46 protein-coding genes are annotated in these 52113 nt (G+C 65.1%); 19 read left to right on the top strand and 27 right to left on the bottom strand.

The genetic code is table 11. The features are described 5' to 3' along the window. Positions 1-37 precede the first annotated feature (37 nt). On the bottom strand, positions 38-1216 hold the full coding sequence (gene hmpA / locus ACODS9_RS22545; RefSeq protein ID WP_489094777.1) for an NO-inducible flavohemoprotein: 1179 nt from the start codon (positions 1214-1216) through the stop codon (positions 38-40). A 154-nt stretch (positions 1217-1370) separates the two neighbouring features. On the opposite strand from hmpA, the gene norR reads away from it, so the two are divergent. Further along, positions 1371-2921, top strand: coding sequence for a nitric oxide reductase transcriptional regulator NorR (gene norR / locus ACODS9_RS22540; protein ID WP_489094776.1), 1551 nt, complete (start codon positions 1371-1373; stop codon positions 2919-2921). Positions 2922-3031: 110 nt separating this feature from the next. Beyond that, positions 3032-3931 (top strand): chemotaxis protein, encoded by a 900-nt coding sequence (locus ACODS9_RS22535; RefSeq protein ID WP_489094775.1) that lies wholly within the window; start codon positions 3032-3034, stop codon positions 3929-3931. Between the two features lie 382 nt (positions 3932-4313). Here ACODS9_RS22535 and ACODS9_RS22530 read toward each other — a convergent pair whose 3' ends face one another. Then, positions 4314-6041, bottom strand: a complete 1728-nt coding sequence (locus ACODS9_RS22530; protein WP_489094774.1) for an anti-phage dCTP deaminase — start codon at positions 6039-6041, stop codon at positions 4314-4316. 186 nt (positions 6042-6227) lie between these two features. On the opposite strand from ACODS9_RS22530, the gene ACODS9_RS22525 reads away from it, so the two are divergent. After that, a complete protein-coding gene (locus ACODS9_RS22525; RefSeq protein ID WP_489094773.1) occupies positions 6228-6533 on the top strand; it encodes a hypothetical protein in 306 nt (101 codons plus the stop codon). Continuing rightward, entirely contained in the window at positions 6530-7264 is a 735-nt protein-coding gene (locus ACODS9_RS22520; protein ID WP_489094772.1) for a YkgJ family cysteine cluster protein, read from the top strand. The genes ACODS9_RS22525 and ACODS9_RS22520 overlap by 4 nt, the downstream gene beginning before the upstream one ends. Before the next feature lie 115 nt (positions 7265-7379). Here the strand turns inward: ACODS9_RS22520 and ACODS9_RS22515 are convergent, their stop codons facing one another. Further along, positions 7380-8963, bottom strand: coding sequence for a methyl-accepting chemotaxis protein (locus ACODS9_RS22515; RefSeq protein ID WP_489094771.1), 1584 nt, complete (start codon positions 8961-8963; stop codon positions 7380-7382). A gap of 222 nt (positions 8964-9185) precedes the next feature. Between ACODS9_RS22515 and ACODS9_RS22510 the strand changes: the two genes are divergently transcribed. The 6 genes from ACODS9_RS22510 to ACODS9_RS22485 all read left to right on the top strand — a co-directional run bounded on the left by ACODS9_RS22510 (position 9186) and on the right by ACODS9_RS22485 (position 17439). Then, a complete protein-coding gene (locus ACODS9_RS22510) occupies positions 9186-10349 on the top strand; it encodes an efflux RND transporter periplasmic adaptor subunit (protein ID WP_489094770.1) in 1164 nt (387 codons plus the stop codon). After that, a complete protein-coding gene (locus tag ACODS9_RS22505; RefSeq protein WP_046857062.1) occupies positions 10346-13438 on the top strand; it encodes a multidrug efflux RND transporter permease subunit in 3093 nt (1030 codons plus the stop codon). The genes ACODS9_RS22510 and ACODS9_RS22505 overlap by 4 nt, the downstream gene beginning before the upstream one ends. A 9-nt stretch (positions 13439-13447) precedes the next feature. Beyond that, a complete protein-coding gene (locus ACODS9_RS22500; RefSeq protein ID WP_046857063.1) occupies positions 13448-14119 on the top strand; it encodes a heavy metal response regulator transcription factor in 672 nt (223 codons plus the stop codon). 45 nt (positions 14120-14164) lie between these two features. Then, complete coding sequence (locus ACODS9_RS22495; RefSeq protein ID WP_489094769.1) at positions 14165-15568, top strand: heavy metal sensor histidine kinase; 1404 nt, start codon at positions 14165-14167, stop codon at positions 15566-15568. A 130-nt stretch (positions 15569-15698) separates the two neighbouring features. Further along, positions 15699-15923 carry a hypothetical protein gene (locus tag ACODS9_RS22490; protein WP_023631633.1) on the top strand — a complete coding sequence of 75 codons (225 nt, stop codon included), beginning with the start codon at positions 15699-15701 and terminating at the stop codon, positions 15921-15923. A 205-nt stretch (positions 15924-16128) separates the two neighbouring features. Next, positions 16129-17439, top strand: a complete 1311-nt coding sequence (locus tag ACODS9_RS22485; RefSeq protein ID WP_489094768.1) for an OprD family porin — start codon at positions 16129-16131, stop codon at positions 17437-17439. A gap of 105 nt (positions 17440-17544) precedes the next feature. Here the strand turns inward: ACODS9_RS22485 and ACODS9_RS22480 are convergent, their stop codons facing one another. Together ACODS9_RS22480 and ACODS9_RS22475 are read right to left on the bottom strand one after the other, a co-directional pair. Further along, the gene (locus tag ACODS9_RS22480) at positions 17545-17796 is read right to left on the bottom strand and encodes a DUF3077 domain-containing protein (RefSeq protein WP_489094767.1); all 252 of its coding nucleotides are present in this window, start codon (positions 17794-17796) and stop codon (positions 17545-17547) included. Further along, a complete protein-coding gene (locus tag ACODS9_RS22475; RefSeq protein WP_489094766.1) occupies positions 17793-18032 on the bottom strand; it encodes a hypothetical protein in 240 nt (79 codons plus the stop codon). Before ACODS9_RS22475 ends, ACODS9_RS22480 begins: the two co-directional genes overlap by 4 nt. Before the next feature lie 464 nt (positions 18033-18496). On the opposite strand from ACODS9_RS22475, the gene ACODS9_RS22470 reads away from it, so the two are divergent. Then, entirely contained in the window at positions 18497-19993 is a 1497-nt protein-coding gene (locus ACODS9_RS22470; protein ID WP_110700680.1) for a GGDEF domain-containing protein, read from the top strand. Between the two features lie 31 nt (positions 19994-20024). On the opposite strand, the gene ACODS9_RS22465 is transcribed toward ACODS9_RS22470, so the two are convergent. Continuing rightward, positions 20025-20501: a ferritin-like domain-containing protein gene (locus tag ACODS9_RS22465; RefSeq protein ID WP_046857067.1), complete on the bottom strand. Its 477-nt coding sequence runs from the start codon at positions 20499-20501 to the stop codon at positions 20025-20027. Between the two features lie 202 nt (positions 20502-20703). On the opposite strand from ACODS9_RS22465, the gene ACODS9_RS22460 reads away from it, so the two are divergent. Continuing rightward, positions 20704-20928 (top strand): DUF3820 family protein, encoded by a 225-nt coding sequence (locus tag ACODS9_RS22460; protein WP_102682503.1) that lies wholly within the window; start codon positions 20704-20706, stop codon positions 20926-20928. A 66-nt stretch (positions 20929-20994) separates the two neighbouring features. Beyond that, positions 20995-21771 (top strand): signal peptidase I, encoded by a 777-nt coding sequence (gene lepB, locus ACODS9_RS22455; protein WP_313651015.1) that lies wholly within the window; start codon positions 20995-20997, stop codon positions 21769-21771. A gap of 36 nt (positions 21772-21807) precedes the next feature. On the opposite strand, the gene ACODS9_RS22450 is transcribed toward lepB, so the two are convergent. Genes ACODS9_RS22450 through ptsP form a run of 3 tightly spaced genes read right to left on the bottom strand, consistent with a single transcriptional unit; the run spans position 21808 to position 27319 of the window. Next, a complete protein-coding gene (locus tag ACODS9_RS22450) occupies positions 21808-23523 on the bottom strand; it encodes a PTS fructose-like transporter subunit IIB (RefSeq protein ID WP_489094765.1) in 1716 nt (571 codons plus the stop codon). Next, positions 23523-24470, bottom strand: a complete 948-nt coding sequence (gene pfkB, locus ACODS9_RS22445) for a 1-phosphofructokinase (protein ID WP_401104952.1) — start codon at positions 24468-24470, stop codon at positions 23523-23525. Before pfkB ends, ACODS9_RS22450 begins: the two co-directional genes overlap by 1 nt. Beyond that, a complete protein-coding gene (gene ptsP, locus ACODS9_RS22440; protein ID WP_489094764.1) occupies positions 24470-27319 on the bottom strand; it encodes a phosphoenolpyruvate--protein phosphotransferase in 2850 nt (949 codons plus the stop codon). Before ptsP ends, pfkB begins: the two co-directional genes overlap by 1 nt. Before the next feature lie 296 nt (positions 27320-27615). On the opposite strand from ptsP, the gene cra reads away from it, so the two are divergent. Both cra and ACODS9_RS22430 read left to right on the top strand, forming a co-directional pair. Beyond that, positions 27616-28611: a catabolite repressor/activator gene (gene cra, locus ACODS9_RS22435; RefSeq protein ID WP_046857071.1), complete on the top strand. Its 996-nt coding sequence runs from the start codon at positions 27616-27618 to the stop codon at positions 28609-28611. A gap of 2 nt (positions 28612-28613) precedes the next feature. Next, complete coding sequence (locus tag ACODS9_RS22430; RefSeq protein WP_401104958.1) at positions 28614-29429, top strand: TatD family hydrolase; 816 nt, start codon at positions 28614-28616, stop codon at positions 29427-29429. Here ACODS9_RS22430 and ACODS9_RS22425 read toward each other — a convergent pair. The 4 genes from ACODS9_RS22425 to ACODS9_RS22410 all read right to left on the bottom strand — a co-directional run bounded on the left by ACODS9_RS22425 (position 29419) and on the right by ACODS9_RS22410 (position 35197). Further along, the gene (locus ACODS9_RS22425) at positions 29419-31431 is read right to left on the bottom strand and encodes a methyl-accepting chemotaxis protein (protein WP_046857075.1); all 2013 of its coding nucleotides are present in this window, start codon (positions 31429-31431) and stop codon (positions 29419-29421) included. The two genes, ACODS9_RS22430 and ACODS9_RS22425, sit on opposite strands and share 11 nt — an antisense overlap. A gap of 133 nt (positions 31432-31564) precedes the next feature. Then, entirely contained in the window at positions 31565-32395 is an 831-nt protein-coding gene (ampE, locus tag ACODS9_RS22420) for a regulatory signaling modulator protein AmpE (RefSeq protein WP_401104960.1), read from the bottom strand. Beyond that, positions 32392-32958 (bottom strand): 1,6-anhydro-N-acetylmuramyl-L-alanine amidase AmpD, encoded by a 567-nt coding sequence (ampD, locus tag ACODS9_RS22415; RefSeq protein ID WP_038707380.1) that lies wholly within the window; start codon positions 32956-32958, stop codon positions 32392-32394. Before ampD ends, ampE begins: the two co-directional genes overlap by 4 nt. A gap of 88 nt (positions 32959-33046) precedes the next feature. Continuing rightward, on the bottom strand, positions 33047-35197 hold the full coding sequence (locus tag ACODS9_RS22410) for a DUF1631 domain-containing protein (RefSeq protein WP_489094763.1): 2151 nt from the start codon (positions 35195-35197) through the stop codon (positions 33047-33049). A 245-nt stretch (positions 35198-35442) separates the two neighbouring features. Between ACODS9_RS22410 and nadC the strand changes: the two genes are divergently transcribed. Then, complete coding sequence (gene nadC, locus ACODS9_RS22405; protein ID WP_401104964.1) at positions 35443-36291, top strand: carboxylating nicotinate-nucleotide diphosphorylase; 849 nt, start codon at positions 35443-35445, stop codon at positions 36289-36291. A gap of 138 nt (positions 36292-36429) precedes the next feature. Then, a complete protein-coding gene (locus tag ACODS9_RS22400) occupies positions 36430-36660 on the top strand; it encodes a PP0621 family protein (protein ID WP_023632576.1) in 231 nt (76 codons plus the stop codon). 60 nt (positions 36661-36720) lie between these two features. Here the strand turns inward: ACODS9_RS22400 and thiO are convergent, their stop codons facing one another. The 5 genes from thiO to pilV are packed head-to-tail and all read right to left on the bottom strand — an operon-like array spanning position 36721 to position 39730. After that, on the bottom strand, positions 36721-37818 hold the full coding sequence (thiO, locus tag ACODS9_RS22395; protein WP_489094762.1) for a glycine oxidase ThiO: 1098 nt from the start codon (positions 37816-37818) through the stop codon (positions 36721-36723). Between the two features lie 53 nt (positions 37819-37871). After that, on the bottom strand, positions 37872-38270 hold the full coding sequence (locus ACODS9_RS22390) for a type IV pilin protein (protein ID WP_401104971.1): 399 nt from the start codon (positions 38268-38270) through the stop codon (positions 37872-37874). 1 nt (position 38271) lies between these two features. Next, positions 38272-38742, bottom strand: a complete 471-nt coding sequence (locus ACODS9_RS22385) for a hypothetical protein (protein ID WP_489094761.1) — start codon at positions 38740-38742, stop codon at positions 38272-38274. Continuing rightward, positions 38739-39374, bottom strand: coding sequence for a PilW family protein (locus tag ACODS9_RS22380; protein WP_401104976.1), 636 nt, complete (start codon positions 39372-39374; stop codon positions 38739-38741). The genes ACODS9_RS22385 and ACODS9_RS22380 overlap by 4 nt, the downstream gene beginning before the upstream one ends. Further along, positions 39371-39730 carry a type IV pilus modification protein PilV gene (pilV, locus tag ACODS9_RS22375; RefSeq protein ID WP_489094760.1) on the bottom strand — a complete coding sequence of 120 codons (360 nt, stop codon included), beginning with the start codon at positions 39728-39730 and terminating at the stop codon, positions 39371-39373. The genes ACODS9_RS22380 and pilV overlap by 4 nt, the downstream gene beginning before the upstream one ends. 138 nt (positions 39731-39868) lie before the next feature. On the opposite strand from pilV, the gene ACODS9_RS22370 reads away from it, so the two are divergent. Then, complete coding sequence (locus ACODS9_RS22370; RefSeq protein WP_489094759.1) at positions 39869-40318, top strand: GspH/FimT family protein; 450 nt, start codon at positions 39869-39871, stop codon at positions 40316-40318. 1 nt (position 40319) lies between these two features. Here the strand turns inward: ACODS9_RS22370 and ispH are convergent, their stop codons facing one another. The 6 genes from ispH to murJ form a co-directional block, all read right to left on the bottom strand. Next, positions 40320-41267 carry a 4-hydroxy-3-methylbut-2-enyl diphosphate reductase gene (gene ispH / locus ACODS9_RS22365; RefSeq protein ID WP_038706818.1) on the bottom strand — a complete coding sequence of 316 codons (948 nt, stop codon included), beginning with the start codon at positions 41265-41267 and terminating at the stop codon, positions 40320-40322. Between the two features lie 14 nt (positions 41268-41281). Next, entirely contained in the window at positions 41282-41719 is a 438-nt protein-coding gene (locus ACODS9_RS22360; RefSeq protein ID WP_023629753.1) for an FKBP-type peptidyl-prolyl cis-trans isomerase, read from the bottom strand. Continuing rightward, on the bottom strand, positions 41712-42227 hold the full coding sequence (gene lspA, locus ACODS9_RS22355) for a signal peptidase II (RefSeq protein ID WP_023629752.1): 516 nt from the start codon (positions 42225-42227) through the stop codon (positions 41712-41714). Before lspA ends, ACODS9_RS22360 begins: the two co-directional genes overlap by 8 nt. Continuing rightward, a complete protein-coding gene (ileS, locus tag ACODS9_RS22350; RefSeq protein WP_489094758.1) occupies positions 42220-45051 on the bottom strand; it encodes an isoleucine--tRNA ligase in 2832 nt (943 codons plus the stop codon). The genes lspA and ileS overlap by 8 nt, the downstream gene beginning before the upstream one ends. Then, positions 45048-45998, bottom strand: coding sequence for a bifunctional riboflavin kinase/FAD synthetase (gene ribF / locus ACODS9_RS22345; RefSeq protein WP_367857922.1), 951 nt, complete (start codon positions 45996-45998; stop codon positions 45048-45050). Before ribF ends, ileS begins: the two co-directional genes overlap by 4 nt. Positions 45999-46116: 118 nt before the next feature. After that, positions 46117-47655, bottom strand: coding sequence for a murein biosynthesis integral membrane protein MurJ (gene murJ / locus ACODS9_RS22340; protein ID WP_489094757.1), 1539 nt, complete (start codon positions 47653-47655; stop codon positions 46117-46119). A gap of 249 nt (positions 47656-47904) precedes the next feature. Between murJ and rpsT the strand changes: the two genes are divergently transcribed. Next, positions 47905-48183, top strand: coding sequence for a 30S ribosomal protein S20 (gene rpsT / locus ACODS9_RS22335; RefSeq protein ID WP_023533220.1), 279 nt, complete (start codon positions 47905-47907; stop codon positions 48181-48183). A 161-nt stretch (positions 48184-48344) separates the two neighbouring features. Here the strand turns inward: rpsT and ACODS9_RS22330 are convergent, their stop codons facing one another. From ACODS9_RS22330 to ACODS9_RS22320, 3 genes are read right to left on the bottom strand one after another with little or no spacing between them, the layout of a single operon-like run. Continuing rightward, positions 48345-50645, bottom strand: a complete 2301-nt coding sequence (locus ACODS9_RS22330; RefSeq protein WP_489094756.1) for a PqiB family protein — start codon at positions 50643-50645, stop codon at positions 48345-48347. Further along, positions 50638-51261, bottom strand: a complete 624-nt coding sequence (locus ACODS9_RS22325) for a paraquat-inducible protein A (RefSeq protein ID WP_217867264.1) — start codon at positions 51259-51261, stop codon at positions 50638-50640. Before ACODS9_RS22325 ends, ACODS9_RS22330 begins: the two co-directional genes overlap by 8 nt. After that, on the bottom strand, positions 51248-51907 hold the full coding sequence (locus ACODS9_RS22320) for a paraquat-inducible protein A (RefSeq protein WP_046854155.1): 660 nt from the start codon (positions 51905-51907) through the stop codon (positions 51248-51250). Before ACODS9_RS22320 ends, ACODS9_RS22325 begins: the two co-directional genes overlap by 14 nt. Positions 51908-52113 lie beyond the last annotated feature (206 nt).

Raw genomic sequence — 52113 nt, 5'->3', positions numbered from 1 at the left:
CCGGCAAGCCGGCGATGGGGCCCGCCAGGCCTATCGCTTACTCCAGCGCCGCAGCCGGCCCGAAGAACTCATAGCGGCTCTGCCCTTCCGGCACACCCAGGCCCTTGAGCTGACGCTTGATCGCCGCCATGAAGCCCTTGGGTCCGAGGAAGTAGGCGTCGATATCACGCTCACGCGGCAGCCATTCGGCCAGCAGGTCCTGGTCCAGCAGGCCCACTGCGTCGGCAGCCTGGCTGCCATCTTCTTCGGCGTAGCAGTAGAAGCGCTTGAGTTGCGGGTGGCGCGCCGCCAGGCCATCGATCCAGTCGCGGAAGGCATGCACCGCGCCGTTGCGCGCGCAATGGATAAAGTGCACCGGGCGTTCGGTCTCGAGGGCCGCCTCAAGCATGGCCAGGGTCGGGGTGATGCCCACACCGCCGCTGATCAGCACCAGCGGCTTGTCGCTGGAGACCAGGGTGAAATCACCGGAAGGCGGGAACAGTTGCAGGGTATCGCCGACCATCAAGCCATCATGCAGGTAGTTGGAGACCTTGCCGCCCGCCTCGCGCTTGACGCTGATGCGGTACTGCTCACCGTCGCACAGGGCCGACAGCGAATAGTTGCGACGCTGCTCCTGGCCATCGATTTCCAGCTTCAGGCCGATGTACTGGCCCGGCTCGGCCTTGAGCACCGGCTTGCCATCGACCGGAGCGAAGTAGAACGAGACGATCTCGCGGCTTTCCTGCTCGCGGCGCACCAGGCGGAATTCGCGGGTGCCGCGCCAGCCGCCGGCGGCCTCTTCCTTCTGCTTGTACAGGTTCTCCTCGGCGCCGATGAGGATGTCGGCAAGCTGGCCGTAGGCCGCCGCCCAGGCGGCGATCACCTCGGCGGTGGCGATCTCCTTGCCCAGCACTTCCTCGATGGCGCGCAGCAGGCAGCTGCCGACGATCGGGTAGTGTTCAGGGAGAATCTGCAGGGCGACGTGCTTGTTGATGATCTGGCCTACCAGACCGCCCAGCTGCTCGAGCTGGTCGATATGCCGGGCGTACATCAGCACGCCGTTGGCCAAGGCACGCGGCTGGTCGCCGCTGGCCTGGTGGGCCTGGTTGAACAGCGGGCGTACCTCGGGGTACTCGCTGAGCATCATCTTGTAGAAGTGGGTGGTCAGGGCCTCGCCACCACTTTCCAGCAGGGGCACGGTGGCTTTGATGATTGCACGTTGTTCGGCATTGAGCATTACGACAACTCCTGAGCCTGTGGCTTCGAATGGTTGCGTAGACCATTTCAGCAATCGTGCCAACTTTGATCGTCAGTAAAACCGGGGGTTTTCATTGATCGATGTCAAAAGGACACACTCAGGCGTATAGTCATTCCGACCAACAGGAGTCCATATGACTGCAAAGCCCCTACTCACCGCCCTCCTCCCCTTGGTGAGCGACTTGTCCCGCGACCTCCCCGACCAGGAACGCTACCGCCGGCTGCTGCAGGCCATGCGCGGTCTGCTGCCGTGCGATGCCGCGGCGCTGCTGCGCCTGGATGGCGAGTGGCTGGTGCCGCTGGCGGTGGATGGCTTGTCGGCGGACACTCTGGGCCGACGCTTCCGGGTCAGCGAGCACCCGCGCTTCCAGGCCCTGCTCAGCCGCTCCGAGCCCACCCGCTTCCCTAGCGACAGCCCGCTGCCCGACCCTTACGACGGCCTGGTCGACGCCGCCCATGTGGATCTCGAGGTGCACGACTGCATGGGTTGCCCGCTGATGGTCGACGAACGCCCGTGGGGTCTGCTGACCCTCGACGCGCTCACCGCCGGCCAGTTCCAGAGCCTCGAACTCGACGCCCTGCAGGCCTTCGCCAGCCTGGCCGCCGCCACGGTGACCGTGGCCGAGCGCATCGAGCACCTGGCCCTGCGCGCCGAGGATGAACACCAGCGCGCCGAGGTGTATCGCCAGGCCAGCGGCCAGGACCGCGAACTGATCGGCCAGAGCAAGGCGCACAAGCGCCTGGTCGAGGAGATCCGACTGGTCGGTGGCAGCGACCTGACCGTGCTGATCACCGGCGAGACCGGCGTCGGCAAGGAACTGGTGGCCCAGGCCCTGCACCATGCCAGCCAGCGTGCCGGCAAGCCGATGGTCAGCCTCAACTGCGCCGCCCTGCCCGACACCTTGGTGGAGAGCGAATTGTTCGGCCATGTGCGCGGCGCCTTTACCGGCGCCCATGGTGAACGCCGCGGCAAGTTCGAGCTGGCCAACGGCGGCACGCTGTTCCTCGACGAGGTCGGCGAGCTGCCGCTGGCAGTGCAGGCCAAGTTGCTGCGGGTGTTGCAGAGCGGGCAGTTGCAACGCCTGGGTTCGGACCGCGACCATCTGGTCGATGTACGCCTGATCGCCGCGACCAACCGCGACCTGGCCGAAGAGGTGCGCAATGGCAACTTCCGCGCCGACTTCTACCACCGGCTGAGCGTCTACCCGCTACAAGTTCCGCCCCTGCGCGAGCGAGGCCGCGACGTGCTGTTGCTGGCGGGCTTTTTCCTCGAACAGAACCGCGCGCGCCTGGGGCTGGGGAGCCTGCGGCTGTCCACCGACGCCCAGACCGCCCTGCTGGCGTACGGCTGGCCGGGCAACGTCCGCGAACTGGAGCACCTGATCGGTCGCTCGGCGCTCAAGGCATTGGGGCAGCACGGACGGCGGCCGAAGATCCTCACCCTGGAAGCGGCCGACCTCGATCTGCGCAACGTGGCGCCGAGCATGCTGGCAGAAACCGAGGCACCGTCGGCTGACGCGCCGCTGCCCGAGGGGGGGCTGCGCGAGGCGGTGGATGATTATCAACGGCAGATCGTCGAAGCGTGCCTGGATCGTCACCAGGACAACTGGGCAGCCGCAGCCCGGGAGCTGGGGCTGGATCGGGCCAACCTGAGCCGGTTGGCCAAGCGCTTGGGGCTGCGCTGATGGGGCGGCGAAGCAGCCTCATACAGAGCGAATAGCAAACTAAGCTAAAGCCTGGCGCCAGAAAGCCGATAACCCGGCATCCTCCCCCTCATTCATAGCGAAGGTTGTCCATGGCCACGCAAAAAGCCCGCGCGGACTCGCTGTCCCTGCTGCTGTTCACCCTGCGCAGCGGCAAGCTGATGGCTATCAACCTGCTCAAGGTCAGCGAGATCATCCCCTGCCCGCCGCTGACCAAGCTGCCGGAGTCCCACCCGCACGTCAAAGGCGTCGCCACCCTGCGCGGCAACTCGCTGTCGGTGATCGACCTCTCCCGCGCCATCGGCGAAATGCCCCTGGCCGACCCCGACGGCGGCTGCCTGATCGTCACCGAGATCAGCCGCTCGCGTCAGGGCCTGCACGTGCAAGCGGTGAGCCGCATCGTCCATTGCCTTAGCACCGACATCAAACCGCCGCCCTACGGCTCGGGCAATCGCTCGTTCATTACCGGCGTCACCCGGGTGGACAACACCCTGGTGCAGGTGCTGGATATCGAGAAGGTCATCCACGGCATCGCCCCGCCACCCCACGAACCCCACCCGAGGGAAGTCAGCGAAGAAGATGCAAGCCTGCTGGCCGCTGCCAACATCCTGGTAGTGGACGACAGCCAGGTCGCGTTGCAGCAGTCGGTGCACACCCTGCGCAACCTTGGCATCGATTGCCACACCGCGCGCAGCGCCAAGGATGCGATCAATGTGCTGCTGGAGCTGCAAGGCACCGACAGGGAGATCAACATCATCGTCTCGGACATCGAGATGTCCGAGATGGACGGTTTCGCCTTCACCCGCACCCTGCGCGAAACCCCGGACTTCCAGCACTTGTACATCCTGCTGCACACCTCGCTGGACAGCGCGATGAGCGGTGACAAGGCCAAGCTGGCCGGGGCCAATGCCATTCTCACCAAGTTCTCCTCGCCGGAGCTGACCAACTGCCTGGTGACGGCGGCGCGAGCGGTGGTGTTCGAGGAGCGCTGAAAGCCAGAAAGTGAAGAGCCATGCGAGTGTCCTGTCTCGGAAATACGTTCTCTTTTGGCGAGTGGCTTGGGTGTTCGGGCAAGGCGCCGCGACGAGTCATAGCAGGGCTATGGCGAGGAGTGGCAACGCAGGCCGGGCGCCCAAGACGCCGCCAAAAGTGAACAGCTTATTTCCGAGACAGGACACTCGTGCATGGCTCTTGAAGATTCAGCGGCTATTCGTCGACTGAGGGCGGGTCTGCGAAGCTTCCCTGAAAACGACTGGCTCTCGGTTCGGTGCCTTCACAGCCTCTCGCTTCCAGGCCGGCCATTGCTGGACCTTTTCGCGGCACTCATCGAGATAGCGAAGAAATTCCTCTTTACTTCCGCTCATCGGAATCACCCTATAAGTACGTTGACAAAGTGTGCCCAGCCATATACTCGCGATCGATGTATGAGCAAGGCTGCATCTGGGTTCGCAATTTAGCATTTGCTTCACTCCAGTCAACCGCCTGCCCATCCTCGGTCTTACGTATGACAGCGTAGCCACTACCCAGATTCATGGAAAAAAGATCAAAGAAACTTCTTGGCCCAACACCGATGAAGGCGTCAAAAAATACCCCTTTACGCGAACGCTCCAGAGAAATCGAGTCCGAATGAAATTTCTGCGCTTTACTCTTTGGATAGGGCTCGACATACACCACACGATCAACACCTGCGGCGATGATGTGCTTCGCGCAGTTATGGCAAGGGTAGGTGGTGCAATACAACGTGCTATCGACCGCACTTACCCCCATCCGGGAAGATGACAACAGCGCTTCCATTTCAGCATGGACAACCCGGCCATACTCGGTGATATCTTTTATTCCACTATTTTTTATCAAGGGCGTCACTTCATCCCGACAATGCTCGGGGAGTGAACGAATGATGTTTTCTATTATTTCCTTTTTTTGCATGGCATTTGAATCCTCGCCTCGCTTGTAGTCCCTTCCATCCTCCTCATCCAAAATTTCATGTGCATCGTTCCTGGTTGGCCAGTACAGGCCGCCGCCTGCCTTGGGTACGTCGTTAGCCCCTGTTGCGATGATGCAGTCGTGCTTGGTCAGTACAGCACCGACCTGCCGTGACAGGTCAGCGGACCTAAGGGAGGCAGAAAAGGCCATGAACATCGCATACTCATCGAAAGTGGGTGTGACGTAGGGTTTCCCGAACAGCAGATCCAGAATCCGCCAAACCTGATTCTTAAGGGCATCAATATTTCCGTCATAGCTGACAAAGAAGTCAGACAAATGATAGGTATCACGGGTGTGCTGCCCGTAGGTCTCCTTTTCGTTTTCATCCCGTGAAATCAGATCCGCCGCCTGCTCCTTGGTCAATCGTAAGTCATCGAGAAGGTAGCGACTTCTGCGCTCATGGTCCGCATGCACGCCGATCAGGAAGAAGCCCCCGGCATAAATCTTACGTAACCGCTGCACCTCAAACGGTGTTTTAAGAGAGTTGATCAGATAGGCATTTCGACCAGGCTCCGCCTGACTTTCCTGGGATCTCAGTTGGCTGATGGCGACAGCAGCACCCAACGCCAATATCGAATTGTCCCCCGACGCCTCCCTTAACCGATTACCTTCACGCATGTACCTGTCGATACGCTCAACACGATCCTGGGTATCCGGAACGTTCCCGATCTTTGCAATAACCTCAGTGGATATACGAATGCAGTGTGAGGTATAGCGAAACGCCTTGAGCCGCTCTTCGATAATCTGGCACACCACTTTCAGGTCAGTTCCCAGCGCCCCGACAAGTCCCAGAACCAACTCGGAATCCGCATAGGAATCATCCAGGAAGGACATATTCATAATTTCAGGAGCGTGCGCAAGGTTCTCCATGAGCGGTCGGGCATCGGAAAGGGGCTCACCCGCCTGTGACAGCACGCCTCTTACCAACTGTTCCAGTTCCCGGGACGACTCCGGCTTCCCCTGAAAACTCAGTTCACCCGTGCCCGGATACCAAGACATCACACCGCCGCTATGGGTACGAAACTCATACTGGTTCGGGTTGAGTTCTTTCCATGTTCCAACCTGCGCCAATATTTCCAGGCGCTCCTTCAACTGCGCAAATGATCCCTCGAAACGCATTCCATGACCTCACCGTTGCCCGTTGGCTTTCGAATCCATACAGGTATAGCCACGAATCATCGTCTTTCCAGGACGAGCAATGCTTGCTAATAAAGTTCCAGCCTTCCGCTAAAACGTAAGAAAATTCGCAATTTGCGTTGCGCCAATGGAAAGGCATAATTCCCTCTCTTGTTGAGGTCATGCCCCATGCTCCATTTGATACTGCTTAGCCTTTCGTTACTAACCGTTTCCGCCCACGCCTCGACGCCCCAGGCCTGGAGCGACCAACGCCAGCACATGCTCAAGGCCTGCCTGGCCGCCAGCCAGTTCAAGGATGCCCACGCCCTGGGCAAACCCGCCGAGTTTGACGACCAGGTCGGTTACAGCGCGCTGCTGATCGAGGGCACCTATCCCCAGAAGCACATGCAGAACCGCACCGGTACCGAGCTGTGCCTCTACGACCGCCAACGCCAGCAAGCCTTCACCACGGAATGGGAAGCCGGCAAGCGATGAACGACAGTATTCGCTTCGCCTGCACCGGCTGCGGCAAATGCTGCACGGGCCATCATGTGCCGCTGACGCTTGCCGAGGCCCAGCAGTGGGCTGTTTCCGGCGGCCAGGTGGTGGTGTTGATCGAAGGTTTTCTCGCCGATGGCCCTGGCATGCCGACGGACCAGCGCGAGCATGTGCTGCGCCGTTCGCACCCGGTGCCATGCGGTGACGCGCAGTTGCAGGTCTCGGTGACCTTCGCCGCGTTCAATCCGGGGCGCTGCCGCAATCTCGATGACAACGACCTGTGCGGCATCTATGAAAGCCGCCCGCTGGTCTGTCGCATCTACCCGGCGGAGATCAACCCGCACCTGCCGCTGCGCCCGGAAAACAAGGACTGCCCGCCCGAAGCCTGGACGCAAGGGCCGGAACTGATTCACGGCAACCTGCCGGTGGATGAGGCGCTGCGTGCCCTGATTGAGGCCTCACGCCAGGCCGACCGCGATGACATCGCGGCCAAGGTGGCGATCTGTCAGGCGCTGGGGATGACCACCAGTGCGCTGAAGGGCAATGGGTTTACCGCATGGTTGCCGGACATGGCGGCGTTTGCCTCGGTGCTGGAGCAGGCGCCACAGGCGGTCGATGGACCGTGGGTGGTGCATGTGCAGGACGAGACACTTGCGGCCGATCTGCAGGGTCATCGCCTACAGGTGACGGGCGAAGCGCCGGTCTACTATGCGTTCATCGGTTTCTAGATAGATCCAATCGCGGGGCAAGCCCGCTCCCACACCCTGCCCCTTCCAAACATGGTTGCCAACAGTGTGGGAGCGAGCTTGCCCCGCGATGGGCCGGCCCTGACATCTCAGGCAATCACTGACAGCGCCGCCAGAACTCATCCGCCAGTCGCCGCAGGTCCTTGGCCAGGTCCGCCACGTCACTGGCGCTGCTGTGGCTGCGCTGCCCGACGCTGACCGTCGCCTCGCTGGCCTGGCGGATGCTGGTGATGTTGCGGTTGATGTTCTCGCTGACCTGGCTCTGCTGCTCCACCGCCGCGGCGATCTGCAGGCTCATCTCGTTGATCTGGTTGACCCGCACGCTGATGCTGTCCAGCGCATCGCTGGCCAGTTGCGCCTGCTCGACGCTGTGCCCGGCATGGGCGCTGCTCTGCTGCATCACCTGCACCGCCGCGCGGGCGCCGTCCTGCAGGGCGCCGATCATGCGCTGGATATCGTGGGTCGACTGCGCGGTGCGCTGGGCCAGGCCACGCACCTCATCGGCGACTACCGCGAACCCCCGCCCCTGGTCGCCCGCACGCGCAGCCTCGATGGCGGCGTTGAGCGCCAGCAGGTTGGTCTGCTCGGCGATGCCACGGATCACGTCGAGCACTCCGGAAATCTCGCTGCTGTGGTTCTCCAGTTGCTGGATCACCTCGCTGGCCTCCACCAGCGAGCCGGCCAGGTCCTGGATCGCGCAGCGGTTGCGATCGACCAGCTGGTGGCCTGACTGGGTCTCGTCCTCGGCCTGGTCGGCCGCCATCGCCGCCATCTGCGCGCTGCTGGCCACCTGGGCGACACTGGCGCTCATCTGGTGGATCGCCGTGGCCACCTGGTCGGCTTCGCTCTGCTGCTCGAGGCTGTTGGCATGGCTGCTGTGCAAGGCCTCGACCAGCGAGCCCGAGTGCCCGGCCAGGCGCGAGGAGGTGTCGCCGATGCGCCCGACCACTGCCCCCAGCTGCGCCTTGAGCATGCGCATGGCGAACTCGATCTGCCCCAGGCCGTCACGCCGGCCGGTGTACAGGTGCTGGCTGAGCGGGTTGTCGGCGATCGCCTGGGCCTGCCGACGCAGCCGCTCGTAAGGGCGCAGCAGCACCAGGATCGCCAGGCTGCTCAAGCCCGCCGCCGCCACCATCTCCACCAGCGATTCCAGCAGCGGCACCCCCAGCCACCATTGACCCGCACCGATCACCAGCGCCAGCACCACACCAACCGCCAGCGACAAGCGCGTGCCCAACTGCAGCACCGGCAAGCGCTCACGCCAGCCACGCCGGCCTTCACGCAACCTTGCATAGCACTGCTCGGCCGCCGCGACCTGCTCGACGCCAGGCTTGGTCCGCACCGACTGGTACTCCAGCACCTGCCCGCCGCTGCTGATCGGCGAGACGAAAGCGCTTACCCAGTAGTGGTCGCCGTTCTTGCAACGGTTCTTCACCAGCCCCATCCACGAACGCCCCGCCTTGAGCGCCCGCCACATCTGCGCGAAGGCCTGGGGCGGCATGTCGGGATGGCGGACGATGTGGTGAGGATTGCCCAGCAACTCCTCGCGCGGGAACCCGCTGACCCGCAGGAAATCTTCATTGGCATAGGTGATACGGCTGTCCAGGTCGGTGGTGGACAGGATGTTGGCGTCGCCGGGGTAATCCACTTCGCGACCGGTAACAGGCATATTGCACTTCATCGGAGGCACTCGTTGTTGTACGGGAAATCGGCAGGGCGTACGACTCTAGGGACAAACGCCGGCGTAACATTGATCCATGGCAGGGTATTGGCACTTGGCCATCAACCCACCGAAACTGACAGCCGTGACAGCCTGGCGTCACGCTGCCGACCCGGTCGGCGCGCTATAACCCTGCAATAGCCCAATCCATTTCCCAGCCCCTTGGCCAAGGTGCCCGCCCCGATGCGACGTCCGTCCCGCTCCCTCGTACTCGCCGCCCTGGCCCTTGTCCTGCTGGTCGCCATCGGCGTCTGGCAGGGATTGCGCCGCGAAGCCCCGGTCAACCGCGCCGCCAGCGCGATACCGGTACGCGTGGTCGCCGTGGCCCAGCAGGACGTGCCGCGCTACCTGAGCGCCATCGGCTCGGTGCTGTCGCTGCACAGCGTGGAGGTGCGCCCGCAGGTCGAGGGCGTGCTGACCCAGGTGCTGGTCAAGGAAGGCCAGTGGGTCAAGCAGGGCGACCTGCTGGCCACCCTCGATGACCGGGCGATCCGCGCCAACCTCGACCAGGCCCGCGCCCAGCTCGGCCAGACCCAGGCGCAGTTGCAGGTGGGCAACGTCAACCTCAAGCGCTACCAGTTGCTCAGCAGCGACGACGGCGTGTCCAAGCAGACCCTCGACCAGCAGCAGGCGCTGGTGAACCAGTTGCAGGCGACGATCAAGGGCAACCAGGCGGCCATCGACAATGCCGCGGTGCAGCTCAGCTACACGCAGATCCGCTCGCCGGTGAGCGGCCGCGTCGGCATTCGCAACGTTGACCCTGGCAACCTGGTACGCACCAGTGACACCCAGAGCCTGTTCAGCGTCACCCAGATCGACCCGATCGCCGTGGAGTTCGCCCTGCCCCAACAGCAGCTGCCAGTCCTGCAGGGCCTGCTCAACTCGGCCACGCCCGCCGAAGTGGAGACCTACCTGGACGCCGACGGCGAACGCAGCCTGCTCGCCAAGGGGCACTTGATGCTGATCGACAATCAGGTCTCGGCCACCACCGGCACGGTGCGGGTCAAGGCCGAGTTCGACAACAAGGACGGCCGCCTGTGGCCGGGCCAGCTGGTTACCGTGCGCCTGCGCACGGCGGTGGACGAGGACGCCCTGGTGGTACCGCCACCGGTGGTGCAGCGCAGCATCGACGGCCACTTCGTCTACCGCCTGGACGGCGACAAGGTCAGCGCCGTACCGGTCAAGGTGGTGTATCAGGACAGCACGCTGAACGTCATTGCCGGGGTCAAGGCCGGCGATCGCCTGGTGCTGGACGGTCAGTCGCGGCTCAAGCCCGGCAGCACCGTGGAAGTCACCCCCGACACCCCTGCTCCGGCGCAAATGGCCGAAAGCAGGAGCCAGCCATGAACACCCGCAACGGCGTCTCGGCCTGGTGCATCGACCACCCCATCGCCACCCTGCTGCTGACCTTTGCCCTGGTGCTGCTCGGTGCCATCGCCTTCCCGCGCCTACCGGTGGCGCCGCTGCCCGAGGCCGACTTCCCGACCATCCAGGTTACCGCCCAGTTGCCCGGTGCCAGCCCGGAAACCATGGCCTCGTCGGTCGCCACGCCCCTGGAGGTGCAGTTCAGCGCCATCCCCGGCATGACCCAGATGACCAGCAGCAGCGCCCTGGGCTCGACCAACCTGATCCTGCAGTTCACCCTCGACAAGAACATCGACACCGCCGCCCAGGAAGTCCAGGCGGCGATCAACACCGCCACCGCGCGCCTGCCCCAGGACCTGCCCAGCCCGCCCACCTGGCGCAAGGTCAACCCGGCCGACAGCCCGGTGCTGATCCTCACCGTCAGCTCGGCGCAGATGCCCGGCAACCAACTGAGCGACTATGCCGAGACCTTGCTGGCCCGCCAGCTCAGCCAGATCGACGGCGTCGGCCTGATCAACATCACCGGGCAACTGCGCCCGGCCATCCGCGTGCAGGCCCAGCCCGAGAAGCTCGCCGCCATCGGCCTGACCCTGGCCGACATCCGCCAGGCCATCCAGCAGACCAGCCTCAACCTGGCCAAGGGCGCGCTGTACGGCGAGCACAGCGTGTCGACCCTCGCCGCCAACGACCAGCTGTTCCACCCCGAGGACTACGCGAAGCTGATCGTCAGCTACCGCAATGGCGCCCCGGTGCACCTGGCCGACGTCGCCAAGGTGATCGACGGCGCCGAGAACGCCTACGTCAGGGCCTGGTCCGGCGAACAGCCGGGGTTGAACCTGGTTATCTTCCGCCAGCCCGGGGCGAACATCGTCGACACCGTGGACCGGGTGATGGCTGCCCTGCCCCGCCTGCAGGAAATGCTGCCGGCGGCGGTCGAGGTGTCGGTGCTGCAGGACCGCACGCAGACCATCCGCGCCTCGCTGCACGAAGTCGAGCTGACCCTGCTGATCGCCGTGGCCCTGGTGATCGGGGTGATGGCGCTGTTCCTGCGCCAGTGGTCGGCAACCTTCATCGTTTCCAGCGTGCTCGGCGTGTCGCTGATCGCCAGTTGCGCATTGATGTACGTGTTCGGCTTCAGCCTCAACAACCTCACCCTGGTGGCCATCGTCATCGCCGTGGGCTTCGTGGTGGACGATGCCATCGTCGTGGTGGAGAACATCCACCGCCACCTGGAGGCCGGCGACGACAGCCGCACGGCCGCGCTCAAGGGCGCCGGCGAGATCGGCTTCACCGTGGTGTCGATCAGCTTCTCGCTGATCGCCGCGTTCATTCCGCTGCTGTTCATGGGCGGCGTGGTCGGCCGGCTGTTCAAGGAATTCGCCCTGACCGCCACCGCGACCATCCTGATTTCAGTGGTGGTCTCGCTGACCCTGGCACCGACCCTCGCCGCGCTGTGCATGCGCCGCCCGCCCGAGACGCAGCATGACGGTTTCGGCCAGCGCCTGGTGCGCTGGTACGAGAAGGGCCTGGACCGGGCCCTGGCGCACCAGCGCGTCACCCTCGGCGTGTTCGGCCTGACCCTGGCACTGGCGGTGGTCGGCTATGTGGCCATCCCCAAGGGCTTCTTCCCGTTGCAGGACACCGGTTTCATCCTCGGCACCAGCGAGGCGGCGGCCGATGTGTCCTACCCCGCGATGATCGAGAAGCACAAGGCCCTGGCGAAGATCATCGAAGCCGACCCGGCGGTGCGCGCCTTCTCCCATTCGGTCGGTGTCACCGGCAGCAACCAGACCATCGCCAACGGGCGCTTCTGGATCTCCCTCAAGCCTCGTGGCGAACGCGACGTGTCGGCCAGCGAATGGATCGACCGCATGCGCGCGAAACTGGCGCAGGTTCCCGGCATCGTCCTGTACCTGCGCGCAGGGCAAGATATCAACCTCAGTTCCGGGCCGTCGCGCACCCAGTACCAGTACGTGCTCAAGAGCAACGACGGCGTTGCGCTGAACCTGTGGACCCAGCGCCTGACCGAACGCCTGCGCGAGAATCCGGCGTTCCGCGACCTGTCCAACGACCTGCAACTGGGCGCCAGCGTCACCCGCATCGACATCGACCGCCAGGCCGCCGCGCGCTTCGGCCTGACCACCACCGACGTCGACCAGGCGCTGTACGATGCCTTCGGCCAGCGGCAGATCAGCGAGTTCCAGACCGAGACCAACCAGTACAAGGTGATCCTCGAACTGGACGCCCGCCAGCGCGGCAAGGCCGAGAGCCTCAACTACTTCTACCTGCGCTCGCCGCTGTCGGGCGAGATGGTGCCGCTGTCGGCCCTGGCCCATGTCGCGCCGCCCAGCACCGGGCCGCTGTCGATCAGCCACGACGGCCTGTTCCCGGCGGCCAACCTGTCGTTCAACCTGGCCCCTGGCGTGGCCCTGGGCGATGCGGTGCAGATCCTCGAACGCACCCAGCGCGAACTGGGCATGCCCGACTCCATCGCCGGCAACTTCCAGGGCGCCGCCCAGGCGTTCCAGAGTTCACTGTCGAGCCAGCCCTACCTGATCCTCGCCGCGCTGGTGGCGGTGTACATCATCCTCGGCGTGCTCTACGAGAGCTTCGTGCACCCGCTGACCATCATCTCCACCCTGCCCTCGGCGGGCCTGGGCGCGCTGATCCTGCTCTGGGCCATGGGCCAGGACTTCACCATCATGGGCCTGATCGGCGTGGTGCTGCTGATCGGCATCGTCAAGAAGAACGGCATCCTGCTCATCGACTTCGCCCTCGAAGCCCAGCGCAACCACGGCATGACGCCCGAGCAGGCGATCCACCAGGCGTGCCTGGTGCGCTTCCGCCCGATCATCATGACCACCCTGGCCGCATTGCTCGGCGCGCTGCCGCTGATGTTCGGCTTCGGCGCCGGCGCCGAGCTGCGCCAGCCACTGGGCATCGCCGTGGTCGGCGGCCTGCTGGTGAGCCAGGCCCTGACGCTGTTCACCACCCCGGTCATATACTTGGCCCTGGAGCGTCTGTTCCACCGCCGCCAGGCCACCGTCGCCCCCGCGCCGACCGCCAGTTGAGACAAGACCATGCGTGTGCTGATCATCGAAGACGAAGAAAAAACCGCCGACTACCTGCATCGCGGCCTCACCGAGCAGGGCTTCACCGTCGACCTGGCGCGTGACGGCATCGACGGCCTGCACCTGGCCCTCGAAGGCGACTACGCGGTGATCGTGCTCGACGTGATGCTGCCTGGCCTGGATGGTTACGGCGTGCTGCGCGCGCTGCGGGCGCGCAAGCAGACGCCGGTGATCATGCTCACCGCCCGCGAGCGTGTCGAGGACCGCATCCACGGTCTGCGCGAAGGCGCCGACGACTACCTGGGCAAACCGTTCTCGTTCCTCGAACTGGTAGCCAGGCTGCAGGCCCTGACCCGGCGCAGCGCCATTCATGAACCGCTGCAGATCCAGGTGGCGGACCTGTGGATCGACCTGATGGCGCGCAAGGCCAGCCGGGCCGGCCAGCGCCTGGACCTGACCGCCAAGGAGTTCTCGCTGCTCAGCGTGCTGGCCCGGCGCCAGGGCGAGATCCTGTCCAAGACCGCCATCGCCGAGCTGGTCTGGGACATCAATTTCGACAGTGACGCCAATGTCGTCGAGGTAGCGATCAAGCGCCTGCGCGCCAAGCTCGACGGGCCGTTCGACAACAAGCTGCTGCATACCATTCGAGGCATGGGCTATGTCCTGGAACATCGTGGCTGAAGCCTGCAATACCCGCCCCCGTGAATCGGCCGCAGGTAGCGCCCCATGAATGCTTGGCGCAACTCCATCGCCTTGCGCCTGTCGGCGCTCTTCGCCCTGGTGGCGCTGGCCGTGTTCGTGCTGATCGGCAGCGCGCTGTACCGCCAGGTCGACCACAGCCTCGACCTGCTGCCAGCGGCCGAACTGGACGCACGCTTCAGCGTGCTCGAATCCACCCTCAACCGCTTCGGCACCGCCGAGCACTGGGCCAAGATCAACAACAAACTCAACCTGCTGAGCGAAGAAGACCGACGCATCCGCTTCTGGGTGGTGAGCGGCGCCCCGGCCTTCGAGTACGGCCAGCCCAGCGAACAGGTGCGCGGCTTCGCCAAGGGCCCTGTGGGCATGCGCGAGCTGCGCCTGTCCGACAGCCCCTATCCCTACAAGGTGCTGGTCAGCGAGCTGCCCGCACAGGGTGAGCGCCCGCCCCTGCGTTTTCTGATCGGCATCGACACTGAAACCTTCTGGCAGGCCCAGCACAGCCTGCTGGTGGCCATCGTTGGCCTGGCGGCTTTCGGCGTGCTGCTGGCTTCGCTGCTCGGTTACTGGGTCGCGCGTATTGGTCTGCGGCCCCTGCTCGCCCTCTCCGAAGAAGCCCAGGCCCTGGCGCCGCCACGCCTGGACGGTCGCCTGCAGACCCGCGACCTGCCGCCGGAACTGGCGCGCTTCGCCGGCACCTTCAATGCCACCCTTGACCGGGTCAGCCAGGCCTATTCGCAACTGGAAGCCTTCAACGCCGACGTCGCCCACGAACTGCGCTCGCCGCTGACCAACCTGATCGGCCAGACCCAGGTCGCCCTCACCCGCGGGCGCAGTGCCGAGCACTACTTCGAGGTACTGCAATCGAACCTCGAAGAACTCGAGCGCCTGCGCAGCATCATCAACGACATGCTGTTCCTGGCCAGCGCCGACCAGGGCAGCAAGGCCACCGCCCTTACCCAAGCCTCGCTGGCCGAGGAAGTGGCCACCACCCTCGACTACCTCGACTACATCCTCGAAGACGCCCACGTCAGCGTCACCGTCAGCGGCGATGCCCAGGCCTGCATCGAAAAGGCCCAGTTGCGCCGGGCGCTGATCAACCTGCTGAACAACGCCGTGCAGCACACCGCGCCGCACCAGGCGATCCAGGTGCGCATCGAGGCTACTGAGGAGCAGGTCAGCATCGCGGTGAGCAACCCGGGGCCGGCGATCGACGACGAACACCTGCCGATGCTGTTCGAGCGCTTCTATCGGGTGGATGCGGCGCGCACCAACAGCGGCGGCGGCAACCACGGACTGGGCCTGGCCATCGTCAAGGCAATCGCCCTGATGCACGGCGGCAGTGTTTTCGTGCACAGCGAGGCCGGGGCCAATACCTTCGGTATCAACTTGCCGAGCGCTCAACTACGCGGGTTTGCGGTAAAAGTCTGAGTGTTTTTGCCTCGATCATTACTTTTTGCGCAACAGTGCTTATCTGAACAGCCTCTGTTTCCCCGCTGTTTACAGGACTAACTTTAGCCCTGTCTCCATTAGCACTTGCCCCGCAAGAAGGTTGTTCCAAATGTCCAACAGTATGGGTATTGCCAGCGTCTTCGTCCTGTCTTCCCTGTTGTTGTCGCCCCTGGCCATGGCGGAAGAATCCCCGGCCTTCGTCGCCCGCAACGCCGAACTCGCCGCGGTTCACCAAGAGGCGCGTGACGCCTACGCCGCGCAGCAGTCCGCTGCGGCTAAAGACGCACAGCAGACCGCTTCCAAGGTATCTGTCGATACCGATGCCGATAGCTGACCGGCCACGCCAGCTGTTTCCAGTTTTCCCTGGGCTACACCATGGGCACTGCCTGTGACGATATGTTAGCCTTTCAAAGCCGCTGCCTTTCAGCGGCTTTTTTTATGCGTCGAAAATCTCAGCCTGGCTGTTACGTCTCTAATAAGAACTTGCAGACACGACAATAAAAAACTGCCCCATCGCTTGACCAAAGGAGTTTGTACCGGTGTCTTTCGCGTTTCGTTTCACCCCGTTGTTCGTTGCATTGGCCGCAACGATGCCCGTGGCCGCACAGGCCGATGAAGACAAGGCTGATGGCTTCATCGAGGGTTCCACGCTGAACCTGCATTTGCGTAATGCCTACTTCAACCGCAACGAGAAGAATGCCTCGATCAAGGACAAGCGCGAGTGGGGCCAGGGCGCCGTCGCCCGCTTCGAGTCCGGCTACACGCCTGGCGTGATCGGCTTCGGCCTCGACGCCCACGCCATGGTCGGCCTGAAGCTCGACGGCGGTGATGGCCGCGCCGGCACCTCGATCCTGCCGAGCGCGCCAGAAGACAAGGCGCGCCATGCCTTCTCCACCGCAGGCGGCGCGATCAAGCTCAAGGGCTTCGACACCGAGTTCAAGGCCGGTGACCTGTTCCTCACCAACCCGGTGATCGCCGGTGGCGAAAGCCGCATGCTGCCGCAGACCTTCCGCGGCGTCGCGCTGACCAACAACAGCATCGACGGGCTGATGCTCGAAGGCGGCAAGGTCAGCTTCACCAAGCCGTACAACCAGAGCGGCCACCGCCGCATCAACACCTACTACAGCAACCAGACGCCCGAGCAGGACAGCCAGAACCTGAGCTGGGCCGGCGCGTCGTGGAGCGGCACCGAGGGCGTCACCGCCAACCTCTACGCCGCCGAGCTGAAGGATATCTGGAACCAGTACTACGCCGACTTCGACTACACCTACGCGGTCAACGACCTGGTCAGCCTGAACCCGGGCGTGCACTTCTATCACACCCAGGACACCGGCCAGTCGAAGCTGGGCAGCATCGACAACAACACCTGGAGCGTGCACTTCACCGTCGCCGCCGGGTACCACAGCGTCACCGCCGCCTACCAGCGGGTCAATGGCGACACGCCGTTCGACTACATCAACCTGGGCGACAGCATCTTCCTCGACAACTCGCGCATGTACTCGGACTTCAACGCGCCGAACGAGCGCTCGTGGAAGCTGCAGTACGACTATGACTTCGCCGGCCTCGGCATCCCAGGCCTGAGCACCTCGCTGTCGTACTCGCGCGGCAAGGCCGACCTGACCAAGGCCAGCCAGGACACCCAGTACTACGCCTTCTACAACGCCGACGGCGAAAATGCCCGGCACTGGGAGCGCGACTTCGACGTGAAGTATGTGTTCCAGGAAGGTCAGATGAAGGACCTGTCGGTGCTGCTGCGCTATGCCACGCACCGGGCCAACGCGGCGTACTCGACGATTCAGGACAACAACGAATTCCGCGTGATCGTGGATTACCCGTTGAACGTGTTCTGATCCATCATCGCGGGCGAGGGCTACGCCCTCGTTTCGCCGGTAAGCCGGCTCCCACAGGTACAGCGCTATTTTTTGTGGGAGCCGGCTTGCCGGCGATGCTCTGCTTCAACGGTTTCTTTTCAGTCCTGTTTCCAGGTCATTGATCAGCGCCTTGGCCATGGCACTGAGCATCCGCGCCGCACTCCCTGCTTTCAGGTCCCCTTCCATTTCCGCCTCGGTGGTCAGGTGCAGGATGCAATCCTGCAATACCGACAGCTCATCGAATGCCCGGCTCAAGGGTACACCCGGCAGCACGCGATAACACTCCAGGAAGGTCTCGTCGCCAGCGGTGACGGGCATATCGGGCTGCTCGCTCATGGCTGCACCTCCAGCGACCCGGCGTGGGCCATCAGGCAGCTCAGCAGCCGGCTGAGGATGGAAATGTTCTCCACCAGGATCTCGGGACGCTCATCCACGGGAAAGGCCATGTAGACATCGCAGGTGCGGGTCATCATGGTCATCAGGACTGCGGCATGCTCCCAGACTTCGGCGAGGGGCAGATGGTCGATGATGGAGATGTAGGGGATGGGTGGATCAGGTACCAGCTTTTTCATAAGCAATTTCCAATGTCGTTAAAGGAAACCGCCAGCTCATCCTTTCTCACCAGATAAGGGTGGCAGCCGTACATGGGGTGAGAAAACCGAGGACATTGGAACCCGGCCAGACCTAGGTCTGCCCATGCACGGCTGCCGTAACAGAATGCGGAACCAACATCGTTCGGGTTTCTCACACCCGGTCACCAAATTTGGCGACCCGACGACGTTAGCCCTGATGCATTTCCCGGCCTATCCAGACCCTTCCGGCAAGCGCGTAGGATAGGTCCCAAGCACAGCCCAACTGAAGCATTTGGTTTCAGATTCGGAAATGTCGTACATCCCATCGCAGGCCCACTGAATCAATTCCGTCGGGCAAAACACCTTTGATCTTGTCCGACAATCCCGCCTTGCCTAAAATACCGCCGCCGCTTTCCGGCCCACTCCCCATGGATCCCGGGGCTTATGCAGTTGCGAGCATGACGTTGCCCACCCGATCACCACGATCCGCCCTGTACAAGTCACACCCCGAGCTGGTCCTCAACCTGGGCAGCTGCCTTGCCGTGCTCGCCATAGTAGCCATCGTCGGCTACCTGCTGGCCCGCGAGCGCGACAGCGTCGAGCAATCGGAAATGCGCTCGTCGAGCAACATCGTGCAGTTGATCGAAAGCGATATCCTGCGCAACGTCGAACTCTACGACCAGTCGCTCAAGGGCCTGATCTGGGCCGTGCAGCACCCCGAGCTGCTCAACGTGCCGACCAAGCTGCGCCAGCAGATCCTGTTCAACCAGGCCTTCTCCGCGCCGGTGCGCGGCGACATTCTCTGGCTCGACGCCAAGGGCGACGTGCTCGGCGACTCCACCAGCGCGGTGCCGCGCCAGGCCAACTTCGCCGACACCGTGGCCTTCCAGGCGCACCGTGACCGCCCGGGCCTGGGCCTGCTGATCAGCCCGCCGTTCAAGGCGCGGCTGGGCAACCTGGACTGGTGCATCAGCTTCAGCCGGCGCATCTCCGGCGCCAACGGCGAGTTCCAGGGCCTGGCCGCCGGGGCCCTGCGCCTGTCCTATTTCAACGAACTGTTCCAGCGCCTGGACATCGGCGTGGACAGCAGCATCAACCTGCTCAACACCGACGGCCAACTACTGGCGCGCCAGCCGACCCGGCCGCAGGATCCACTGATCGGCACCAGCTTCAGCGAGCGCCCCAACTTCAAGCGCATCCTCAGCGAGCGCAGCGGCAGCTTTACCGCCCGCTCGACGGCCTATGAGGGCCAGCGCCTCTACACCTTCGCCCGGGTCGCCGACCTGCCGTTGATCGTGCTGGTGGCCCACTCGGCCGATGAAGTGTTCCAGTCGTGGCGGCGTACCGCGATCGTGGTCAGCGTGGCCACCGGCGTGTTGTGCATTGGCATCCTCTGGCTGACCTTGCTGCTGGGCCGCGAGCTACGTCGGCGCCACGATGCCGAACTGGGTCTGGCCACCCTCGCCGCCACCGACAGCCTCACCGGCCTTGCCAACCGCCGCCGCCTCGACCAGGTGCTGCGTCAGGAATGGGCGCGCGCCCAGCGCAACCGCAAGCCGCTGGCAGTGTTGATGGTGGATGTGGACCACTTCAAGGCCTTCAACCAGCGCCATGGCCATGCCGGTGGCGACCATGTACTGCGCGAGGTGGCCACCACCATCGAGCTGTGCATCCGCCGCCCTGCGGACCTGGCGGCGCGTTATGGCGGCGAGGAGTTCCAGGTGGTGCTGCCGGAAACCGAGCTGGCCGGTGCCCGGTTGCTGGCCGAGCGGATTCGCGCCAGCGTCGAGGCGATGCCGCCGTTCGGCGATGACGAGCGGTCGGTGACGGTCAGTGTGGGGATTGGCCTGCATATTCCCGGTACCCATCAGGACCTGGCGGCGCTGCTGGGTGATGCGGACGAGGCCTTGTATCGGGCCAAGGCCAATGGGCGGAATCGGGTGGAAGGACCCGAGGGGTGAGTCATGGGGCCGTTACACGGCCCCATGCTGATCAGGACCGAGCGCGGGCTGCGTTACGCAGAGCCTTCACCTGGTCATGATTGCGCTGCACGCCCTGCAGCTGTTTCTCTACCAAGGCATACGAAGTGTCATTGGCCGAGCGCCCCAGTTTGACCAGCTTCTCGCGGGCTTCCTTGTAGGCCTTCAGCGCATGGTCTTCACCACGCTCCACTTCATTGAGCACCGCCTCTTCATCCTTGCCGGTGACCATCGACTTGAGGTTGACCCAGCCACGGTGCAGGTCGCCGCTGATGCTGGTGCTGGTTTCCGGATCACCGCCCAGCCGGCGCACTTCACTTTGCAGCTCGGCCGCGGCACTGGCGCACTCGCTGGCACGCTGCACGAAGAATGCTTTCAGTTCAGGGTTCTTCACATCCTCGGCAGAGGTCTTGAAGCCTTTCTCACCATCCTTGCTGTACTCGATCAGGTCGTTGAGTACGTCGATCGTGTCTTTGTTGGGATTACTCATGGCAACAACTCCTTGGCAGGTGATAGTCACCTTGATCGGAGCAGGCTTCGTGCCAGGCCTATGAAATAAAAATAATTCATGTAAATCAGTAACTTGAAGATTTCACAAACACGCCGTTCAAAGGCGTTCTGCATGATCGCCGCTTGGGTCGTCGTGCAGTTTGCAGTAAGGTCGCGCTTCAACCGCCACAGGCCACCGCCCGATGAAACCCGAAACCCTGCAACTGCTGGTCACCCGCACCATGCCTTTTGGCAAGTACCAGGGGCGGATCATCGCCGACCTGCCCGGGGACTACCTGGCATGGTTTGCCCGTAAAGGTTTCCCGCCCGGGGAGCTGGGCGGGTTGCTGGCGCTGATGCACGAGATTGACCACAACGGGTTGGGCGACCTGCTAGTGCCGCTGCGGGCAAAGATGCCGCGCCGCTGAACGATCAAGAGCCCACGCCACCTGCCGAAACAATTACATCGTTAACTCAAGGACGAACCACCGCTCATGCAAGCTCGCCAATCCGCCTCCTCGGCTTTCGTCATCTCGCTGCTCGTCGCCGGGTGGGGGCTTTTCTACGTGGGCCGGCTGCGTTGGGCATTGATACTGCTGGGGCTGATCCTCGCCGACTTTTTGCTGATCGGCCTGTTCGCCACGCCCAGGGCATTGATCGTCGGCCTGGGTGTCGCTCTGGCGCTGAAGTTCGGCTCGGCGTGCCTGGCCGCAGGCCTTGTGTGGCGCGGCCGCGCCGGGGCTGAACCCGCCGGCGCACGCCTGGTTGCCTACGCTGCGGCGGTGATAGGCGTGGCCGCCCTGCTGCTGGTGCTGCGCGGGCCACTGTTCGGTTACCAACTCAGCCAGATCCCTTCGGGTTCGATGGAGCCGACGCTGCAGATAGGCGATCACATCATCAGTGACACGCGTTTGAGCGCAGCGCCCAAGGTGGGGGATATCGTGCTGTACCGCTATCGCAATGGCGAGGCATTCAAGCGTGTGGCGGGGGTTGCTGGCGACCGGCTGGAGATCGTCAATGGCGAAGTGATCGTCAATGGGCGCAACCTGGGATTGTTCCATGCAGCGCCCGAGCATGTACGCCGTCCCGAGTCACTGAGCCTGGCACCGGTGGTGATCGAGCCCGGGCACATCTACCTGCTGGGTGACCGCCGCGACAACAGCAACGACAGTCGCTATGACGGCCAGGTTGCGGTAGCAGACGTGACGGCAAAAATCACCGGGATCTGGTACTCGAAGAACCGCCAGCGTATCGGCACCACCTTCGAATAACCAGCACGGGCCTGCCCCACGATGGAGTCTGCCGGTCTAGCCCTTGGCCGGCGCCACGACCATCTCCACCTGCTCGCTCTTCTTGATCAGCGCATACACCACCGCCGTCAGCAGGCTGCCAGCGACGATTGCCAGCAGGTACAACAGCGCATGGTTGATCGCGTTGGGGATCAGCAGCACGAACAGCCCGCCATGGGGCGCCATCAGCTTGCAGCCGAAATACATCGACAAGGCCCCGGTCAGCGCGCCCCCGGCGATGCTCGCCGGAATCACCCGCAGCGGGTCCTTGGCGGCGAACGGGATCGCGCCCTCGGAGATGAAGCACAGGCCCAGCGCCAGCGCCGCCTTGCCGGCCTCGCGCTCACTCTGGGCGAACTTGCGCCGGGCCAGGAAGGTGGCGATGCCCAGGCCGATCGGCGGCACCATGCCGGCGGCCATGGTCGCGGCCATCGGTGCGTAGCTCGACGAGGCCAGCAGCCCCACCGAGAAGGCATAGGCGGCCTTGTTGATCGGCCCGCCGAGGTCGACGCACATCATGCCGCCAAGCAGCAGCCCGAGCAGGATGGCGTTGGTGGTGCCCATGCTGTCGAGGAAATGGGTCAGCCCCTCGAGCATCGCCGCCACGGGTTGGCCGACCACGTAGATCATCACCAGGCCGGTGAACAGGCTGGCCAGCAGCGGGATGATGAGAATCGGCTTGAGCGCGTCGAGGCTGCTGGGCAGGCGCACCCAGCGGGCGATGGCCTTGGCGCTGTAGCCGGCCAGGAAGCCGGCGACGATGCCGCCGATGAACCCCGCCCCCAGCGTGCTCGCCAGCAAGCCGCCGATCATCCCGGGCGCCAGGCCCGGGCGGTCGGCAATGGACCAGGCGATATAGCCGGCAAGCAGCGGCACCATCAGCTTGAACGCCGCCTCGCCGCCGATCTGCATCAAGGCGGCGGGCAGCGTGCCGGGTTCCTTGTAGGCCTCGATGCCGAACACGAACGACAAGGCGATCAGCAAACCGCCAGCCACCACCATCGGCAGCATGAACGACACCCCGGTCAGCAGGTGCTTGTAGACGCCGGTCTTCTCGGCCGGCGGCACTGCGCCGGTCGTCCCCGTCGCCTCCACCTTGCCCTCGGCCAGGGCCTTGTCCAGCGTGGCGCGGGCCTGCTTGAGTGCGATGCCGGTGCCGCAGCGGTAGATACGCTTGCCGGCGAAGCGCGCAGCCGGTACTTCGATATCGGCGGCCAGCAACACCACATCGGCTGCGGCGATGGCCTCGGCCGACAGCGGATTGCGCGCGCCGACCGAGCCCTGGGTTTCCACGGTGAGCTGGTAGCCCATGGCCTGCGCCGCCTGTTGCAGGGCTTCGGCGGCCATGAAGGTGTGGGCCACGCCGGTTGGGCAGGCGGTTACAGCGACAATCTTCGGCGCACCCTGCACCGGGGTTTGCGTCACCTGCACCTGGGCGCCGGCAGCGGCCTCGTCGAGGAAGCCTTCACGGTCGGCCAGGGCCTGGGCCGGCGTGCTCTGGTACAGACGCTTGCCCGCAAAGCGCGCCAGGTCCACCGGCCCGGTGCTGACCACCAGCACCCAGTCGGCCTCGGCAATCTGCGTTGGCGTCAGGCGCAGCTCCGGATGTTCGGCGTCGTGCACCTCGACGCAGGTTTTCCAACCCCGACGCTGGGCAGCGGCGGCCAACAGCCGGGCGCTGAGTACGCTGGACACCTGGCCGTTGGGGCAGGCGGTGACAATGGCAATGTTCATCAGCAGCCCTCTTCTTGTTGTTCTGTAAGGCGCACAGCGGCTTCCAGACGCTCCAGTTGCTCACGGTCGTGAATGCCGAAGCCGACCTGGGTGACTGCCTGGGCGGCGATGGCGGTGGCGCGGCGCAAGGTAGCGGCGGGCGCTTCGGCCTGGAGCAGGCCATGGACCATGCCGGCAACCAGCGAATCACCGGCGCCGACGGTACTGGCGATGCGCACTTTCGACGGTTGCGCATGCAGCGCCAGGCCAGCGGCGAACCAGTTCACGCCCTGCTCGCCCTGGGACACCACCACATGCTCGACGCCAGTGGCGAGCAGCCGCCGTGCGGCCGCGCGTTGCTCGTCCGCGGCCTGCACCGGCAGCCCGAGGACTTCACCCAGCTCCTCGGTGTTGGGCTTGACCAGCCAGGGCGCGGCCTGCAGGCCTGCGCGCAAGGCTTCGCCGCTGCTGTCCAGGGCCACCTTCAGGCCCTGGGCCTTGAGCATCAGCAGCAGCTCGCGCAACCACTCGGGGCTGATCCCCCGTGGCAGGCTGCCGGCCACCACCACGGCGTCATGCCCCGGGGCCACGTGGGCCAGACGTTGCAGCAAGGCGTCGCGGGCGGCCTCGTCGACCTGCGGCCCTGGCCCGTTGATATCGGTGACCTGGCCATCGGCCTCGACCAGCTTGATGTTGCTGCGGGTCTCGCCCGGCACGCGGACGAAGCAATCGGCGAAGCCGCGCCAGGCAATCAGCGCCTCGAACGGCGCCAGGTTGTCCTGCCCCAGGAAACCGCCGACGGTGACGCTGTGGCCCAGGTCGGCCAGCACCTGGGCGACGTTCAGCCCCTTGCCGGCGGCATGGCTGTGCTGGGCCTGGCTGCGGTTGACCGCGCCGGGTCGCAGGCGGTCGAGGCTGATGGTGATATCCAGCGCCGGGTTGAGGGTGAGGGTGAGGATCTTGGCCATCAATAACGCTCCACCAGCGCCCGGACTGCCTCGGCGCTGTCTTGTTGCAGGGCCTCGCGCGCCAGGGCGCGGGCCGTCGAAAGGTCGGCCTGGCGCACCAGGGCCTTGACTTCAGGAATGCTGCGGGCGGCGACGCTCAGCTCGTCCACCTCCAGGCCCAGCAGCACGGCGACCGCCTGCGGGTCGGCCGCCAGCTCGCCGCACACGCCCACCCACTTGCCCTGGGCATGGGCGGCGCGCACGGTCATATCGATCAGATTGAGCACTGCCGGGTGCAGGCCATCGGCCTGGGCCGACAGGCTCGGGTGACCGCGGTCGATGGCCAGGGTGTACTGGGTCAGGTCGTTGGTGCCGATGCTAAAGAAGTCCACTTCACGGGCCAGCTGCGGCGCCAGCAAGGCGGCCGACGGTACCTCGACCATGATGCCTACCTGCAAGTCGGCCACCGGGATCTCCTGGCGCAGGCGCTCGACCATGGCCTTGGCGGCGCGCCATTCATGAAGCTGGCCGACCATGGGGAACATGATGCGCAGCGGGCGGTTGTCCGCTGCACGCAGCAAGGCGCGCAGCTGGTCTTCCATCACCTGTGGGCGTTGCAGGGTCAGGCGCACGCCGCGCACGCCGAGGAAGGGGTTTTCCTCAGCCGCGATCGGCCAGTACGGCAAGGGCTTGTCGCCCCCGACATCGAGCGTGCGCACCACCAGTGGCCGCCCGTCCAGGCCATCGAGCACCCGACGGTACTCGGCTTCCTGGGTCGCTACGTCGGGCAGTTGCGGGTGGGCCATGAAGATCAGTTCGGTGCGCAGCAGGCCGATGCCTTCGGCACCTTGCTCCACCACCTTGTCGATGCCGTTGCTCTGGCCGATGTTGGCGAACACTTCGACGGCATGGCCGTCGCGCGTCCGCGCGGGCTCATGGCGGTTGGCCCAGGCGATCTGCAGCCGACGCTCGCGGGCATCACGCTCTGCCAGGGCTCGTTGCAACTCGACCTCGGCTGGCGCAACCACGACCCGCCCGCGCTGGCCATCGAGCAGCAGCGGCGTGCCGGTCTCCAGCAACAGCACGGCCGCCCCGGCCCCGACCACCGCCGGGATGCCCAGGGCGCGGGCGATGATGGCGCTGTGCGCGGTGGCGCCACCCTGGGCGGTGACGATGCCGGCGACCCGCGCCGGGTCCAGGCGCGCAACGTCTGAAGGGCCGACTTCGGCCATCACCAGCACATAGGGCTGCTCTGGTTCGGCGCTGTCCTTGACGCCGCACAGTTGCGCCAGCACCCGGCGACCGATATCGCGCAGATCGGCGGCCCGCTCGGCCAGCAGCGCATCGTGCAGGGCCTCCTGCTGACGGGCGGCGGCTTCGATCACCGCCATCCACGCAGCGGCGGCGCTTTCGCCCTGGGCCAGGCGCAGCTCGACGTCGTCGGTCAAGGCCGGGTCGGCGAGCATTTCCTGATGGGTGACGAAAATTTCGCCGATGGCCTTGTCGCTGCGTTGCACCAGGGCCTGAAGATCGGCATGCACCGTGTCGATGGCCTGGCGCAGCCTGGCCCGTTCCTGGGCGGGCGACTCGCCGCGCAGCGGGTAGTCGATCTCGCGCTCGACGCAGACACGGGCCGGGCCACTGGCGATACCCGGCGCGGCCGCGACACCCTGCAGGGTGCTGCCGGGCGGCGGGGCCTGAAGGGTTTCAACCTGCGGCTGCTCCACTGCTGCCGTTTGCGGCAAGGGCTCGACCTCCTCGCCGAGGCCCTGCTCGATAGCCGCCAGCAACGCCGGCAAGGCATCGGCGGCGATACCGGGCTCGGCGATCAGTTCCAGGACCTGGCCACGGCGGGCGCCCAGACTGAGCAGCTTGCTCAGGCTCTTCACCGAAACGGCGGGCTGGGCGCTGTCGTGCAGCCGTATGCAGATCTCGCCCTCGAAACCCTTGGCCAGCTGCGCCAGTACCTTTGCAGGGCGAGCATGCAGGCCATGGGCGTTTGCCAGTACTATCCGGGCGCTCGGCCAGTCGGCAGGTGCCTCGCCGCCGAGCACTTCGAGCACGGCGCGGCTGCTGGTGGCCTGGTAGAGCATCTGCCCACGGCCCTCGATCAGCACCTCGCACAGGCGCTCGAGCAGGGCTTGATGCGCCGCTCCGAGGCTGGCCAGGCAGAACAGGCCATTGAGCGGTTGATCGCGGTAGCGCAACGGTTGCTGCGGGGTGACGAAGGCCAGCCCCGGTTGGCGCACCTCACGTTCGCTGTGCAGCCACCACAGGCCCTCGCCCAGCGGCAGCGGCTCGGTCTGCTGCAGCACGGCGGCAAAGCCGCTGTCGGCACAACCTGCGCGTTGCAACAGACGAGCGCCGCGCCAGGCCAGTTCGTCGAAGTCTTCCGCAGCCAGGTTGAGGCCGACCAGCTGGGCATCCAGCGCCAGCTCGCGTGGCGCCCCTTGCAGTAACTTGAGCAGTGCCTCGGCGCTGCCGGAACGACGCAGCGCCTCGGCCAGGTCGGTTTCACCAAGGGCGCGGGTCAGCAGTTGCAGCAGGCGCAAATGTTCATCGGAGCGGGCGGCGATGCCGATGGCCAGGTAGACGATCTGGCCGTCGCCCCAGTCCACGCCGTCGGGAAACTGCAGCAAGCGCACGCCCGTGGCGAACACCAGCTCGCGGGTCTGCGGCGTGCCGTGGGGGATGGCGATGCCCTGGCCGAGAAAGGTCGAGCCTTGCGCCTCCCGGGCCTGCAGCCCCGCCAGGTAACCCTCGGCGACCAGACCATCGGCAACCAGTCGATCGGCCAGCAGCGCCAGTGCCTCGCCCTTGTCGGCGGCACGCTGGCCCATGGCAATCTGCTCAACGGCAAGCTCGAGCATGACCCTCTCCTTTTGCGGCAGCCCCATCGGCTACCGAGGTATTGTTGTGGAATTCGACGGCAAAAGCCGCCGAAACGATCAGCGCAACGAGCAAATGCGTATTTTCAGGCAGGAAATTTCGCCTTGCTGAAACGTTTAATCTGACCAAGCGGCCACGTTACTCGATAATCTGCCAACGAAAAAGCCCCATCCTGTCGGACAATTGCGACAATGGTCGTCTGCGCGCGGGCCCGTCGATGGGTGAAACTAGCCGGTCAAGCCCCGCAGGCAGTCCCGGAAACAACAAGGAAAATTCGGTGAAACTCAGCGATATCGCCCGTCTGGCCGGTGTGTCCGTGACCACCGCCAGCTACGTCATCAATGGCAAGGCCGAACAGCAGCGCATCAGCAGCAGCACCGTCGAGCGCGTGCGTGCGGTGGTCGAGGCCCACGGCTTCACCCCGAACCCCCAGGCCGCCGGCCTGCGCAGCCGCCACACCCGCACCCTGGGCTTCATTCTCCCGGATCTGGAGAACCCCAGCTACGCCCGCATCGCCAAGCAACTGGAGCAAGGCGCCCGTGCCCGTGGCTACCAGCTGCTGATCGCCAGCAGCGACGACCAGCCCGACAGCGAACGCCAGTTGCAGCAGCTGTTCCGTGCCCGGCGCTGCGACGCGCTGTTCGTCGCCAGTTGCCTGCCGCCGGAAGACGAGAGCTACCGCGAGTTGCAGGCCAAGGGCCTGCCGGTGATCGCCATCGACCGGCGCCTGGACCCGGCGCACTTCTGCTCGGTGATCAGCGATGACCGCGACGCCAGCCGCCAGCTGGCCCAGAGCCTGTTGAAAACCCGCCCGCGCAGCATCGCCCTGATCGGCGCCCGCCCCGAGCTGTCGGTGAGCCAGGCCCGTGCCGGGGGCTTCGACGAAGCCCTGCAAGGTTTTGACGGCGAAGTGCGCCGCTGCCAGGGCGAAGCCTTCAGCCGCGAGTGCGGCCAACGCCTGATGCAACAGCTGATCGATGAACTGGGTGGCCTGCCGGATGCATTGGTGACCACTTCGTACGTGCTGCTGCAAGGCGTGTTCGACACGCTTCAGGCGCGCCCCGAGGACTCACGCCAGCTGCAGTTGGGCACCTTCGGCGACAACCAGTTGCTCGACTTCCTGCCGCTGCCGGTAAACGCCATGGCCCAGCAGCACGGCCTGATTGCCGCCACCGCGCTGGAGCTGGCCCTGGCCGCCATCGAGGACAAGCGCTACGAGCCCGGCGTGCACGCCATCGGTCGCACCTTCAAGCAGCGGATCGCCAAGGCCTGACCATGCGCCTGATCGACACCCACACCCACCTCGACTTCGCCGATTTCGACGCCGACCGCCCGCGCCTGCTGGCCAACGCGGCGGCGCGCGGGGTGGAGCGCATGGTGGTGCTGGGGGTGTACCAGGACAACTTCCAGCGAGTCTGGGACCTGGCCTGCGCCAACGAAGGCGTGTACGCGGCGCTGGGGCTGCACCCGATCTACCTCGAGCAGCACCTTCCTGAGCACCTGGCGCAGTTGCGCGACTGGCTCGAACGCCTGCGCGGCAATCCACGGCTGTGCGCGGTGGGTGAGTTCGGCCTGGACTTCTACCTGCCCGAACTGGACCCGACGCGCCAGCAGGCGTTGTTCGAGGCCCAACTGCAACTGGCCTGCGACTTCGAGCTGCCGGCGCTGCTGCATGTGCGCCGCAGCCATGCCCAGGTGATCGCCACGCTCAAGCGCTACAAGCCGGCGCGGGCAGGGATCATCCATGCCTTTGCTGGCAGCTACGAAGAGGCGCGGGAGTACATCAAGCTCGGCTTCAAGCTGGGACTCGGCGGCGCCGGCACCTGGCCCCAGGCATTGCGCCTGCGCAAGACCCTGCCGCGGCTGCCGCTGGACAGCGTGGTGCTAGAGACCGACGCGCCGGACATGGCGCCGGCGATGTTCCCGGGGCAGCGCAACAGCCCGGAGCACCTACCCGAGATTGCCGGGGCGCTGGCCGAAGTCATGGGGATCGAGACAGCGCTGCTGGCAGAAGCCAGCAGTCGCAATGCCTGCGAGGTGTTTGGCTGGCAGTCCGACACAGGATCCGCGTCGGCCTTGATCACACCCTGAACGCCCCGATCAGCCGCTTGAGCTCCACCACCTGCGCCGACAATGCGCGGCTCGCATCCTCGGTCTGACAAGCGCCTTCGGTGGTGTCCTGCGCCGCACGGTTGATCGCCACGATGTTCTGGTCGATGTCGTGGGCCACGGCGGTCTGCTGCTCGACGGCGGCGGCGATCTGCTGGTTCTGCTCGACGATCCCGCCGACCGCGCCAAGGATATTGCCCAGCGCCTGCTGCACCTGGCGCGCTTCGTCCACGGTGCCGGCGGCCATCTGGTGGCTGCTGCCCATCACCCGCACCGCCGCGCCCACGCCTTCGCGCAGGCGCTGGATCATCTGCGCGATCTCTTCGGTGGAGTCCTGGGTGCGCCTGGCCAGGGTGCGCACCTCGTCGGCGACCACGGCGAACCCCCTGCCCTGCTCGCCGGCGCGGGCCGCTTCAATGGCGGCGTTAAGGGCCAGGAGGTTGGTCTGCTCGGCGATGCTGCGGATCACCTCTAATACCCGGCCGATGGCCTGGCTGTCGCCCGCCAGCTGGTTCACCGCCGCCACGCTCTGGTCGATCTCGCCGGCCAGGCGGGCGATGCTGCCCTGCTGGCTTTCCACCAGGTCGCGGCCCGAGGCGCTCTCATGGTTGACCCGCTGCGCGCCTTCGGCAGCCAGGGCCGCGCTGCGGGCGACCTCCAGCGCGGTGGCGCTCATCTGGTTCATGGCCGTGGCCACCTGCTCGATCTGCTCACGCTGGCCACTGACCGCCTGGTTGCTGCGGCTCGACACCGACAGCACCTGGCCGGCCTGTTCCTCGACCGTGGTCACGGTCTTGCCGACCTGTTCGATCAGCCCGCGAATGCGCCGCACGGTCTCGTTGAAACCACGCCCCAGTTCGCCCAGCTCGTCCCGGCTGCTGGCCTGGAAGCTGATGGTCATGTCGCCTGCGGCCACCTTGTCCATGGCGGTGCCCAGGTTGCCAAGGGTTTCCCGGGTGGAGACGTAGAAGCCGCTGTAGAGGTAGATGATCAACGCGAAGACGCTGGCCAAGGCCGCCACCAGCGCGGCCGTGCGCAGGCGGTGCTGGCCGAGGCGCTCTTCCAGTTGCCCGTGCAGATGGGCCAGCACGGCATCGTTCAAGCGGTAGGTCTGCGCCATCAGGTCGCTGGTCTGCTGGTAGAAACCGGCCCACGGCGCGTCCAGGCTCTCGGCCACCACCACCTGGTCCTCGAACAGGGTCGCCGCCTGCTTGACGGTGGCCTGGCTGGCCTGGGCGCTGCTGGCGAGCGCGAGCTTGAGCCCGGCATCGGTTGCCAGGGCGTCATCCAGGCGAATGGCGTAATCGGCGGACAAGCGCTCCAGGCGCTGCAGCAGGTCTTCGAAACGCGCGCTGCCCGAGGAGTCCATGAAGCCACGGCCCAGGGCCACCGCGCCCATTGCCCGGCCCTCACCGATGGCCTGGGTCACCTGGGCGGTGGCATTGCCAAGCAGCTCGCTCAACTGACGCACCGAGGCCTGGCTGTCCTGGCTGAGGCCCGACTGGCTGGCCACCAGCTTGCCCAGCACTTGGGCCTGGGCCAGCAACTTGTCGAACAGCGCCGCCTTGTTCTGCAGCGAACTTTCGTCACGGGCACTGGCGAAGGCCTCGGCCAGCTCGGCACGCTTGGCCTCGAACGCAGGGTCGCTGCCCTTGAGTCCATCGAGCCGGGCCTGGACCTTGTCCTGCAGCGCCGCGATGCGGCTTTCCACATCGCCGGCCTGGCCCGACTGGCCCAGCACGGCATTGATCTGCAGCAGGTTGCCGAGGGTCTCCAGATCGCCGCGCAACGTCAGGCTCTCGGACAACGGCGCCAGCCCCTGCAATTCGCCACGGGTGGCCTGGAGCTGGTTGTAGGCGTCGCGTACCAGATAAAAGCTGGTGACCAGCATGGGCAGGAAGAACAGAACGCTGATCAGGCTGAACTTCATGCCGAAGCTCAGCCGGTTCATCAGTGCGATGGCCGGATAGAGCAGACGCTTCACAGGTCACCTCCTTGAATTCTTGTTGTTCTGCGGGGTAGCACTAGGCCATCTAGGGCCAGTGGCTTTGTATAGCGCAGATTGGAATCAAGGTTTGTAACTTATGGTTAAGCGATCGAACTCAGTAGCGAACGGTTCAGACCAGCACGGTCCACAGGGCGAAGCAGGCATACCACAGCACCGCGCAGCGCAGCAGCAGATCCCACAGGCTGTCCAGCCGCTCCAGGCTTCGCTGGCGGTCCTCTTCCTCGGGGATATCGTCGGCCACCCGGCCAACCTTGGCCACCAGGTGCCCGGCGCTGACGTGCCAGTCGAGCAGTTCGTGCAGCATCACGCGGGTCACCGCGACGAAGTTGCCGACCAGGGCGAAGCTCACCGTCATCACCCGTACCGGCAGCCAGTCCATGGCGTGGCGCAGTTGCCCGGCCAAGCTCTGCAAGGCCGGCTGGCGGCTGTTGTCCATGGTCAGCGCCAGCAGGCGGTAGGCCAGCGCCGCCGCCGGACCGAGCAGGAAGTACCAGAAGATCACCGCGAAGAAGCTTTGGTAGGCCTGCCACAGCAGGTGGCCCTGAACCCGCTTGATCAAGCTCTGGGCATCGTCGGCGGCCAGCCCCAGGTCGCGCTCGGCCACATGCAGCGCGGCCTGTTCGTCACCCCGGCGCCAGGCGTCGCGAAACGGCCCCAGCGCCGCCTTCACATCGCCGCGCCCCAGGCTGTAGACCAACACCAGCAAATGCACCGGCAGCGCCAGCAAGCCGTAGGCCACCGGCTCCAGCACATGCAAAAGCAGCACGAGCAGCGCCACCGGCGCCAGGATCAGGATGCTCAGCGTCCACCACGGGTGGACCTTGCCGCTGCGCTCCAGGCGCACCAGCTCGCCCAGGTAGAAGCCGTCGCGCTGCAACCGCTGGCGCAGGGCCGAGAACTTCTCGACCCACAGCGCCAGCACCAACACCAGAAAACTCATGCCTTGTCCTCGTTGCGTTGCAGCGCGGCCCGGTAGCGCGGCCAGTCGAAGGCCGGGCCCGGGTCGGTCTTGCGCTGTGGGGCGATATCGTTGTGGCCACAGATGCGCTGGGCGTCGATCACCGGCCAAGCCGCGCGGATCTCGCGGGTCAGCCGCTCCAGGGTGGCGTACTGGGCATCGGTGTAGGGCAACTCGTCAGTGCCCTCCAGCTCGATGCCGATGGAAAAATCGTTGCAGCCCTCGCGCTCGCCGAAGCGCGACACGCCGGCATGCCAGGCACGGTCGAGCAACGAGACGAACTGGGTCACCGCGCCATCGCGCTCGACGAACAGGTGCGCCGAGACGGTCAGGTGGTTGATGGTCGCGAAATACGGGTGCTCGTCCGGGTCCAGGCGGTTCTGGAAGAACTGTTGCACCTTGCCGGTGCCGAAACAGGCCGGAGGCAGGCTGATGTTGTGGATGACCAGCAGCGCAATGGCCTCACCTTCGGGGCGGGCGTTGAAGTTCGGCGAGGGGCAGTGGCTGACGCCGGTGAACCAGCCGGTCGCGCGGTCCAATTGCATGGTGCAGATCCTGAAATGACGCCCGAGACAGATGGTCAGTATGCCGTGGGCGGCCAGTGCTTGCATGTAAATGATTGTGCAGGAAGCTTCAGCTTTGTTGCGCCTGCTGCCCACGCAATTGCTCCAGCACCGCCTCCAGCGCCCGCTCGAACAGCAGGCCATCGTCCAGCAGGCGTACCTCGCCACGACGCAGGGCCATGGCCAGGCCCATGCGGTTCCATTCGCGCACCTTCATGCCGGTGCGGTTGCTGAAGACCAGCCGGTCGTTGCTGTCGATACGTGCCACCAGCTTGCAGCGCAGCGGCTCGTCGTCGTCCATCACCTCGACCCAGGTGCCGACCTGCAACCGCTGTACCTGATGAACGGCAGGGTCATGCTCGTCGAGCGGCAGGCCAGTGTCCAACTCGGACTCATCGCTGACGACCAGCACGATATCGTCCTCCACCCACACTTCGTCCAGCGCGGCATCCGCCTCCGGCGTGCCGCCACAGGCGCGCTGGTGCAGCTTCTCCAGTTGCAGGAAAAAATCACGGGTGGCGGCGGAGTCCAGCGCCACCCCCGCCAGACCGTCGCGCAGCGCCTTGAGCAGGCCCGGCACCTGCTCCAGCAGGCGCTGCGGCTCACGGTACGGGGCAATGCTGACCAGCAGGTCGTCGACCGTCGCCAGGGCCTCGGCCCAGGCTGGCGAAGCCTCACCCTGCTTCAGCCATGCCAGCAGCAGCACCTGGCTCCAGGATTGCACCAGCATCTGCACCACCACCTGCGGCAGCACCCGGCCATGCAGGCGGTCGTTCAACTCCTGCTGCACACGCTGGCGGGCCAGCAGTGTACGGGCACGGCCCTCCTCGGCGTCACGGGTGCGCTGCTCGAGCAGTTCGTTGCGCCGACGTTCATCCTGGCTGAAAGCGAGAAACTCATCGAGCAGCTCGTCGAACAGGGCGCAATCGTCGGAAAAGTCATTGAGCAGGCGCTGCACGATACGTTCGACGCGCAGGTGCAGGCTGTCGCGCAGCCCCTCGGCCTCGGTCTCCCAGCCAATGGCCGCGGCGGCGATTTCGTTGAGCAGGCGGCGCGCCGGGTGGCTGCCACGGCTGAACATGCCCTTGTCGATCAGCGCCACCTTGAGCACCGGGATATGCAGGCGCACGATCAACGCGCGCAGGCTGGCCGGCAGGTTGTGGTCACCCTGGATGAAGGCGAACAGCAGGTCGACCAGGTTGATCGTGTCTTCGTCGTCGGTGGCAATGCGCCGCCGCGTGCCGCTGCGCACGCTGACCCGCAACAGCAGTTGCTCCAGCTGCTGGCCGAGGTTGAAGTCATCCGGCTCGCCAGGGGCTGGCACATAGTGCTGCAAGTGGGTGAGCAGGCGCAGCAGGTCGCCGGTACTGGTCGGCTGGGCCGCACCGGCCGCCTGCAAACGCGGCGTGACCCGCCCACGCACCGGCGCCAGCAGCGCCTGCACCGAGGCGAAGAACGCCTGGCCGGCGGAGTCGGGCAGGCCGCCCGGCATGACGCTGGCCGTCACGCGCCTGGCAATGCCGCGCCGGTCCTCGGCACGGCGCCGTGGCGCGGGCAGCAGCTCCGGCAGCACGCCGGCACTGGCGAGCAACTGGCTGGCCTCGCCGTAGAGCAGGTCGAGGTCGCGCAGCACATAACGCTCGTAGAGCTTGAGCAGCACCATCTTGACGTTGGCGCCAACCCCCAGGTTGCGCCCGGCATCCAGAAAGTAACCGCAGAGGTTGCCTGGGCCGAGTGGGTTGTGCGCGGTTTCCAGCGGCAGTTCCAGCAACGTGGTGAAGCGCAGGTTCAGTTGATCGAGCAGAAACCCGTCACGCGACAGCACCCGATCGACCATGGCCTGCACGGCCACGGTGCGCTCCAGCGCCGACCTGTCCTGGGTCTGTGACCTGACCAGGGCCTCGAGCCCACCGCCCTGGCCGATACGGGCAAAGGCGTCGTAGAAGGTGTCGAGGAACCCGCGCTCGATGCTCTTGCGCTTCAGGCGCAGGTCACGCATGGCTTCGAAGTACAGGTTCTGGTCGAGGCGGCCACTGGCCTTGTCGGCCATTTCAAAAAGGGTGTCGTCGGCATTGTCGAACAGCGCCTGCAAGCCCTGGCGCAATTGCAGCGCGGCCTTGTCGCGCACCTGCAGGAGCAGGACTGGAAGGCATGGCGAGGGCGCGCGCGCACCCCGGTCGATGGCAGCCGCCAAGGGCACCACCTTGCCTTCATCATGCATCCCGGACTCCTTGCTGGATGTTGCGTTGTTCGACTGGAAGAGAAATCGTCAAAGCTATGACGCCAATTACAAGGCGCTATTATCGGTGAAAATTCTGACAGCTGCTAGCACGCCTTTCGCACGCCTCAACGGACAATGCATTTGCACAATTGCTCAAACCGCCTGACCAAAGGTCATCGGCACGGCAGCTGTACACGCCGCCCCCCTGCCCTATAATCGCCGGCACCTAGCTTGTGGAGCCGACCATGCCGAACCTACGCCTCGCCGACCTGACCGCCGAAATCGAAGCCAACGTGCGCCGCGCGCTGCTCGAGGACATCGGCAGCGGCGACATCACCGCCCAGCTGATCCCGGCAGAGCGCCTGGCCAAGGCGACCATCATCACCCGCGAGGACTGCGTGGTCGCAGGCACCGCCTGGGTCGATGCGGTGTTCCGCCAGCTCGACCCGCGGGTGGCGGTGCACTGGCAGGTGGCCGATGGCGAGCGCGCCACCGCCAACCAGGCGCTGTTCCACCTCGAAGGCCCGGCACGCTCGCTGCTCAGTGGTGAACGCTCGGCCTTGAACTTCCTGCAACTGCTCTCGGGGGTGGCAACCCGCGCACGCTTCCTGGCCGACCTGGTCGAGGGCACCCAGGTGCGCCTGCTCGATACCCGCAAGACTCTGCCCGGCCTGCGCCTGGCGCAGAAGTACGCGGTTACCTGCGGCGGCTGCCACAACCACCGCATCGGCCTGTACGACGCGTTCCTGATCAAGGAAAACCACATCGCCGCCAGTGGCGGCGTGGCCGAGGCCGTGGCGGCGGCGCACCGCATTGCCCCAGGCAAGCCGGTGGAGATCGAGGTGGAAAGCCTGGACGAGCTGCGCCAGGCGCTGGCGGCGGGCGCCGATATCGTCATGCTCGACGAACTGAGCCTGGATGAAATGCGCGAAGCGGTACGCATCACCGCGGGCAAGGCCAAGCTCGAGGCCAGTGGCGGGGTCAACGAAACCACCCTGCGGGTGATCGCCGACACCGGTGTGGACTACATCTCGATCGGTGCGATGACCAAGGATGTGAAGGCGGTGGACCTGTCGATGCGACTGAGCCTCTGAGGTTTTCGCAAGGCATGAAAAACCGCCCAGATGGCCTAACGCCAGTCAGTTAAGACTGACTGGCGTTAACCCGAGGCCTCCCTTTTTTACTGGCCGCGTCCTAGACTGTTGCCTTCTTCATTCGACAAGCTGGACACCATGGTTCGCCTACTTTTCTGGATCGCCCTGATCGCCGCCGCGTTCTGGCTGTGGCGCAAGTTCAAAACCAGTCAGCAATCACCTGCCGAACCACGCCTGCAGGACCCGCTGCAGATGGTGCGCTGCGCCCATTGCGGCGTGCACCTGCCCAATGACCGGGCGTTGCAGCTGGGCAAGGAGTGGTATTGCAGCCAGCAGCATCTGGAGCAGGGGCCGGGGCAACAGCGCTGAGTTGCGTTGTGAGAGCGGGCTTGCCCCGCTCCCACGCCCGATCGTCATCACTGTTGTGTCTCAGCCCAGACGCCCTTCAGGCGCATACGGCGCCGGATCAATGATCGGCCCACGCCCCAGCAACAGGTCGCTGAACAGCTGGCAAGACGCCGGCGCCAGCACCAGCCCATTGCGGTAATGGCCGCAATTCAGCCACAACCCCTCATGCCCCGGCACCGCGCCAATGTAAGGGATGCCTTCCGGCGACCCAGGGCGCAGGCCCGCCCAGTGCCCCACCACCTCGGCATCCGCCAGCGCCGGCAGCAGTTCCACCGCCGAAGCCTTCAGACTCTCAAGCGCATCACCGGTCGGGGTCTTGTCGTAGCCGGCATGCTCCAGGGTGCTGCCGACCAGGATATGCCCGTCGCGGCGCGGGATCGCGTAGCGACCCTTGGCCAGGACCATGCTCGGCAGGAAGTCCTCGGCGCACTTGAACAGGATCATCTGCCCTTTCACCGGCTCCACCGGCAGGCTCAGGCCCAATGTCTGCAGCAGATCGCCGCTCCAGGCACCGGCACTGAGCACCACCTCATCGGCGGCCAGCACGCCCTGCTCGGTACGCACCCCGGCGACACGCCCGCCTTCATGGACGAAACCGCTGATCTGGCAATGCTCGCGCAGGGTCACGTTGGGCAGCGCCAGCAGCGCGGCCTTGAGCGACTTCACCAGGCGCGGGTTGCGTACGTTGGCCACGCCCGCCATGTAGATGGCATGGCGGTAGCCTGGCCCGAGCACCGGCACCGCGTCGTAGGCAGCCGAGATATCCACGGCGCTGAGCGGCCGCTGCTCACGGGCCGCCCAGGCCAGGGCCTCGGCTTCGTCGTCCAGGTCCAGCCAGTACAACCCGGTGGTGTGCACCTCTGGGTCGATGCCGGTGCTGGCGAACAGACGCTCGCCCAGCTGTGGATAGAAATCCTGCGACCAATGCGCCAGCGCCGTTACCGCCGGGCTATAGCGCCAGGGGTACAACGGCGAGACGATGCCGCCACCGGCCCAGGACGACTCACGCCCTACCTCGCCCTGGTCGCACACCACCACCCGGTCGACATCCGCCGCCAGGTTCAACGCCGTCAGCAGGCCGATGACGCCACCGCCGACAATCACTACTTGCTTGCTCATCGTTCGATCCAACACCTGAAGTAATTCCACGGTGCGCGGGCACCTTTTGATCTTCAGCTTCCCCAGCACGCCTGCTCGTCTGCGCTGCCGCCCGGATTGTCACGCACGCCAGCGTGATCGAGGCGAAAGTCGCCACAGAGGTCGTCGGCCATGAACGTCTCCGTCACACGGCGCGCAAGCAGTGTGAAAGCGTCTTCGTCGCGCTGTACCTGCAGGCGGTAGTAGCGGCTGCCAGCCGGCAATACCGTGACAAGCTGCTCGCTGTCGGCATAGCCGCCGACGTACGCGCGATGCTGTTCCAGGCGCAACGCCGCGTCCTGCAGCAGCCCGACCACCTCGCTGCGCGCGGCACGGCGTAGCTGGTCGCTGTAACTGGGGTAGGCAATGGCTGCCAGCATGCCGATCAGCGCCACGACAATCAATAATTCGATCAGACCAAGACCCCGCTGCATGTCAGCCCTCCTCCAGGCGCTGACGCCAGCTGATGCGCCCGATATTGCCCTGCCCGTCCACGGCATACACCGCTTCGAGGAATTGCCGGCCGCGCACCAGGCGGCTCAGCGCCGTGATCCGCACGAGGTCGACCCGCTCGTCCGGCGGCAGGCCGACGGCACGGCGTGTCTGCCCCAGGTGCTGGAGCAGGACATAGCCACTGTCGGTGGTTCGCCACGGCGCGGCAGGCGATGCGGTCGGCAGGTCAGGCGGCAGGCAGTCAAGGCACAGCGCAGGCAAGCCGCCTTGCAGCAACGCGGCCCCTTCCACCAGGCTGGCTTCGGCCTGTTCGAAAGCCTGCGCCCTGCGCCATTGTTCGCCGACCTGCCGCGCCTGCAGCAAGGCTTCGCGCATGCCCAGCGCGGTCAGCAGGCCAAGCAGCAGGCTGAGGCTCAGGGCCAGCAACAGCACCACGCCACGCTGGCGGCTCATGCGTCATCCCCAGGATTGCGCACGGCCACGCTCAGGGCATGGCGCTGCTCCAGCCGATGTTCGCGGTCCTGCATGAGCAACTCGATATCGACGCGACCGTCGCCCTGGCGCACCCGCAGGGCCCGGACATTGTCGACCAGGCTGGCGTGCTGGGCGTTGCTGGTGAACAACAGGCTGCCATTGCGCACGCGGTAGGTAACCCGGCGCACCGGCAAGGCCAGCAGGGCATCGCCAGGCACATGCTGGCCACGCAGGACCTGCGCCCAACTGCGACAGTCGGTGAGCACGGTCCAGTCCGGCGCGCCGAGCAATCCCGGCAGCTCGGCGCCTACCAGCGTGAGGCTGTCAGCGTTGGCCTCGATCGGCCTGGCGAACGCCAGTGCAGCCTGCGGATCGGCGAAGTCCGCCGCTTCCAGGCGCAGGCAGCCGAACATGCCTGCCATGCGGATGTCCTCGGCCAGGCGCTGCAGGACCAGGCGCGCATCGTCCTGCAGCCTCGCCGCCGCGCCTTGCAGCCGCCAGGCCTGATAGGCCCGGCCGAACAAATGGCTCGCCGCCACCAGTAACAACGCCCCCAGGGCCACGGCCAGTAACACCTCTACCAGCCCGGCGCCTGCTTGCCGGCGTTTCATGGCAGCACCCTGCCCTGCAACTGCAAGGCCGGGCGCCCCTCAGCCTGGGCCGGCCAGCTCACCTGCAGCTCCAGCATGCCGGCGTGGCGCCTGATTCGCCCTTGCGCCGAGGTGCCGAGCACTTGGGTGACCCGTGAGCGCCAGGCATTTTCCTCCCCCGCTTCGAGCGTGCCGCTGGCCCTCACCCGCTCGAGCATGCCCCGGGCCAGCTGCAACGCCTGACCGTCACGCCGGGCGCTCTCGGCCGCCTGCATGCCGCGCACCTGCAAGGCCGCTGCGGCGAACACCCCAAGCGCCAACACCGTCATCGCCAGCAGCACCTCCAGCAACGTCATCCCGCGTTCCTTCGCCCACATCGTCACCCTCCTGGGATCTTTCCTCGCCGTCTACCCGAACCGGCTGACTGGCGCCTCGCGCGGCCAGGCCGGAAGCTACAGCGAAGCACTTCCAGGGAGGAATGCACGGTGAGGCAACAAGGCGTAACACTGCTACAAATGATGTGCGCACTGACGATTGGCAGCCTGCTGACACACCTGGGGATAACGGCCTACGCCAAGCTCGACGAAACCCTGCAACTGGCCGCCGCAGCCCGGGAGCTGGCGCAGGCACTGCGCGCTGCGCGCAACCAGGCCGCGCTGCATCAGCTGGCGCTGACAGTTCATCCTTTGGAAGGTGACTGGGGCAAGGGCTGGCTTGTGTCGCGGGAGCACGACGGCCAGCTGTTGCGCGAACATCGCCTGGCCAGGCCGGTGAAGGTGGTGGCCAGTTCCACGCGGGAGGTACGCTTCAGCAAGCGTGGCGCACCGATAGGGGAAGGCTTTGTCGGCATCACGCTGGACATCTGCCAGCGCAGCGGGCCTGGCAGTCAGCATCAGGTGGTGCTGAGCCCCAGTGGCCGGGTCAGCCTACGCAGCGACGAAGGCCGCCGCTGTGCAGGTGACTGAGTCAGATCAGCGAGCGAACCCGCAGTTCCTTGGGCATCGAGAAGGTGATGTTCTCTTCGCGGCCATCGAGCTCTTCGGCACCGGTGGCGCCCCAGGCCTTGAGCTGCTCGATCACGCCTCGCACCAACACCTCGGGCGCCGAGGCACCGGCGGTGATACCGATGCGCTCGGCACCGTCGAACCAGCTGCGTTGCAGGTCCTCGGCACCGTCGATCAGGTAGGCCGGCGTGCTCATGCGCTCGGCCAACTCGCGCAGGCGGTTGGAGTTGGAGCTGTTGGGGCTGCCGACCACCAGTACCACGTCACACTCGTCGGCCAGTTGCTTGACGGCGTCCTGGCGGTTTTGCGTGGCGTAGCAGATGTCGTCCTTGCGCGGGCCGCCGATGTTAGGGAAGCGCGCGCGCAGGGCGTCGATCACCCGGCTGGTGTCGTCCATCGACAGGGTGGTCTGGGTGACGAAGGCCAGGTGGTCAGGGTCGTTCACCTGCAACTGGGCAACATCGTCCTCGTCTTCGACAAGGTAGATAGCGCCGCCGTTGCTGGCGTCGTACTGGCCCATGGTGCCTTCGACTTCCGGGTGCCCTTCGTGGCCGATGAGAATGGTCTCACGGCCATCACGGCTGTACTTGGCCACCTCGATATGCACCTTGGTCACCAGCGGGCAGGTGGCGTCGAACACTTTCAGGCCACGGCCGGCGGCTTCCTGGCGCACGGCCTGGGAGACACCATGGGCGCTGAAAATGACGATGACGTCGTCCGGCACCTGGTCCAGCTCTTCGACGAACACCGCGCCACGGTTGCGCAGGTCTTCGACCACGAACTTGTTGTGCACCACTTCGTGGCGCACGTAGATCGGCGGGCCGAAGACTTCCAGGGCGCGGTTGACGATCTCGATCGCCCGGTCGACCCCGGCGCAGAAACCGCGCGGGTTGGCGAGTTTGATTTGCATGCTCGGCTCCAGGCTCACACAGCCTTCACGTCGAGGATCTGCACCTCGAAGTTCAGGGTCTTGCCAGCCAGTGGATGGTTGAAATCGATGGTCACCTGGTTGTCGTCGAACGCTTTGACCACACCCGGCAGCTCGGTGTTGGCGGCATCGTTGAAGATCACCAGCAGCCCTTCGGAAAGCTCCATGCCTTCGAACTGCGAGCGCGGCATCACCTGCACGTTCTGCGGGTTGTGCTGGCCGAAGGCGTTCTCCGGGGCGATGCTCAGCTTGCGCTGGTCACCGGCCTTGAAGCCGAACAGGGCGTTCTCGAAACCCGGCAACAGGTTGCCGTCGCCGACCTTGAACGTGGCCGGGGCCTTGTCAAAGGTGCTGTCGACGGTGTCGCCGTTTTCCAGGTGCAGCGCGAAGTGCAGGGTGACTTCGGTGTTCTGGCCGATACGGGTCTCAGTCATGGACGGCTTCCTCGGACTTCTTGCTCTTGAACATATCCAGCGCCAGCATCACCGCGCCCACGGTAATGGCGCTGTCGGCCAGGTTGAAGGCCGGGAAGTAATGGCGGTTCTGCCAGTGCACCAGGATGAAGTCGACCACATGGCCAAGCACCACGCGGTCGTACAGGTTGCCCAATGCACCGCCCAGCACCAGCGCCAGGGCCACGGCCAGCCAGGTCTCGTTGCGCCCCAGGCGCTTGAGCCAAACCACCAGCACGGCGCTGACCACCACGGCGATCAGCGCGAACAGCCAGCGCTGCCAGCCGGAGCTGTCGGCCAGGAAGCTGAACGCCGCGCCGGTGTTATAGGCCAGGGTCCAGCTGAAGTAGTCGGGGATGACCACGATCTGCTGGTACAGGCTCAGCGCGCCCTCGAAGTAGACCTTGGTGGCCTGGTCGAGGACCAGCACCACCAGGCTCAGCCAGAGCCAGGCAAGGCGCCCGAAGCGCCCCGCGGAAGCGTTAGGCATAGTGGCGCACCTCACCGGAACCGCTCAGGTTGTCGACGCAACGGGCGCAGATTTCCGGATGCTCCGGGTGGCTGCCCACATCGGCGCGGAAGTGCCAGCAACGACCGCACTTGGCATGGCCGGACTTGACCACTTTCAGCTTGAGGCCTTCGACTTCGGTTGTCACGGCATCGGCCGGCGCCTGGACGAACGACACCACGCTGGCCGCCGAGGTGATCAGGACGAAGCGCAGCTCGTCGCCGAGCTTGTTCAGGTCGGCAGTCAGGCCCTCTTCGGCGAACAGGGTGACCTCGGCCTGCAGGTTGCCGCCGATGACCTTGGCGGTACGCTGGTTCTCCAGCTCCTTGTTGACCGCGGCCTTGACTGCCATCACGCGGTCCCAGTAGGCGCGGTCCAGCTCGGCGTCGGCCGGCAGCTCCGTCAGGCCCTGGTACCAGGTGTTAAGCATCACCGACTCGTTGCGCTCGCCCGGCAGGTACTGCCAGATCTCGTCGGCGGTGAACGCCAGGATCGGCGCGATCCAGCGCACCAGCGCCTCGCTGATGTGGTACAGCGCGGTCTGGCAGGAGCGGCGGGCGACACTGTTGGCGCCGGTGGTGTACTGGCGGTCCTTGATGATGTCGAGGTAGAAGCCACCGAGCTCCTGCACGCAGAAGTTGTGGATCTTCGAGTAGACGTTCCAGAACCGGTACTCGCCGTAGTGCTCTTCCAGCTCGCGCTGCAGCAGCAGGGTGCGGTCGACCGCCCAACGGTCCAGGGCCAGCATGTCCTCGGCCGGCAGCAGGTCGCGGGCCGGGTCGAAGCCGGACAGGTTGGAGAGCAGGAAGCGCGCGGTGTTGCGGATGCGGCGGTAGGCGTCGGCGCTGCGCTGCAGGATCTGCTCGGAAACGGCCATCTCACCGGAGTAGTCGGTGGCGGACACCCACAGGCGCAGGATGTCGGCACCCAGGGTGTTGTTGACCTTTTCCGGCTCGATGGTGTTGCCCAGCGACTTGGACATCTTGCGGCCGTTCTCGTCCACGGTGAAGCCGTGGGTCAGCAGCTCGCGGTATGGCGCGTGGTTGTCGATGGCGCAGCCGGTCAGCAAGGAAGAGTGGAACCAGCCGCGGTGCTGGTCGGAGCCTTCCAGGTACAGGTCCGCGCGCGGGCCGGTGGCGTGACCGATATCGTGGGAGCCGCGCAGCACGTGCCAGTGGGTGGTACCGGAGTCGAACCAGACATCGAGGGTGTCAGTGATCTTGTCGTACTGGCCGGCCTCGTCACCGAGCAGCTCGGCGGCATCCAGCTTGAACCAGGCCTCGATGCCTTGCTGTTCGACGCGCTTGGCCACTTCCTCCATCAGCTCGACGGTACGCGGGTGCAGCTCACCGGTCTGCTTGTCCAGGAAGAACGGGATCGGCACGCCCCAGTTGCGCTGACGCGAGATGCACCAGTCCGGGCGGTTGGCGATCATCGAGTGCAGGCGCGCCTGGCCCCAGGCCGGAACGAACTTGGTCTCTTCGATGGCCTTGAGCGAGCGCTCGCGCAGGTTGTCGCCGCTGGTGGGCTGCTTGTCCATGCCGACGAACCACTGCGCGGTGGCGCGGTAGATCAGCGGGGTCTTGTGGCGCCAGCAGTGCATGTAGCTGTGGCTGATGGTCTCGGTGTGCATCAGCGCGCCGACTTCGCTGAGCTTGTCGACGATGGCCGGGTTGGCCTTCCAGATGAACTGGCCGCCGAAGAACGGCAGCGACTCGACGTACACGCCGTTGCTCTGCACCGGGGTGAGGATGTCGTCGTTGACCATGCCGTAGCGCTTGCAGGTGAGGAAGTCGTCTTCACCGTAGGCGGGCGAGGAATGCACCACGCCGGTACCGGCGCCCAGCTCGACGTATTCGGCCAGGTAGATCGGCGACAGGCGATCATAGAACGGGTGACGGAAGTTGATCAGCTCGAGGGCCGAACCCGGGGCGGTGGCGATGACCGAACCTTCCAGCGCATAGCGCTTCAGGCACGACTCGACCAGCTCCTCGGCCAGCACCAGCAGGCGCTCGCCGGTATCGACCAGGGCGTAGGTGAAGTCCGGGTGGATGTTCAGCGCCTGGTTGGCCGGGATGGTCCACGGGGTGGTGGTCCAGATCACGATGGCGGCGGGCTTGGCCAGCGCAGCCAGGCCGAAGGCAGCGGCCAGCTTGGCCTCGTCGGCGACCGGGAAGGCGACGTCGATGGTCTGGGATTTCTTGTCGGCGTACTCGACTTCGGCTTCGGCCAGGGCCGAACCGCAATCGAAGCACCAGTTAACCGGCTTCAGGCCCTTGAACACGAAGCCTTGCTTGACCATCTCGGCCAGGGCGCGGATCTCGCCGGCCTCGTTGGCGAAGTTCATGGTCTTGTACGGGTTGTCCCAGTCACCCAGCACACCCAGGCGGATGAACTCGGTCTTCTGCCCCTCGATCTGCTCGGCGGCGTACTCGCGGCACAGCTCGCGGGTGCGGTCGGCGGTCAGGTGCTTGCCGTGGGTGACCTCGACCTTGTGCTCGATCGGCAGGCCGTGGCAGTCCCAGCCCGGTACGTACGGGGCGTCGAAGCCCGACAGGGTCTTCGAACGGACAATCATGTCCTTGAGAATCTTGTTCAGCGCATGACCGATATGGATCTTGCCGTTGGCATAGGGCGGGCCGTCGTGCAAGACGAACTTCGGACGATCCTTGCCAATTTCGCGCAGCTTCTGGTACAGGCCAATGCTGTCCCAGCGCTGCAGGATCTGCGGTTCGCGCTGAGGCAGGCCGGCCTTCATGGGGAAGGCGGTGTCCGGAAGGTTAAGCGTGGCTTTGTAGTCGGTCATTTCAGGCTCTTCGTTAGCGGTTGAGCGTGCCAGTGGGCACGTGCGGCGGCGATGTCCGCGTCGATCGCCGACTTCAGCGCCTCCAGGGAGGCGAAACGCTGCTCTTCACGCAGCTTGTGGTGGAATTCCACCGTCAGGCGCCGGCCATAGAGGTCACCGGCGTAGTCCAGGAGATGAATCTCCAGGTGAGGACGCCCGTCACCGGCGACGGTGGGGCGTACTCCGATATTGCCGACACCCGGCCACTGCTGGCCGTCGATCTCGATGCTGGCCAGGTAGACCCCGGACAGCGGCACGCGACGGCGCTTGAGCTGGATGTTGGCGGTAGGTGTGCCGAGCTGGCGGGCCAGCTTCTGGCCATGCAGCACGCGGCCGGTAATGCGGTACGGGCGGCCCAGCAGGTGTTCGGCCAGCTCGAAGTTGCCCTCGGCCAGGGCCTTGCGCACTTCGGTGCTGCTGACCCGCAGGCCATCCTGGATGACGGTGTTGGCCGCCTCGACACTGAAGCCATGGCGTTTGCCGGCTTCGGTGAGGAAGGCGAAATCACCGGCGCGGTCGCAGCCGAAGCGGAAGTCGTCGCCCACTTCGAGGTGGCGCACGCCCAGGCCATCGACCAGCACCGCCTTGACGAACTGTTCGGCACTGAGTTGGCTCAGGCGCTGGTTGAACGACAGGCACAGCACCCGGTCGATGCCCTCGCCGGCCAGCAGCTCGACCTTGTCGCGCAGGCGCGCCAGGCGGGCCGGAGCGGTATCCGGGGCGAAATATTCGCGAGGCTGTGGCTCGAAGATCACCACGCAGGTGGGCAGGCCGAGTTCCTGGCCACGTTCGCGCAGGCGTGCGAGGATCGCCTGGTGGCCGCGGTGGACCCCGTCGAAGTTGCCAATGGTGGCGACACAGCCCCGGTGCTCGGGGCGCAGGTTGTGAAGACCTCGAACCAGCTGCATAACGCGCTTCTTGCTCATAAAGTGGCCGATTATAACCACACCCGGGCGCTGGTGACAGGCAGCAGCGCCACCCTGGAGTGTGGAATGCGAAAAACCGACGCCTGACCCTTTTCGCGCCTCAGTGCAACGCCTTGCGGGCGAAGTGCCGTGGGCGGAAACCACACAGGTACAGGCAACCGAAATAGGTCACCACGCCGGCGATGATCAGGGCACCCAGGCGCACGAAGCGCTCGAGCATGTTGCCCTGCTCCCAGGCCGGCATGTAGTGCATACCCAGCAACAGCACACCTGACATCAACGCCACCGCCAGCACCAGCTTGAGCAGGAACATCGTCCAACCCGGTTGCGGCTGGAACAGTTGCTGGCTGCGCAGCTTCCAGTACAGCAGGCCGGCGTTCAGGCAAGCGCCCAGGCTGATCGCCAGGGCCAGCCCGGCATGGGCCAGCGGGCCGACCAGGGCCAGGTTGAGCAACTGCGTGCACACCAGGGTGAACACTGCGATCTTCACCGGCGTGCGGATATTCTGCTGCGCATAGAAGCCAGGTGCCAGCACCTTGACCAGGATGATCGCCATCAGCCCCACCGAATACGCGACCAGCGCGCGCTGGGTCATCGCCGCGTCGAAGGCGCTGAACTTGCCGTACTGGAACAGCGCCACGGTCAGCGGCTCGGCGAGGATACCCAGGGCCAGGGTGCAGGGCAGCACCAGCAGGAAGCACAGGCGCAGGCCCCAGTCTAGGATCCGCGAATACTCCTCACGGTCCTGGTTGGCGTAGGTCTTGGCCAGGGTTGGCAGCAGGATGGTGCCCAGGGCCACGCCGAGCACGCCGGAGGGCAGCTCCATGAGGCGGTCGGCGTAGTACATCCACGATACCGAGCCGGCCACCAGGAAGGAGGCGAAGATAGTGTTGATGATCAGCGAGATCTGGCTCACCGATACCCCGAGGATCGCCGGCAGCATCTGCTTGAGCACGCGCCACACGCCGGTGTCGCGCAGGTTCAGGCGCGGCAGCACGAGCATGCCGATCTTCTTCAACGCTGGCAGCTGGTACAGCAGTTGCGCCAGGCCACCGGCCAGCACGCCCCAGGCCAGAGCCATGATCGGCGGGTCGAAGTAGGGCGTGAGCAGCACGGCGAAGGCAATCATCGCCACGTTGAGCAGCGTGGGGGTGAACGCCGGCACGCTGAAGCGATTCCAGGTGTTGAGGATCGCGCCGACCAGCGACGACAGCGAGATCAGCAATATATAAGGAAAGGTCACCCGCAACAGCGAAGTGGTCAGCTCGTACTTCTCCGCGCTGTCGACGAAGCCCGGTGCCGTGGCCCAGACCACCCAGGGCGCGGCGAGGATGCCGATGGCGGTGACCAGCGCCAGGATCAGGGTCAGCAGGCCACTGACGTAGGCGACGAAGGTACGGGTGGCCTCCTCGCCCTGCTGGGTCTTGTACTCGGCGAGGATCGGCACGAAGGCCTGGGAGAACGCGCCTTCGGCGAAGATCCGCCGTAGCAGGTTGGGCAGCTTGAAGGCGATGAAAAAGGCGTCGGTGGCGATGCCGGCACCGAACACCCGCGCCAGGATGGTATCGCGCACGAAACCAAGCACCCGGGAAATCATGGTGATGGAGCTGACCGCGGCCAGGGATTTGAGCAGGTTCATCGAAAAGTTTCACGCCAGGGGCAGAGGACGCTGCAGACAGCGTCCGAATGTGCGATACTCCCGCGCCTTCGCAGGGGAGCCAAAAATTCCCGAGTTTACAGGTCGTGCGACAGAAAGGAATATTTCCCTCCTGTTGGCTCACCACTCGGCGGAACCTTGCAGGTGGCCTTGACATCCGATCGACTCATCGGCATGATTCGCGGCCTATTTTGTTTGCTATTTACCTAAAGTCTTTCGAGGAGCTCGACGGTGGCCAACTCACCTTCCGCCAAGAAACGTGCAAAACAGGCTGAGAAGCGTCGCAGCCACAACGCCAGCCTGCGTTCCATGGTCCGTACCTACATCAAGAATGTAGTCAAGGCCATCGACGCAAAAGACGCCGAAAAAGCGCAAGCCGCTTACGTTCTGGCTGTACCTGTAATCGACCGTATGGCCGACAAGGGTATCATCCACAAGAACAAAGCTGCTCGCCACAAAGGCCGTCTGAATGGCCACATCAAGGCACTGAAAGAAGCTGCAGCTGCCTAAGCGACGTTCTTGTCGAAAAAACCGACCCTAGGGTCGGTTTTTTTATGCCTGTGATTCGAGCCTGACAGCAGTTCCTGGCTTTGTATTGCGGGCATCCACCCGCATTGGGGCCAGCACAAGTAACGTGGGAGCGGCGCTGCGCCGCCCCCACAATCACTATGTCACTTGCCGATCTGGATCTTCGGCGCCCACTGCATCCACTCATCCTCCGGCTTGTCGAACAGCGCGAAGGTCTGTTGCGGGCGCGCCGGGTTGCCCATCTGCTCACCATCGGGCGTGGCGAATGCAATCCCACCCTCGATCAAGGTCTCCACCGACTCGGTACGCACCGTGGCGCCCTTGAACAGACCCCAGTCGAAGCCGAACCCGCTGCTGTTCCAGAAGCGGCTACCGCCGCGCACCAGCCCGGCGTAGCGAGGCTCGATAAGGATGTGGATAAGTACCCGGTCGGCGGTCTGGCCCAGCTCGAAGCCGGTGACCTTGCCCACTGCGATCTCCCGGTAGGTGACCGGCACGCCCGGCTTGATCGAGCCACGACGCGCCGCGCTCAAGGTCAGCGGCAGGCCGACCTCCTCGCCTTTCACCTCGGGGGCATCGCTCAGGGCGATGAAGTCTCGCTGCGGCCCCTTATCCTTGAGCGCCGGCAGCACCTCCAGGTACTGACCGCCGATCAGCGTGTCGAGGTTCTGGGTACGCACCAACCCCAAGGCAGGCTTGACCACCCAGAACTGCGTACCGGTACGGGCGATACGCTCGGCCGCCTGGGTAATCCGCGCACGGAGCAGGACCGCCTGCAGGTCGCCAGTCAGGTCGACGCTCTCGACGCTGCCCACGTCCAGCCCGCGGAAGCGGATCGGCGTGCCCGACTTCAGGCCATCGGCGCGGTCCACGCGAATGGTGATCAGGGTACCGGCCCGGTTGGCCGCGTCCTGGCTTTCATGCAGGCGGAAACGCGGGATGCGACGCTTGAGCGGCACATCCGGCTTCGGCGTGTCGAAGGCGATACCACCGGCCATGAGCGTCTGCAGCGACTCGCTCTTGACCTGGATACCCGACAGGCCACCGGTCAGAGTGATGCCACTGGCATTCCAGAAGCGCGTGGAACCGTTGACCAGGTTGGCGTATTCCTTCTCGATGTGCACGCCGATCAGGATGCGCTTGCTGTTGCGGGCGAACTGGTAGCTCTGCACGCTGCCCACGCGCACCTGGCGGTACATCACCGGACTGCCCACTTCCAGCGAGCCCAGGGTGTCGGCGAACAACACCATGTGCAGGCCGGGCGCCTTCAGGTCCAGTGGTGGCGCCTTCGGGCGCGCCTCGAACTCGCGCAGGGGCTTGGCACCCGGCTCGCCCGGGCGCACCGCAATGTAATTACCCTTCACCAATGCCTCGAGGCCGGTGATACCGGCAAGCGAGATCGACGGCTTGACCACCCAGAACTGCGTGCCTTCGACCAGGTAGTCCTCGGCCAGTGGGTCCAGGGTCAGCTCGGCCGTTGCGCTGGTAAGGTCACCTTCGACCTTGAGATCCTTGAGCGTGCCCACCTGGATGCCCTTGTACAGCACCGGCGTACGGCCCTTCTGCAAGCCTTCGAAGTCACTGAGCTTGACCTTGACGCGGATGCCGGCCTGGGCCGCGTCGAAGTCCTCGTACAAGCGGAACGGCAGGCTCGGATCGGTGGGCGGGCTGTCCTTGCGGTTCTCCGGCGTTGCAAAGGCGATGCCCCCGGCCACGATGCTCGACAGCGATTCAGTGCGCACCTTCACGCCGGACAGGTCGGCATCGATGCTGACCCCGCTGGCGTTCCAGAAACGGGTGTGCTTGCGCACCAGGCTGGCGTAGGCTGGCGCGATGAACACCTTGATCTCCACCGTGCCCTGATCCTCGGACAGGCGATAGCTCTTCACCCGGCCGACCTGGATCTGCTTGTAGAAGATCGGGCTGTCGCGGTTGAGCGAGCCCAGTCGTTCGGCCTTGAGCGTCAGGTGCAAGCCAGGCTCGGCATCGGACAGTGGCGGTGCTTCCTTGAGCGCGGTAAAGCGCTTGGTCGGCTCACCTTCCCCGGGATCGACGGCGATGTAGTTACCCGAAACCAGCGTTTCCAGGCCCGAGATACCTGCCAGGCTGACGCTCGGCTTGACCAGCCAGAAGCGCGTGCCCTTGGTCAGGTGCGGGCCTGCTTCCTTGCGCATCTCGATGGTGGCGACGACGCCACGGTTGTCCCCTTTGTCATCCAGCACCAGGGCGACCACCTTGCCCACCGACATGCCTTTGTAGATGACCTCGGTCTTGTTCGCGACGATGCCCTCGCCACTCTCGAAGCGCACCTGTATCTCGATGCCGGCATCCTTGTAGGCTTGCCAAGCCAGCCAGCCACCGATCGCCAAGGCAATCAGCGGCAGGATCCAGATGGCCGACCAGTTCGAAGCTGGGCGGGTTTTAGCCGTAGGCAAGTCACTCATGGTCGTCATCCGACTCCGTGTTGTCCCAGATCAGTCGGGGATCGAAAGTTAAAGCGGCGAGCATCGTCAGGATCACCACGGAGGCGAAGGCGACGGCGCCCAGGTTGGCTTCGACACTGGCGATGCGGCCGAAATTCACCACGGCCACAAGAATGGCGATGACGAAGATGTCCAGCATCGACCAGCGGCCGATGAACTCGATGAAGCGGTACATCAGGATGCGCTGCCGCGCCGACAGCGGCTGGTGACGTTGCACCGAATAGAGCAGCAGGGCGATACCCACCAGCTTGAAGGTGGGCACCAGGATGCTGGCGATGAACACCACTGCGGCGATCGGCAACATGCCGTGCTTCATCAGGGTGATGACGCCAGACATGATGGTGTCCGGGCTGCCCTGCCCCAAGGCGCTGACGGTCATGATCGGCAGCACGTTGGCCGGGATATAGAGGATCATCGACGTGATCAGCAGCGCCCAGGTGCGCACGATGCTGTTGGGCCGCCGAGCGTGCACCACCGCCCCGCAGCGGGTGCAGGTCTGCGAGGTGCTGCCAGGCTCATGGCGGTTCAGCTCATGGCATTCATTGCAGACCAGGATGCCTGCATCAATCGCCCGCATGGACGTCCTCCCCCGACAAGGCCACCCAGATCTGGTGCGGCGACATGACCACCTCGAGCCAGACCTGCACCAGCAGCAGGCTGATGAAGCAGAACAGGCCCAGGCCGATGCTCAGCTCGGCCAGGTCGACCAGCTTGACGATGGCCACCAGCACGCCCATGAAGTAGACCTCGAGCATCCCCCACTCACGCAGGTGGTGGTAGATACGATAGATCAGCAGGCCATAGCTGCGGCCGAAGTCGAGACGGATGCTCAGCAACACCGCCAGCTGGCACAGCAGCTTGAGCAGGGGAATGGCCATGCTGCACAGGAACACGACCACGGCGATGCCGCGCATCCCTGAATTGTACAGGCCGAGCACGCCGCTCCAGACCGTGTCGTCGGAAGTCTGGCCGAGCAGGTGCAACTGCATGATCGGCAGGAAGTTGGCCGGCACGTACAGCAGCAGGGCCGTCAGCACCAGGGCGAGGCTGCGGTTGACCAGGTTGTGGCGGTGGGCATACAGCTCGTAGCCACAACGTGGGCATTGCGCCTTTTCGTCAGTCTGCAGCGAGACTTTGCGCATCAGCAGGTCGCACTCGTGGCAGGCCACCAGTTCATCCAGCGGCAGCTGCGCGAGCGCTTCGGGTTCGACAGGGTTAGGCATAAAGGGGTTCTGAATGGATGCGTCGGCTCTATTCTAGTGTTCCGACTCGAATTGTGGGAGATGGCCAGTATGAGGAACTGTATCGGTGTTCGAGTCACATTTTCCGTGAGCACGGCACATGACCGGCAAGCCAGCCCTACAGCTTTTTCCAGGCACAAAGACAAAACCCCTACCTGCTCGCGCAGATAGGGGTTTTGCGAAATGAA

The organism is Pseudomonas sp. FG36 (assembly GCF_057809275.1).
This window is presented reverse-complemented; position numbering and strand designations above follow the sequence as displayed.

Bases quoted from the DNA above. Each gene is read 5' to 3' on its own strand.
- ACODS9_RS22320 (WP_046854155.1), bottom strand. From the start codon at position 51,907: ATGCCTAACCCTGTCGAACCCGAAGCGCTCGCGCAGCTGCCGCTGGAT.
- ACODS9_RS22495 (WP_489094769.1), top strand. From the start codon at position 14,165: ATGAATGCTTGGCGCAACTCCATCGCCTTGCGCCTGTCGGCGCTCTTC.
- norR (WP_489094776.1), top strand. From the start codon at position 1,371: ATGACTGCAAAGCCCCTACTCACCGCCCTCCTCCCCTTGGTGAGCGAC.
- lspA (WP_023629752.1), bottom strand. From the start codon at position 42,227: ATGCCTAACGCTTCCGCGGGGCGCTTCGGGCGCCTTGCCTGGCTCTGG.
- ACODS9_RS22330 (WP_489094756.1), bottom strand. From the start codon at position 50,645: ATGAGTGACTTGCCTACGGCTAAAACCCGCCCAGCTTCGAACTGGTCG.
- ACODS9_RS22500 (WP_046857063.1), top strand. From the start codon at position 13,448: ATGCGTGTGCTGATCATCGAAGACGAAGAAAAAACCGCCGACTACCTG.
- ACODS9_RS22480 (WP_489094767.1), bottom strand. From the start codon at position 17,796: ATGAGCGAGCAGCCCGATATGCCCGTCACCGCTGGCGACGAGACCTTC.
- ACODS9_RS22410 (WP_489094763.1), bottom strand. From the start codon at position 35,197: ATGCATGATGAAGGCAAGGTGGTGCCCTTGGCGGCTGCCATCGACCGG.
- ACODS9_RS22325 (WP_217867264.1), bottom strand. From the start codon at position 51,261: ATGCGGGCGATTGATGCAGGCATCCTGGTCTGCAATGAATGCCATGAG.
- ACODS9_RS22370 (WP_489094759.1), top strand. From the start codon at position 39,869: ATGATGTGCGCACTGACGATTGGCAGCCTGCTGACACACCTGGGGATA.
- ACODS9_RS22530 (WP_489094774.1), bottom strand. From the start codon at position 6,041: ATGCGTTTCGAGGGATCATTTGCGCAGTTGAAGGAGCGCCTGGAAATA.
- ribF (WP_367857922.1), bottom strand. From the start codon at position 45,998: ATGCAGCTGGTTCGAGGTCTTCACAACCTGCGCCCCGAGCACCGGGGC.
- ACODS9_RS22510 (WP_489094770.1), top strand. From the start codon at position 9,186: ATGCGACGTCCGTCCCGCTCCCTCGTACTCGCCGCCCTGGCCCTTGTC.
- ptsP (WP_489094764.1), bottom strand. From the start codon at position 27,319: ATGCTCGAGCTTGCCGTTGAGCAGATTGCCATGGGCCAGCGTGCCGCC.
- ACODS9_RS22535 (WP_489094775.1), top strand. From the start codon at position 3,032: ATGGCCACGCAAAAAGCCCGCGCGGACTCGCTGTCCCTGCTGCTGTTC.
- ACODS9_RS22520 (WP_489094772.1), top strand. From the start codon at position 6,530: ATGAACGACAGTATTCGCTTCGCCTGCACCGGCTGCGGCAAATGCTGC.
- ACODS9_RS22385 (WP_489094761.1), bottom strand. From the start codon at position 38,742: ATGAGCCGCCAGCGTGGCGTGGTGCTGTTGCTGGCCCTGAGCCTCAGC.
- ACODS9_RS22460 (WP_102682503.1), top strand. From the start codon at position 20,704: ATGAAACCCGAAACCCTGCAACTGCTGGTCACCCGCACCATGCCTTTT.
- murJ (WP_489094757.1), bottom strand. From the start codon at position 47,655: ATGAACCTGCTCAAATCCCTGGCCGCGGTCAGCTCCATCACCATGATT.
- ACODS9_RS22380 (WP_401104976.1), bottom strand. From the start codon at position 39,374: ATGAAACGCCGGCAAGCAGGCGCCGGGCTGGTAGAGGTGTTACTGGCC.
- ACODS9_RS22525 (WP_489094773.1), top strand. From the start codon at position 6,228: ATGCTCCATTTGATACTGCTTAGCCTTTCGTTACTAACCGTTTCCGCC.
- ACODS9_RS22515 (WP_489094771.1), bottom strand. From the start codon at position 8,963: ATGAAGTGCAATATGCCTGTTACCGGTCGCGAAGTGGATTACCCCGGC.
- ACODS9_RS22475 (WP_489094766.1), bottom strand. From the start codon at position 18,032: ATGAAAAAGCTGGTACCTGATCCACCCATCCCCTACATCTCCATCATC.
- ACODS9_RS22400 (WP_023632576.1), top strand. From the start codon at position 36,430: ATGGTTCGCCTACTTTTCTGGATCGCCCTGATCGCCGCCGCGTTCTGG.
- lepB (WP_313651015.1), top strand. From the start codon at position 20,995: ATGCAAGCTCGCCAATCCGCCTCCTCGGCTTTCGTCATCTCGCTGCTC.
- ispH (WP_038706818.1), bottom strand. From the start codon at position 41,267: ATGCAAATCAAACTCGCCAACCCGCGCGGTTTCTGCGCCGGGGTCGAC.
- ACODS9_RS22490 (WP_023631633.1), top strand. From the start codon at position 15,699: ATGTCCAACAGTATGGGTATTGCCAGCGTCTTCGTCCTGTCTTCCCTG.
- ACODS9_RS22465 (WP_046857067.1), bottom strand. From the start codon at position 20,501: ATGAGTAATCCCAACAAAGACACGATCGACGTACTCAACGACCTGATC.
- ACODS9_RS22505 (WP_046857062.1), top strand. From the start codon at position 10,346: ATGAACACCCGCAACGGCGTCTCGGCCTGGTGCATCGACCACCCCATC.
- ACODS9_RS22450 (WP_489094765.1), bottom strand. From the start codon at position 23,523: ATGAACATTGCCATTGTCACCGCCTGCCCCAACGGCCAGGTGTCCAGC.
- ampD (WP_038707380.1), bottom strand. From the start codon at position 32,958: ATGCAATTGGACCGCGCGACCGGCTGGTTCACCGGCGTCAGCCACTGC.
- ampE (WP_401104960.1), bottom strand. From the start codon at position 32,395: ATGAGTTTTCTGGTGTTGGTGCTGGCGCTGTGGGTCGAGAAGTTCTCG.
- nadC (WP_401104964.1), top strand. From the start codon at position 35,443: ATGCCGAACCTACGCCTCGCCGACCTGACCGCCGAAATCGAAGCCAAC.
- ACODS9_RS22360 (WP_023629753.1), bottom strand. From the start codon at position 41,719: ATGACTGAGACCCGTATCGGCCAGAACACCGAAGTCACCCTGCACTTC.
- ileS (WP_489094758.1), bottom strand. From the start codon at position 45,051: ATGACCGACTACAAAGCCACGCTTAACCTTCCGGACACCGCCTTCCCC.
- thiO (WP_489094762.1), bottom strand. From the start codon at position 37,818: ATGAGCAAGCAAGTAGTGATTGTCGGCGGTGGCGTCATCGGCCTGCTG.
- ACODS9_RS22430 (WP_401104958.1), top strand. From the start codon at position 28,614: ATGCGCCTGATCGACACCCACACCCACCTCGACTTCGCCGATTTCGAC.
- ACODS9_RS22390 (WP_401104971.1), bottom strand. From the start codon at position 38,270: ATGCAGCGGGGTCTTGGTCTGATCGAATTATTGATTGTCGTGGCGCTG.
- hmpA (WP_489094777.1), bottom strand. From the start codon at position 1,216: ATGCTCAATGCCGAACAACGTGCAATCATCAAAGCCACCGTGCCCCTG.
- pilV (WP_489094760.1), bottom strand. From the start codon at position 39,730: ATGTGGGCGAAGGAACGCGGGATGACGTTGCTGGAGGTGCTGCTGGCG.
- pfkB (WP_401104952.1), bottom strand. From the start codon at position 24,470: ATGGCCAAGATCCTCACCCTCACCCTCAACCCGGCGCTGGATATCACC.